64 protein-coding genes, 1 tRNA gene, 1 pseudogene and 1 other annotated feature (2 of these 67 cut by a window edge) are annotated in these 56,281 nt (G+C 51.0%); of the genes and pseudogenes, 57 read left to right on the top strand and 9 right to left on the bottom strand.

The window, feature by feature from the left end; all coding sequences use genetic code 11:
- From rplT to yjeM, 14 genes are all read left to right on the top strand, one after another.
- Window positions 1–89, top strand: the end of a protein-coding gene (gene rplT / locus CK797_RS01395) for a 50S ribosomal protein L20 (RefSeq protein ID WP_057806726.1). It extends 265 nt beyond the left edge of the window; 89 of the gene's 354 nt are visible here — the last part of the coding sequence; the start codon falls outside the window, past its left edge; its stop codon occupies window positions 87–89.
- A 134-nt stretch (window positions 90–223) separates the two neighbouring features.
- On the top strand, window positions 224–760 hold the full coding sequence (locus tag CK797_RS01390; protein WP_104688031.1) for a YqeG family HAD IIIA-type phosphatase: 537 nt from the start codon (window positions 224–226) through the stop codon (window positions 758–760).
- Window positions 753–1,871, top strand: coding sequence for a ribosome biogenesis GTPase YqeH (gene yqeH / locus CK797_RS01385; protein ID WP_104688030.1), 1,119 nt, complete (start codon window positions 753–755; stop codon window positions 1,869–1,871). The genes CK797_RS01390 and yqeH overlap by 8 nt, the downstream gene beginning before the upstream one ends.
- Before the next feature lie 17 nt (window positions 1,872–1,888).
- Window positions 1,889–2,200, top strand: coding sequence for a ribosome assembly RNA-binding protein YhbY (yhbY, locus tag CK797_RS01380; protein WP_104688029.1), 312 nt, complete (start codon window positions 1,889–1,891; stop codon window positions 2,198–2,200).
- 12 nt (window positions 2,201–2,212) lie between these two features.
- On the top strand, window positions 2,213–2,857 hold the full coding sequence (locus CK797_RS01375) for a nicotinate-nucleotide adenylyltransferase (protein ID WP_104688028.1): 645 nt from the start codon (window positions 2,213–2,215) through the stop codon (window positions 2,855–2,857).
- Entirely contained in the window at window positions 2,850–3,467 is a 618-nt protein-coding gene (gene yqeK, locus CK797_RS01370; protein WP_104688027.1) for a bis(5'-nucleosyl)-tetraphosphatase (symmetrical) YqeK, read from the top strand. The genes CK797_RS01375 and yqeK overlap by 8 nt, the downstream gene beginning before the upstream one ends.
- The gene (gene rsfS, locus CK797_RS01365) at window positions 3,468–3,824 is read left to right on the top strand and encodes a ribosome silencing factor (RefSeq protein ID WP_104688026.1); all 357 of its coding nucleotides are present in this window, start codon (window positions 3,468–3,470) and stop codon (window positions 3,822–3,824) included.
- On the top strand, window positions 3,824–4,564 hold the full coding sequence (locus CK797_RS01360; RefSeq protein WP_104688025.1) for a class I SAM-dependent DNA methyltransferase: 741 nt from the start codon (window positions 3,824–3,826) through the stop codon (window positions 4,562–4,564). The genes rsfS and CK797_RS01360 overlap by 1 nt, the downstream gene beginning before the upstream one ends.
- 10 nt (window positions 4,565–4,574) lie before the next feature.
- Window positions 4,575–5,708 carry a nucleotidyltransferase gene (locus CK797_RS01355; RefSeq protein WP_104688024.1) on the top strand — a complete coding sequence of 378 codons (1,134 nt, stop codon included), beginning with the start codon at window positions 4,575–4,577 and terminating at the stop codon, window positions 5,706–5,708.
- A gap of 87 nt (window positions 5,709–5,795) precedes the next feature.
- Window positions 5,796–6,350 carry a YceD family protein gene (locus CK797_RS01350; RefSeq protein ID WP_104688023.1) on the top strand — a complete coding sequence of 185 codons (555 nt, stop codon included), beginning with the start codon at window positions 5,796–5,798 and terminating at the stop codon, window positions 6,348–6,350.
- A gap of 52 nt (window positions 6,351–6,402) precedes the next feature.
- A complete protein-coding gene (gene rpmF / locus CK797_RS01345) occupies window positions 6,403–6,582 on the top strand; it encodes a 50S ribosomal protein L32 (protein ID WP_104688022.1) in 180 nt (59 codons plus the stop codon).
- Between the two features lie 208 nt (window positions 6,583–6,790).
- Entirely contained in the window at window positions 6,791–7,477 is a 687-nt protein-coding gene (locus CK797_RS01340) for a response regulator transcription factor (protein ID WP_104688021.1), read from the top strand.
- Between the two features lie 15 nt (window positions 7,478–7,492).
- Window positions 7,493–8,959, top strand: coding sequence for a HAMP domain-containing histidine kinase (locus tag CK797_RS01335; RefSeq protein WP_104688020.1), 1,467 nt, complete (start codon window positions 7,493–7,495; stop codon window positions 8,957–8,959).
- Window positions 8,960–9,131: 172 nt separating this feature from the next.
- On the top strand, window positions 9,132–10,586 hold the full coding sequence (yjeM, locus tag CK797_RS01330) for a glutamate/gamma-aminobutyrate family transporter YjeM (RefSeq protein WP_104688019.1): 1,455 nt from the start codon (window positions 9,132–9,134) through the stop codon (window positions 10,584–10,586).
- 94 nt (window positions 10,587–10,680) lie between these two features.
- On the opposite strand, the gene CK797_RS01325 is transcribed toward yjeM, so the two are convergent.
- From CK797_RS01325 to CK797_RS01310, 4 genes are all read right to left on the bottom strand, one after another.
- Window positions 10,681–11,997 carry an MATE family efflux transporter gene (locus CK797_RS01325; RefSeq protein ID WP_104688018.1) on the bottom strand — a complete coding sequence of 439 codons (1,317 nt, stop codon included), beginning with the start codon at window positions 11,995–11,997 and terminating at the stop codon, window positions 10,681–10,683.
- Window positions 11,998–12,141: 144 nt separating this feature from the next.
- Complete coding sequence (locus tag CK797_RS01320; protein WP_104688017.1) at window positions 12,142–12,552, bottom strand: peptide deformylase; 411 nt, start codon at window positions 12,550–12,552, stop codon at window positions 12,142–12,144.
- 56 nt (window positions 12,553–12,608) lie between these two features.
- A complete protein-coding gene (gene yidC / locus CK797_RS01315; RefSeq protein ID WP_104688016.1) occupies window positions 12,609–13,565 on the bottom strand; it encodes a membrane protein insertase YidC in 957 nt (318 codons plus the stop codon).
- Between the two features lie 101 nt (window positions 13,566–13,666).
- Window positions 13,667–13,843, bottom strand: a complete 177-nt coding sequence (locus tag CK797_RS01310; RefSeq protein WP_263851277.1) for an acylphosphatase — start codon at window positions 13,841–13,843, stop codon at window positions 13,667–13,669.
- 207 nt (window positions 13,844–14,050) lie between these two features.
- Between CK797_RS01310 and CK797_RS01305 the strand changes: the two genes are divergently transcribed.
- The 9 genes from CK797_RS01305 (at window position 14,051) to CK797_RS01265 (ending at window position 21,863) form a co-directional block, all read left to right on the top strand.
- Window positions 14,051–14,818, top strand: a complete 768-nt coding sequence (locus tag CK797_RS01305; RefSeq protein ID WP_104688015.1) for a TrmH family RNA methyltransferase — start codon at window positions 14,051–14,053, stop codon at window positions 14,816–14,818.
- Between the two features lie 87 nt (window positions 14,819–14,905).
- The gene (locus tag CK797_RS01300; protein WP_104688014.1) at window positions 14,906–15,412 is read left to right on the top strand and encodes an HD domain-containing protein; all 507 of its coding nucleotides are present in this window, start codon (window positions 14,906–14,908) and stop codon (window positions 15,410–15,412) included.
- A gap of 14 nt (window positions 15,413–15,426) precedes the next feature.
- Window positions 15,427–15,765 (top strand): winged helix-turn-helix transcriptional regulator, encoded by a 339-nt coding sequence (locus CK797_RS01295; RefSeq protein ID WP_104688013.1) that lies wholly within the window; start codon window positions 15,427–15,429, stop codon window positions 15,763–15,765.
- 293 nt (window positions 15,766–16,058) lie between these two features.
- Complete coding sequence (gene pheS, locus CK797_RS01290) at window positions 16,059–17,105, top strand: phenylalanine--tRNA ligase subunit alpha (protein ID WP_104688012.1); 1,047 nt, start codon at window positions 16,059–16,061, stop codon at window positions 17,103–17,105.
- Window positions 17,106–17,111: 6 nt separating this feature from the next.
- A complete protein-coding gene (gene pheT / locus CK797_RS01285) occupies window positions 17,112–19,529 on the top strand; it encodes a phenylalanine--tRNA ligase subunit beta (RefSeq protein ID WP_104688011.1) in 2,418 nt (805 codons plus the stop codon).
- A gap of 69 nt (window positions 19,530–19,598) precedes the next feature.
- Window positions 19,599–19,949 (top strand): endolytic transglycosylase MltG, encoded by a 351-nt coding sequence (locus tag CK797_RS01280; protein ID WP_104688010.1) that lies wholly within the window; start codon window positions 19,599–19,601, stop codon window positions 19,947–19,949.
- A gap of 72 nt (window positions 19,950–20,021) precedes the next feature.
- Entirely contained in the window at window positions 20,022–20,675 is a 654-nt protein-coding gene (gene udk / locus CK797_RS01275; protein WP_104688009.1) for a uridine kinase, read from the top strand.
- A 66-nt stretch (window positions 20,676–20,741) separates the two neighbouring features.
- Window positions 20,742–21,218 carry a transcription elongation factor GreA gene (gene greA / locus CK797_RS01270; RefSeq protein WP_104688008.1) on the top strand — a complete coding sequence of 159 codons (477 nt, stop codon included), beginning with the start codon at window positions 20,742–20,744 and terminating at the stop codon, window positions 21,216–21,218.
- Window positions 21,219–21,470: 252 nt separating this feature from the next.
- Window positions 21,471–21,863: a HesB/YadR/YfhF family protein gene (locus CK797_RS01265; protein ID WP_104688007.1), complete on the top strand. Its 393-nt coding sequence runs from the start codon at window positions 21,471–21,473 to the stop codon at window positions 21,861–21,863.
- Window positions 21,864–21,922: 59 nt separating this feature from the next.
- Here the strand turns inward: CK797_RS01265 and CK797_RS01260 are convergent, their stop codons facing one another.
- A complete protein-coding gene (locus CK797_RS01260) occupies window positions 21,923–24,526 on the bottom strand; it encodes a YfhO family protein (protein WP_225365001.1) in 2,604 nt (867 codons plus the stop codon).
- A gap of 225 nt (window positions 24,527–24,751) precedes the next feature.
- Here CK797_RS01260 and CK797_RS01255 point away from each other — a divergent pair, with 225 nt between their 5' ends.
- The 7 genes from CK797_RS01255 (at window position 24,752) to CK797_RS01225 (ending at window position 30,225) form a co-directional block, all read left to right on the top strand.
- Window positions 24,752–26,836: a peptidoglycan D,D-transpeptidase FtsI family protein gene (locus CK797_RS01255; protein WP_104688005.1), complete on the top strand. Its 2,085-nt coding sequence runs from the start codon at window positions 24,752–24,754 to the stop codon at window positions 26,834–26,836.
- A 137-nt stretch (window positions 26,837–26,973) separates the two neighbouring features.
- A complete protein-coding gene (gene rpmG / locus CK797_RS01250; protein ID WP_104688004.1) occupies window positions 26,974–27,123 on the top strand; it encodes a 50S ribosomal protein L33 in 150 nt (49 codons plus the stop codon).
- Window positions 27,124–27,337: 214 nt separating this feature from the next.
- Window positions 27,338–27,892 (top strand): 5-formyltetrahydrofolate cyclo-ligase, encoded by a 555-nt coding sequence (locus tag CK797_RS01245; protein WP_104688003.1) that lies wholly within the window; start codon window positions 27,338–27,340, stop codon window positions 27,890–27,892.
- 3 nt (window positions 27,893–27,895) lie between these two features.
- Complete coding sequence (locus CK797_RS01240; RefSeq protein WP_104688002.1) at window positions 27,896–28,555, top strand: rhomboid family intramembrane serine protease; 660 nt, start codon at window positions 27,896–27,898, stop codon at window positions 28,553–28,555.
- 6 nt (window positions 28,556–28,561) lie between these two features.
- Window positions 28,562–28,801, top strand: coding sequence for a YqgQ family protein (locus tag CK797_RS01235; RefSeq protein WP_104688001.1), 240 nt, complete (start codon window positions 28,562–28,564; stop codon window positions 28,799–28,801).
- A gap of 20 nt (window positions 28,802–28,821) precedes the next feature.
- Window positions 28,822–29,793: an ROK family glucokinase gene (locus CK797_RS01230; protein ID WP_104688000.1), complete on the top strand. Its 972-nt coding sequence runs from the start codon at window positions 28,822–28,824 to the stop codon at window positions 29,791–29,793.
- A 12-nt stretch (window positions 29,794–29,805) separates the two neighbouring features.
- Window positions 29,806–30,225, top strand: coding sequence for a rhodanese-like domain-containing protein (locus tag CK797_RS01225; RefSeq protein ID WP_181049499.1), 420 nt, complete (start codon window positions 29,806–29,808; stop codon window positions 30,223–30,225).
- Between the two features lie 184 nt (window positions 30,226–30,409).
- Here CK797_RS01225 and CK797_RS01220 read toward each other — a convergent pair whose 3' ends face one another.
- Window positions 30,410–30,586 carry a DUF3042 family protein gene (locus CK797_RS01220; protein ID WP_104687998.1) on the bottom strand — a complete coding sequence of 59 codons (177 nt, stop codon included), beginning with the start codon at window positions 30,584–30,586 and terminating at the stop codon, window positions 30,410–30,412.
- 115 nt (window positions 30,587–30,701) lie between these two features.
- Between CK797_RS01220 and miaA the strand changes: the two genes are divergently transcribed.
- From miaA to CK797_RS01200, 4 genes are all read left to right on the top strand, one after another.
- The gene (gene miaA, locus CK797_RS01215; RefSeq protein WP_104687997.1) at window positions 30,702–31,625 is read left to right on the top strand and encodes a tRNA (adenosine(37)-N6)-dimethylallyltransferase MiaA; all 924 of its coding nucleotides are present in this window, start codon (window positions 30,702–30,704) and stop codon (window positions 31,623–31,625) included.
- A 252-nt stretch (window positions 31,626–31,877) separates the two neighbouring features.
- Entirely contained in the window at window positions 31,878–33,221 is a 1,344-nt protein-coding gene (gene glnA, locus CK797_RS01210) for a type I glutamate--ammonia ligase (RefSeq protein ID WP_104687996.1), read from the top strand.
- Window positions 33,222–33,391: 170 nt separating this feature from the next.
- Window positions 33,392–34,894 (top strand): glutamate--tRNA ligase, encoded by a 1,503-nt coding sequence (gltX, locus tag CK797_RS01205; RefSeq protein ID WP_104687995.1) that lies wholly within the window; start codon window positions 33,392–33,394, stop codon window positions 34,892–34,894.
- Window positions 34,895–35,017: 123 nt separating this feature from the next.
- Window positions 35,018–36,193, top strand: a complete 1,176-nt coding sequence (locus CK797_RS01200; RefSeq protein WP_104687994.1) for an aminotransferase class I/II-fold pyridoxal phosphate-dependent enzyme — start codon at window positions 35,018–35,020, stop codon at window positions 36,191–36,193.
- 67 nt (window positions 36,194–36,260) lie between these two features.
- On the opposite strand, the gene CK797_RS09200 is transcribed toward CK797_RS01200, so the two are convergent.
- A complete protein-coding gene (locus CK797_RS09200; protein ID WP_263851276.1) occupies window positions 36,261–36,386 on the bottom strand; it encodes a hypothetical protein in 126 nt (41 codons plus the stop codon).
- Between the two features lie 204 nt (window positions 36,387–36,590).
- On the opposite strand from CK797_RS09200, the gene CK797_RS01195 reads away from it, so the two are divergent.
- The 3 genes from CK797_RS01195 to CK797_RS01185 are packed head-to-tail and all read left to right on the top strand — an operon-like array spanning window position 36,591 to window position 39,090.
- Window positions 36,591–37,487 (top strand): exonuclease SbcC, encoded by an 897-nt coding sequence (locus CK797_RS01195; RefSeq protein ID WP_412458014.1) that lies wholly within the window; start codon window positions 36,591–36,593, stop codon window positions 37,485–37,487.
- The gene (locus CK797_RS01190) at window positions 37,474–38,562 is read left to right on the top strand and encodes a hypothetical protein (protein ID WP_104687992.1); all 1,089 of its coding nucleotides are present in this window, start codon (window positions 37,474–37,476) and stop codon (window positions 38,560–38,562) included. Before CK797_RS01195 ends, CK797_RS01190 begins: the two co-directional genes overlap by 14 nt.
- Window positions 38,563–39,090 carry a hypothetical protein gene (locus CK797_RS01185; protein ID WP_104687991.1) on the top strand — a complete coding sequence of 176 codons (528 nt, stop codon included), beginning with the start codon at window positions 38,563–38,565 and terminating at the stop codon, window positions 39,088–39,090.
- Window positions 39,091–39,563: 473 nt separating this feature from the next.
- Here CK797_RS01185 and CK797_RS01180 read toward each other — a convergent pair.
- Window positions 39,564–39,637 (bottom strand) — tRNA-Arg (locus CK797_RS01180).
- Between the two features lie 184 nt (window positions 39,638–39,821).
- Between CK797_RS01180 and CK797_RS01175 the strand changes: the two genes are divergently transcribed.
- From CK797_RS01175 to recN, 15 genes are all read left to right on the top strand, one after another.
- On the top strand, window positions 39,822–40,466 hold the full coding sequence (locus CK797_RS01175) for a TetR/AcrR family transcriptional regulator (RefSeq protein ID WP_104687990.1): 645 nt from the start codon (window positions 39,822–39,824) through the stop codon (window positions 40,464–40,466).
- 108 nt (window positions 40,467–40,574) lie between these two features.
- Window positions 40,575–40,644: a sequence feature (ribosomal protein L21 leader region), on the top strand.
- A 13-nt stretch (window positions 40,645–40,657) separates the two neighbouring features.
- The gene (gene rplU, locus CK797_RS01170; protein WP_104687989.1) at window positions 40,658–40,966 is read left to right on the top strand and encodes a 50S ribosomal protein L21; all 309 of its coding nucleotides are present in this window, start codon (window positions 40,658–40,660) and stop codon (window positions 40,964–40,966) included.
- Window positions 40,967–40,981: 15 nt separating this feature from the next.
- On the top strand, window positions 40,982–41,305 hold the full coding sequence (locus tag CK797_RS01165; protein WP_104687988.1) for a ribosomal-processing cysteine protease Prp: 324 nt from the start codon (window positions 40,982–40,984) through the stop codon (window positions 41,303–41,305).
- A gap of 23 nt (window positions 41,306–41,328) precedes the next feature.
- The gene (gene rpmA, locus CK797_RS01160) at window positions 41,329–41,610 is read left to right on the top strand and encodes a 50S ribosomal protein L27 (protein ID WP_057806106.1); all 282 of its coding nucleotides are present in this window, start codon (window positions 41,329–41,331) and stop codon (window positions 41,608–41,610) included.
- Between the two features lie 57 nt (window positions 41,611–41,667).
- Window positions 41,668–42,744 (top strand): M24 family metallopeptidase, encoded by a 1,077-nt coding sequence (locus CK797_RS01155; protein ID WP_104687987.1) that lies wholly within the window; start codon window positions 41,668–41,670, stop codon window positions 42,742–42,744.
- A gap of 2 nt (window positions 42,745–42,746) precedes the next feature.
- Entirely contained in the window at window positions 42,747–43,421 is a 675-nt protein-coding gene (locus CK797_RS01150) for a 2'-5' RNA ligase family protein (protein ID WP_225365000.1), read from the top strand.
- 102 nt (window positions 43,422–43,523) lie between these two features.
- Window positions 43,524–43,970 (top strand): Asp23/Gls24 family envelope stress response protein, encoded by a 447-nt coding sequence (locus CK797_RS01145; RefSeq protein ID WP_104687985.1) that lies wholly within the window; start codon window positions 43,524–43,526, stop codon window positions 43,968–43,970.
- Window positions 43,967–44,377 (top strand): transcription antitermination factor NusB, encoded by a 411-nt coding sequence (nusB, locus tag CK797_RS01140; RefSeq protein WP_104687984.1) that lies wholly within the window; start codon window positions 43,967–43,969, stop codon window positions 44,375–44,377. The genes CK797_RS01145 and nusB overlap by 4 nt, the downstream gene beginning before the upstream one ends.
- 125 nt (window positions 44,378–44,502) lie before the next feature.
- On the top strand, window positions 44,503–45,366 hold the full coding sequence (locus tag CK797_RS01135; protein WP_104687983.1) for a bifunctional 5,10-methylenetetrahydrofolate dehydrogenase/5,10-methenyltetrahydrofolate cyclohydrolase: 864 nt from the start codon (window positions 44,503–44,505) through the stop codon (window positions 45,364–45,366).
- Window positions 45,353–46,693: an exodeoxyribonuclease VII large subunit gene (xseA, locus tag CK797_RS01130; RefSeq protein WP_104687982.1), complete on the top strand. Its 1,341-nt coding sequence runs from the start codon at window positions 45,353–45,355 to the stop codon at window positions 46,691–46,693. Before CK797_RS01135 ends, xseA begins: the two co-directional genes overlap by 14 nt.
- Entirely contained in the window at window positions 46,693–46,983 is a 291-nt protein-coding gene (locus CK797_RS01125; RefSeq protein WP_104687981.1) for an exodeoxyribonuclease VII small subunit, read from the top strand. The genes xseA and CK797_RS01125 overlap by 1 nt, the downstream gene beginning before the upstream one ends.
- A 2-nt stretch (window positions 46,984–46,985) precedes the next feature.
- Window positions 46,986–47,861, top strand: a complete 876-nt coding sequence (locus tag CK797_RS01120) for a polyprenyl synthetase family protein (RefSeq protein ID WP_104687980.1) — start codon at window positions 46,986–46,988, stop codon at window positions 47,859–47,861.
- Window positions 47,862–47,873: 12 nt separating this feature from the next.
- On the top strand, window positions 47,874–48,698 hold the full coding sequence (locus tag CK797_RS01115; protein ID WP_104687979.1) for a TlyA family RNA methyltransferase: 825 nt from the start codon (window positions 47,874–47,876) through the stop codon (window positions 48,696–48,698).
- A gap of 10 nt (window positions 48,699–48,708) precedes the next feature.
- Complete coding sequence (locus tag CK797_RS01110; protein WP_104687978.1) at window positions 48,709–49,164, top strand: arginine repressor; 456 nt, start codon at window positions 48,709–48,711, stop codon at window positions 49,162–49,164.
- A 12-nt stretch (window positions 49,165–49,176) separates the two neighbouring features.
- Window positions 49,177–50,862, top strand: coding sequence for a DNA repair protein RecN (gene recN, locus CK797_RS01105; protein WP_104687977.1), 1,686 nt, complete (start codon window positions 49,177–49,179; stop codon window positions 50,860–50,862).
- A gap of 64 nt (window positions 50,863–50,926) precedes the next feature.
- Here the strand turns inward: recN and CK797_RS01100 are convergent, their stop codons facing one another.
- On the bottom strand, window positions 50,927–51,259 hold the full coding sequence (locus CK797_RS01100; RefSeq protein WP_225364999.1) for a hypothetical protein: 333 nt from the start codon (window positions 51,257–51,259) through the stop codon (window positions 50,927–50,929).
- Between the two features lie 168 nt (window positions 51,260–51,427).
- Between CK797_RS01100 and gmk the strand changes: the two genes are divergently transcribed.
- The 5 genes and pseudogenes from gmk to fmt all read left to right on the top strand — a co-directional run.
- Window positions 51,428–52,048 carry a guanylate kinase gene (gene gmk, locus CK797_RS01095; RefSeq protein ID WP_104687976.1) on the top strand — a complete coding sequence of 207 codons (621 nt, stop codon included), beginning with the start codon at window positions 51,428–51,430 and terminating at the stop codon, window positions 52,046–52,048.
- Window positions 52,045–52,264 (top strand): annotated as a pseudogene (gene rpoZ, locus CK797_RS01090) (DNA-directed RNA polymerase subunit omega). Before gmk ends, rpoZ begins: the two are co-directional and overlap by 4 nt.
- Window positions 52,265–52,385: 121 nt before the next feature.
- Window positions 52,386–53,582, top strand: a complete 1,197-nt coding sequence (gene coaBC / locus CK797_RS01085; protein WP_181049498.1) for a bifunctional phosphopantothenoylcysteine decarboxylase/phosphopantothenate--cysteine ligase CoaBC — start codon at window positions 52,386–52,388, stop codon at window positions 53,580–53,582.
- A gap of 10 nt (window positions 53,583–53,592) precedes the next feature.
- Entirely contained in the window at window positions 53,593–56,016 is a 2,424-nt protein-coding gene (priA, locus tag CK797_RS01080) for a primosomal protein N' (RefSeq protein ID WP_104687974.1), read from the top strand.
- A 17-nt stretch (window positions 56,017–56,033) separates the two neighbouring features.
- Window positions 56,034–56,281, top strand: partial view of a methionyl-tRNA formyltransferase gene (fmt, locus tag CK797_RS01075; RefSeq protein WP_104687973.1) — the beginning only. Its footprint extends 706 nt past the window's final position; only the first 248 of its 954 coding nucleotides appear in the window; its start codon is at window positions 56,034–56,036; its stop codon lies off the right edge, out of view.

Genomic DNA, 56,281 nt, shown 5'->3' with positions numbered 1-56,281 from the left:
TCAACCGGAAGATGTTGGCTGACCTGGCTGTTAACGACCCAAAGGCATTCACGGCCATCGTTGATGAAGCCAAGAAGGCCCTCAACTAAGATTGAAAACTTGAGCCACCCATCCCTTTGATTCGATGGGTGGCTTTTTTGATCGGACGGGTGGCGTTAGATCAATTGAAACCCGTTTGAACAATCGCTATAATTAATTTAATACTGCATAACGAGGTGTAATCTTGTTAGAAAAATTTAAGCCAACCTGGATGGTGAGAAACATCTACCAGGTTTCACCACAGCAACTCCAAGCCAGGGGGATCCGGGCCGTTTTCTCCGACTTAGACAATACCCTGATTGCCTGGAATAACCCTGATGGGACACCTGCACTGCGCCAGTGGATGGCCGAACTCCACGCAGCCGGTATCCCCCTGATTGTGATTTCCAACAATAGCAAGCAGCGGGTGGCTCGGGCGACGGCTAGCTTAAAACTGCCATTTATTTCTCGGGCGCTGAAGCCGCTGAGCTTTGGTATCACCCGGGCCCGGCGTAAACTGGGATTGAAACGTCACGAGGTGGTGATGGTCGGTGACCAGTTGATGACCGACGTGATCGCGGCTAACCGAGCCGGGGTTTACAGTATCCTGGTCCAGCCCCTGATCAGTACGGATAAGTGGGTCACCTGGCCTAACCGTTTCATGGACAACCTGGTGGAAAAACGGCTGAAGCAGAAATATCCAGAAATGCAATGGCAGGAGGGATTGACAAAAGATGAGTGAACAAGACGATCAACTACGGTGTATCGGTTGTGGTGCGGTTATCCAATCGACCGACCGAACTGCTCCGGGTTACACCCCTAAGTCAGCAATTGAGAAGGGGTTAGCCACCAATGAACTATACTGTCAGCGCTGTTTTCGTTTGCGCCACTACAACGAAATCGCGCCGGTTTCCTTGTCTGACGATGACTTCTTGAAGTTGCTGAGCCAGATTGGGCAGGCCAAGGCCCTGATAGTCTACGTGGTCGATATCTTTGACTTCAATGGCAGCCTGATTCCGGGTCTCCACCGCTTCGTTGGCGACAATCCGATCCTGCTGGTCGGAAACAAGGAAGATCTTCTTCCGCACTCATTACGCCGCCCTAAGTTGCGTGACTGGATTCGTCAGCAGGCTAACCAGGCTGGGTTGCGGCCAATTGACACTGTTCTGGTATCGGCCAAAAAGAATCACCAGATTGACGCCCTCCTGGATACGATTGAGAAGTACCGGGGCGACCGGGATGTTTATGTGGTCGGCGTCACCAACGTTGGTAAGTCGACTCTGATTAACCAGATCATTAAACTGCGAACCGGGGTCCAAGATTTGATCACCACCTCCCGCTTTCCAGGTACGACCCTGGATGAGATCGAGATCCCATTGGACGATGGTCACCGCCTAATCGATACTCCAGGGATCATTCATTCCCATCAGATGGCCCATGTTTTGTCGCCTAAGGCATTAAAACTGGTTGCCCCACAAAAGGAGATCAAGCCGCGAACCTACCAATTGAATCCGGAACAGACCCTGTTCTTGGGGGGGATCGCCCGTTTCGACTACCTGAAGGGGGAGCGGGCCGGATTAGTGGCCTACTTTGACAATAACCTGACGATCCACCGAACCAAGCTGAGCAACGCAGACAGCTTCTATGAGCGACACGTCGGTGAGCTTCTGACGCCGCCGTCAAAGGCTGACCTGGCCGCCTTCCCGCCGTTGGAACGCGAGGAGTTTCGGGTTCACGCAAAGAGTGATATTGTCTTTGAAGGACTGGGATGGATTACTGTTCCAGCTGGAACCACTGTTGCTGCCTGGGTACCGAAGGGCGTGGCGGCCCTGGTTCGTCGTGCGATGATTTAATTAAGTGAGGTTTAATAATGCAATTACGAGGAAAACAAAAACGTTTCTTACGAGCCCAGGCTAACCACCTGCAGCCGATTTTTGCTGTGGGGAAGGAGGGCCTGACCGACCAGTGGCTGGCCCAGCTAGATGGCGCTCTAGACCGTCGTGAACTGATCAAGGTCAACATCCTGCAAAACGCGGATGTTACCACCGCTGAGCTAAAGGCCTTTATCGAACAGAATACGGATATTCAAGTGGTCCAATCGATTGGTCGTGTGTTGGTCCTATTTAAGGTTTCGGCTAATAAGGACCTGCGTGACCTGTCTGATCGAGTAGCACGAATCTAAGGAAGTGTGATTATGCAGCGCTGTCGAGTATTTGCCAGTCCCCAGACCCGTGTACAGCCAGCGCCCGTCACGACGGATCGTCGTCATCGGGTGGGGATATACGGCGGAACATTTAATCCGATCCACAATGCTCATCTTCTGGTGGCTGACCAGGTGGGTCATTCCTTGTCTCTGGATCGGGTAGACTTTATGCCAGATGCAATGCCGCCCCACGTCGATAAGAAGACGGCAATTGCTGCTGACCTGCGCTTAGCGATGATCAAGCTGGCTATCCATGATAACCCATTGCTGGGGATCGAGGAGAGCGAGCTTCACCGGGGCGGGGTCAGCTACACTTACGATACAATGAAACAGCTGGTTGAGCAGCACCCGACCACTGACTACTACTTCATCATCGGTGGTGACATGGTGGACTACCTTCCTAAATGGTATCGGATCGCTGACCTGGTTCGCCTGCCGCGCTTCCATTTTGTTGGGGTCCGGCGGCCGGGAGCTAAGAATGAAGCAGCCTACCCGGTGATCTGGGTGGACGTGCCGTTGATCGGTATTAGTTCGACGGATATCCGGCGCCGAATTAATCAGGGACTATCGATTAGGTACATGGTCCCCGATGCGGTAGCTACATTTATAAAGGAGCATCACTTGTATCATGAATAAGGAAACAATTGAGTATACCCACCACTATGTTCCACTGACCCGGGACCAGCTGGTTGACCGCCTGCAGGCTGCCTTAAAGCCTAAGCGCTTCCACCACGTTCTGCGGGTTGAACAGACGGCGATCGCCCTGGCCAAGCAAAACGGGGTCAATGTTGAAAAGGCCAGCATTGCAGGACTCTGCCATGACTATGCCAAGCAGCGGCCCGATCAGGACTTCATTGATGAAATTCACGCTAAAGGATTGTCTGCTGATCTGTTAAACTATGGTAATGCTATCTGGCATGGTATCGTAGGCGCGGAACTGATCAAAGACGAGCTGGGCATCTGGGATGAGGACATCCTGAATGCAGTCCGCCACCACACTACTGGCGCGGCCAAGATGACCAAGTTGGAGCAGGTGGTCTACATGGCTGACTATATTGAACCGGCCCGCGACTTTGACGGGGTGGAGCAGGCACGCCTGATTACAGCCCAGGACCTCGGGGCCGGAGTGGCCTACCAGACCAAGCACACCCTGGCATATTTGATTGAAAACGAGAAACCAGTGTACCCCAAGACGATTGAGACTTATAACGCCTGGGTACCGGCTTATGAAGGGAAGATTAACTAGATGGAAAGCAAACAATTATTAGAGATGATTGTCAAGGCCGCCGATGGTCGGCGGGCCGAGGACATCGTTGCACTGAAAGTTGATGAGATCAGTCCGATGGCAGACTACTTTGTCATTATGACTGGCGGTTCCGATCGGCAGGTTCAAGCGATTGCCAATGCAATTATTGAGAAGGCCCATGAGAATCAGGTCAACATTGGTAGTGTCGAGGGGAAGAACCATGCCAAGTGGGTCCTGATTGACCTGGGCGATGTGGTGGTTCACATCTTCAGAGAAGAGACCCGCAGCTTTTATAATTTGGAAAAGCTTTGGTCTGATGCTCCACTGGTCAATGTTGACGAATGGGTTAACGACTGATGATCTATCACACCTTTGCCCAGCTATACGACCAGCTCTTTGACGACGAACTCTACCGGAAGTGGGCGGCTTACACTCTGGCTAATGGTGGCCGCAATGCCCAGCAGATTCTCGACCTGGCCGGTGGTGCCGGTCGGCTAGCTGTCTTGCTGGCTCAGCGGGGGCAGGATGTGACGGTGGCCGACTTCTCGACCGATATGTTGAGCTTGGCCAGCCAGCACGCAACCGCGGCCGGAGTTTCGCTGACCTTGGTTGCGGCGGACATGCGCGACCTATCTGCCTTGCCGCAGTATGATCTGGTGACCTGCTTTGCTGACTCGCTATGCTACCTAGCAAATATTGATGATATTGAAACAACTTTCCGGCAGGTAGCGGCACACCTTCAGGATGACGGCCGTTTTCTCTTTGACATGATTACCCCCTACCAAACCGACGTTATCTACCCGGGATACATGTACAACTACGAAGATGATGATCACCAGCAGGCCTTTCTCTGGCGTAGTTACCAGGATGATGACGTTCCCCATGGGGTGATTCATGACCTGACCTTCTTTAATCGGCTGTCGGATGGGCACTACGAGCGGATTAGTGAGACCCACTTTGAGCGCAGTTATTCGCTTGAAACCATTACAGCGGCCCTGAAGCATTCCGGCTTCACCGACGTGATGGTGCGTGCTGATTTTGGTGCGTCGTCCCCTGATGAGCGGACGACGCGCTGGTTTTTCTCCTGTCGAAGGTAGGTGATTAGTTATGCAGGCAGTTGGAATGGTAGTTGAGTATAATCCCTTTCATAACGGTCACCGTTACTTCCTTCGTCAGGCTCGGGAAAAGACTGGAGCTGACGTAGCAGTTGCGGTGATGAGCGGAAACTTTACCCAGCGGGGGGAGCCGACGATCGTCGACAAGTGGACCCGGGCCCAAGCTGCCTTAGCAAATGGGGTCGACCTGGTGGTAGAACTACCGGTCTTTTATGCCGTCCAGCCGGCCCATCGGTTTGCGGCAGGGGCCCTGGCAATCCTAAATGCCCTCCAGATCCATCAGGTGGCCTTTGGGGCTGAACATCCGGATTGGGACTTTGCGGCCTTAGTGGCAGCTGAACAACACTTTAACCGGGCTGAGTTTGACCAGTACAACGCCACCTATGCCACCCAGTTCAACCAGCAACTCCGGCTTCAAACGGGGATCGAATTGCGTGATCCTAATGATATTCTGGCCTTTGCCTATACTAAGGCGGTATTGGCAAACAACTACCCGATTCAGCTGATCCCGGTTCAGCGGCGGGGGAGCGGCTACCATGATCAGGAGATTCATGGTCAAATTGCCAGTGCCAGTGCGGTTCGTCAGGCAGTGATTAACAGCGAAGATTTTACCACGACGGTACCACCGGCGATGCAAACCGCCCTGGCAAGGGTTGACCGGGTTCCCAGTTGGGACAGCCTCTACCCGCTGCTGCGTAATCAGCTGATTCAATCGCCGCTGAACTATTTGGCGACGACCTACCAGATGGCGGAGGGCCTCGAACACCGGATGAAAGAGGTTGCTCAGCGGTCATTGACTTTTGATAGCTTCATCCATGGGGTGAAGACCAAGCGTTATACTTACGCGCACCTGCTGCGGATGTGCCTGTACACGACTCTGCAGTTACACGAGGATGAAGTGGCGGACCGGGTTGGCCAGCCTTACATCCATATTCTGGGCTTTACAAAGCGTGGACAGGAGTATCTTCATCAGGTTAAGAAGAAGGTGCCAGTGCCGCTCTTTACTAAGATTAGTCAGGGGATGCGTGATAGCTTCTACAACCTTGATTACCGCGCTGGCAAGCTTTATCAGAATTTCACTCCGGTTGAACAGGATCTTAAACATCCGCCGCTCATGATCCATTGAGGGCCCCACAAGCTGTCAAGGAAAAAACATTGACAAGTAAATGTGGGCCTAGTATAATTGCATACGTTGCATTAGGAGGTTAGTACGATGAAATGGTCGTTAGCTGAGTTACATCGTTACCAAAATGAACCACTTCATATTCAAAGTACTTTTGATCTGAACGCATCATTGACTAAACTATTCCCGGATATTATCCTGGCCGTTGCTCCGGTCAAGGTTGACGGGTATGTATCCTATGACGATGGGGACGCCACCATCAGTGCGCACGTGATGACGACATTGACGGTACCCTCCAGTCGTTCATTGACGCCCGTTCAGTTACCACTTGACTTTGACTTTACGGAGACGTATATTGATGATCGTTCCCACTTTTCCCGATACGAGGATGACGAGGTTGTCTTCTTGTTGAAGCGGGGTGAGACGATTGATTTCGATACCGCGTTAGCCGAAAATATTGTCGAGCAGGTACCGTTACGAGTGCTTTCTGCCGATGAAAAGGCTGGCAAGCCCATGCCTACTGGCAAGGGCTGGAACGTCATCTCTGAGGATGATTATGCCGCTAGCAAGCAGAAAGATAAGAAAGTTGATCCACGTTTCGCGAAACTCCAAAAATTATTTCCTGATCAGGATGATAAAAAGTAGCGGACGGTTAAAAACCATTTGTGGATAATATTAATCCTAGGAGGTGTCAAACATGGCTGTTCCAGCACGGAAGACTTCAAAGACTAAGAAGCGTATGCGTCGGGGTCACATCAAGTTGAATGTCCCTGGCTTAACTCCTTGCCCAAACTGTGGTGAACTTCGCAAGTCCCACATGGTATGCCCTAACTGCGGCTACTACAACGGCAAGCAGGTTGTTAACACTAACAACTAATTTAATCAAAAGATCACTCTTTAGGCGCCGGACCTGGGGTGATCTTTTATTTTTAAGAATTTTTAATAATTAGGCGCTGGCCCGTCTCCTGGATAGACTTTTCTTAATTTAATGACAAGAATACTAGGGTTTATTAGAGAACTGTGATAAAATTATTTTGTTTTATTAATATGGTCGTTATTAAATTGATTGTTAGTAGGTGAAATTAATGAGTCGAATCTTAATTATTGAAGATGAAGAAAATTTGGCAAAGTTTGTGGACATGGAGCTGAAGCACGAGGGTTATGATACCGACGTGGAGCTTGATGGTCGGGCTGGATTGGAGGCCGCCCTCAATCAGGACTTCGACGTTATTCTTCTTGACCTGATGCTGCCTGAACTGAACGGAATTGAGGTGGCACGGCGGGTCCGGGAGCTCAAGGATACGCCAATTATCATTATGACAGCTCGGGACTCCGTAATTGATCGGGTTTCTGGCTTAGACCACGGGGCCGATGATTACATTGTCAAACCGTTTGCTATTGAAGAGCTGCTGGCCCGGGTTCGGGCGCTGTTGCGGCGGATCAGCATCGAGGACGGGAACAATAAGGAACATCAAACCACCGTCAACTACAAGGATCTGACGATTGAAAAAGAGAACCGAGTCGTTCGGCGTGGCGACGAAGTGATCAATCTGACCAAACGGGAGTACGAGTTGCTCTTAATCTTGATGGAAAACATCAATGTGGTCATGTCGCGTAAGGAGCTGCTTTCCAAGGTCTGGGGCTACGACTCCAAGGTTGAGACCAATGTGGTCGACGTCTACATCCGTTATCTGCGCAACAAGATTGACCGGCCTGGGGAGAAGAGTTACATCCAGACCGTGCGGGGTACCGGTTACGTAATTCGTTCGTAAGGTTCGTGGTTAATTATGAAGGAAAAAACAAGCAACCGCCGTTTTATTTCCTTAAAGCTTAAGTGGGCCTTCGGGACGGCCGTGGGCTCTTTGATCATCTTTTTCATTGTTGCCATGGCGATGTTCAGTTCATTTACTCAGAGCCTCTTCAATCAGGAGCGCTCCCTGCTTAATCAGGGGATGACTAACATCAGTCGTCAACTGGGACGGATTAACCAGCCGCTAACGAAGAAGAATGTCAATACCGTGATCGATCCCAACAACGGGCGGTCAATGACTGGGAGTCAGTACCAGCGGCCGATTATTCAGGAGCTCAGTGATGGCCACCTGATCGTCAACATTTACGACCATCAGCAGCGGCCAATCCTGAGCACCGGAAAGAGTGTCGTTAAGCCGACCTTCACCAAGTATCGCCAGGTACGCATGGTCAAGGGACCATCCCACAAGGTGATCGTCGGTCAGGAGCCGATCTACGCCCAGCATGGTCACCGGCTGCTTGGTTATCTTCAGATGGAAAACAAGCTGAATGCCTACTATCGGAACTATAACCAGTTGCGCTTGGTGGTGACTCTGGCAATGTGTCTAGTCATCTTAGCCAGCGGGTTGCTTGGCTACTTTTTGTCCCTGCTGTTTTTACGGCCACTTGGTGAGATTCACGACACTGTTAAGGTCATCAGCAAGGACCCAACTAAGAATGTCCGGGTTCCTGTGCCTAACCACAATGATGAATTGGCCGAGCTGACCACGATGTTCAACGAGATGCTGGATCGGATGCAGCGCTATATCGATCAGCAGTCCCAGTTCGTCAGTGACGTCAGCCACGAGTTGCGGACACCGATTGCCATTATCCAGGGTCACCTGGATATGTTGGAACGGTGGGGGAAGGACGACCGTGAAGTCCTGGACGACTCGATCAAGGCCTCTTTGATTGAGATAAAGCGGATGAAGAACCTGGTCCAGGAGATGCTGGATCTCAGCCGGGCCGAACAGGTTGAGATTAATTTTCGCAACCAACGGACAGTAGTTAATGACGTGGTCCACCAGGTCTTCAATAACTTTAAGATGCTCTACCCGGACTTCAACTTCATCCTTGATGATGACCTGGATGAGCCGATTACAGCCAACATCTACCGGGATCACCTTGAACAGGTCTTGGTGATCCTCTGTGACAACGCCATCAAGTACTCGACGGCGCGTAAAGAGGTCCACATCTCCCTGTCCCGTGGAATGAACACGGTGGAGATTGGTATTCAGGATTTCGGTGAGGGAATCCCAGCTGAAGACGTCGACAAGGTCTTTGACCGCTTTTACCGGGTAGACAAGGCCCGGAGCCGGAAGAAAGGCGGCAATGGGTTGGGATTGTCAATCGCCAAGCGTCTGATTGAGGGATATCATGGTTCTATCACTTTGGAGAGTTCCCTGGGAGCTGGTTCACTATTTCGAATCATATTGCCAATTGTTGAGGATCCGGAAGCGCTTTAATATTATGAGATTTTAAAAAGAGTCGCAATGCCTGTATCATTGCGGCTCTTTTTGTTTAATAGACATTTTGGATTAAAAGCTTCTCATGGTCGTTCTTTAATGGACACGGTTAGCCTATAATATAAGTGAACTGCTTAAAATAACAAAGTATCTTACTTGGGGGAGTTGAATTATAGTGGCTGACAAACAGAAAAAATTAATCACCACACCGACATTGGTGTTGATGATTATTTCGACAATCTATGGATTTGGAAACGTCTCCATTGCTTATGCCCAAATGGCCTACGCGGGGATGTTCTGGTATATTTTGGCCGGGGTATGCTTCTTTTTCCCGTGCTGTTTGATGATGGCCGAGTACGGGTCGGCGTTCAAGGATGCCAAAGGTGGCATTTATTCCTGGCTAGCCGGGTCGATTGGTGAAAAAATGGCCTTTATTGGGACCTTCATCTGGCTTTCCAGCTGGATCCTCTGGCTGGTATCGAGTGCTTCGCGATTATGGATCACCCTTTCGGCGCTGATATTTGGGCATGATACCACCCAGCATTGGCACTTCTGGATTTTCAATTCGACCGAACTGATCGGGATCCTGGCGATCCTGTTTGTTCTCCTGGTTACCCTGCTGAGTTCGCAGGGGATGAACGGGATCACTAAGATCAGTTCATTCGGGGGTGCTTTCATGATTGCCATGAACGCGATCTTTATTCTGGCGAGTTTGGTGGCTATTATCGCCAACAAGGGAGTTACCGCCCAGCCAATTCACGGAATTGCCAGCTTCTTTGAATCGCCTAACCCGTCCTTTAAGACGCCGATTGCAGTGATTTCCTTCGTCGTTTACGCCATCTTTGCTTACAGCGGGATGGAGAACCTGGGTGGTGTTACCGATAGTATGAAAGACCCAGCGCACACCTTTCCGCGTGGGTTGGTGATCGGGTCCCTACTGACGATTGGCAGCTACGTCTTGATGATTTTGATGACCGGATTCACAGTCAACTACGATCATGTCATCGCACGGCCAAACGTCAACCTGGGGAATGTTACCTACGTTGTCTTTGACCGTCTTGGCTACATGATGGGTGTTTCCCTAGGATTTAGTCACGGGGTCAACCTGCTGCTGGGGGATATTTTTACCCGGATGATTGCTCTGGCTGGATTGATGGGAATGCTCGGGGCTATGTTCCTGCTGGTGTATTCACCGATCAAGTCCTTTATCATGGGGGCTAATCCAAAGTTATGGCCGGCTCAGGTTACCAAGTTGAACAAGCATGGAATGCCAGCCTATGCTATGTGGATGCAGGCAATCTTTGTTTGCTGCATCATCTTTCTGATCTCCTTCGGGGGTTCAGCAGCGGATGCCTTCTATCAAATTCTGACTGATATGGTGAATGTTTCAGCTTGTGCGCCATACATCTTCTTGGTTGGGGCTTTTCCAATCTTTCAGAAGAAGAATATCCCGCATGACTTTGTGGTTTTCAAGAACCGCTTCTGGACCAACATTTTGGTCGGCTTTGTTGAGATCATTGTCTGCCTGGGAATTATTTTCACCTGTATCCAGCCAATTCTGGATCACGATCCGCAGACGGCCTTCTGGACGGCATTTGGCCCAATCTTCTTTGGAATTGTGGCCTAGCTTTTCTACCGGCACGCAGTCAGGAAGAATCACCTCAATCTTTAATTTAAAAATGAAATCGCAATCCTTGGCTTGGCCAGGGGTTGCGATTTTCTTATGCGTTAAATTGTTTGATCCGTTGGTGAACTAATAAGGTTGCGATGATGCAGACCAGAAACTCGGTGACGGGTACCGCTGCCCAAACCCCGTTGATTCCGACCATGGTGGCAAGGATCAGGATGGTGGGTAGCAGGATGATATACCCCCGCAAGATGGAGAGGGTAAACGATGCCCGGGCTGCGTTGATCGCTGTCAGAAAGAGGATAAAGAGCAGGTTGAGTGCACTGAAGAAGGCACTTGTAAAGTAAATCGGCAGTCCCACCCGGGCGTAGCTAACCAGCTGGGCAGAGTGAGCGGTGTTGAAGAGTTCAATGATCGGCAGCTTGAAGGTTACTAAGATTACAAAGCTGATTGTTGCCAGCAGGAGAGTGATGAGGGTACCCATCTTCAACGCCGTTTCAACATTGGCAAAGTGTCGTTGACCATACTCCCGACTGGCAATTGGCTGGACACCGAGGGCCACCCCGTTTGCGATCGCCAGGACCACAATGGCAATGTTGGAGATCACCCCGTAAGCCGCCACTGCATAGTTATCGGCTAGTTGTAGCAGGACGTGGTTGAAGAAGTAGATGCTGACTCCGGTGCTGAGTTCATTGAGGGCCGCAGCCACGCCGAGCTTTGCCGAGCGACCGAGATTGACCAATTGGGGCCGGGCCCAGTGAAGCTGGAGCTGACGGCCGGCAAAGTGACGGTGACGGGAAAGAACAATCAGGCTGATCAGTGGTGAAAAAAGCACCGCTAGGGCGGCCCCCTCCATCTTCAACCCACAACCGAAGATGAAGAACCAGTCAATCACGATGACGGAGAGCGTCTCCGTCAGGGTAGCCTTCATGGTTAGGGTTGGGTTCCCATCGTTACGGATGAAGTTAATGGATATATAGTTACACATGTAAAGGGGGCCAGACCAGGCGCAGATTCGCAGGTAGATAATAGCCATCTGCCGGGTCTGATCGTCGGCACCCAGGAAGTTGACGACCGGGGTTGCGAAGACATTGAGCAGGACCGCCAGGACGATGCCTAGGGTCGCTGCAAAGATGATCAGCTGGCTGTAGAGATCCTTGATCCGTTCCGGATGGAGGACCTTATTGAGCGAAAAGATTGTTGCCCCGCCAACGCCCAGCAGGAGGCCAACCCCGTTGAAAACGTTAAAAAGGGGAAGAACCAGGTTGAGGGTGGTCAGCCCCAGTGCTCCAGCGGCAATCGAGATGAAGAGGGTATCAATCAGGACGTAGAGTGACATTCCCAGGGTGGCGACGACATTTCGGACAACATAATGGCGGACCTCGCCCCGAATTGCTTGTGTTGAATTCATATTATTCCTCCAATTTGTTCCCATCCCCCGCGAGCGGACGCCTGTTTGGGAACTGCAATTTTGTGGCAAAACCCGGCGATTCTGCAATCCTTATTTCATTCATATCCTATCAAATTCTAGCCGACTTTTCATATCCGCAGGCCGTCAAATGATCACTCCATTGCAGTGATCAAGCTCGTGTTGGACAATTTCGGCGGCAAAGTCGGTCAGGGTTAGATGCTGACGCTGCCAGTGTTCATTGAAAAACTGTACGGTGATCTGCCGATAGCGGGTTGCAGTCCGCTGACCGGTCAGCGAGAGACAGCCTTCCTTAGTTTGGTATGGCCGGCTTTTTTTGGTGAGAATGGGGTTGAACATTACGACCGGCAGGGGACCGAGCTGGGCAATGATAGCTCGCTTTTGGACGCCGATCATATTGGCTGCCATGCCGACGCAGTGGTCCTGGTGAGCGGTGAGGGTGTCTTTGAGGTCAATAGCTAAGGTCAGGTCGGCTCTGCTAGCAGTAGTGGATGGCTGCCGGAGCTGCTGAATATCGGTGATGATTGGTTTGATCATGGCGGTTCCTCCTTAAATTAAAGGACTGAAGATGCTTCTCCAGTCCTTTTGATATACTACTTATTAGACTTATGATGCTGTTGCTTGCCAGCGTTACGCTGACGATTGCGTTGAGCCATTTGCTTAGCCGGGTTTGGCTTTTTAAGCTGGTCGATCGCGGCGGCCGTACTTGTGTCCCCGGTGCTTGACTTGGTTGAAGCAGGGGCTTTTGGCTTCTTGATCGGGTGCTTTTTTGCCTCTTCGGCAATCTGCTTGCGGATCCGTGGCCGGTAGGCATTGACCATCAGGGTTTGCAGAATTGCGAAGAGTCCACCGATGAAGAAGTAGAGTCCCAGACCAGCTGAGGAGGTCAGCGAAATGAAGAAGGTCATGAATGGGCTCAGCCAGATGGCCATCTTCATTTGTTTTTTCTGTTCTTCCGGAACGCCGACCAGGCCAAGGTAGCTCTGAACAGCATAGGCGATAAAGGATAGAACCGCGAAGATAAAGCTTGGCTTCCCCAAGGCAACTCCGAAGAAGGTGGCATGATAAAGGTCTGGTGAGTAGCGGATAGCGGCATAGAGGGCAGCAAAGACTGGCAACTGGATCAGTAATGGCAAGCAGCCGATTCCCCCAGTCAGACTGATGTTATTATCCCGGTAAAGGGCCATCATTTGTTGGCTGACTGCGGCCTGTTCCTCAGGTGTCTTAGCAGCCTTCTGCTTGGCGGACAGTTCTTTGATCAAGGGTTGGACGCGGGCCATCTTCTCCTGGGTAATGGTCGACTTCTTCATCTGTGAGAACATCACCGGCAGCAGGATTGTCCGGACGATCACCACGATTACGATTATTGCCCAGCCGTAATTATTTCCCAGGTGGCTAGCCAGCCATTCCATCAGGTGCTGCATCGGCTTGGCCATGTAATCATAGACAAAGCCGTAAGGACGACCACTCTTGGTTGTCCGGACACATCCGCTGAGCAGCAGGAGCATCGTTGTCATCAAGCCGACAACTGTAAGGCGTTTATGTTTCATACAGTATAATTCTCCTTGTGTTAATTTTTAATTCGGTTAATATGGATAAACAGTACATATCTTACTCTAAACCGAGTCGAAAAGCCACCACCTACCGATAATTAGCGGCGGACGGTGAACTGATTGCTGTAGTTGGTGAGAGAACCGGAGACCTGCTTGATTTGATCAACAACGGCGTAAGGAGTAGGACCGGCTGCTAGTGCCCGAATGAAGGCTGCTACTGTTTTAGCTGGTCCCTGAGCTTCGACGTAGACTGTTCCGTCGGTCTGGTTGCGCACAAAGCCGGTGATACCCAGTTGCTGGGCCAGTTGGAGGGTGCCCCAGCGAAAGCCGACCCCCCTGGACTTGACCGCTGATGGTGAGCTGAACGTTGATCATCGTGGTCACCTCCCTTAATGAAAAATTATAAAAGCCGCCGATTAGTTAAGAATATTGTACACCCATAACATGGTATAATTGTTGTAAGAGGAAGGGTAGTTTAACTTATGGAAGAATTAACATCGATTCACAATCAGCACGTTAAGGATTGGAAAAAGCTTTCCACCAAGAAATTCCGCAGGCAGACCGGTTGCTATTTGTTGGACGGCTGGCACCTAGTCAATGAGGCAATTCAAGCTGGGGTGGCAATCCATCAGTTGATCGGGACAGCCGATCAACTGGCTGCGCATCGTGACCTGTTTGAACATGCGGATACGGTCTACACCGTGACCATGGAGATCATGAAGCACATTACCGACACGGTCACACCACAAGGGATTGCAGCCGTTGTTGACCTGCCGGATGCCCACCGGGTTCCCACGCAGCCACTGACCGGAGCTTGGTTATTTCTAGACCGGGTTCAGGATCCGGGCAACGTAGGAACCATGGTCCGAACGGCGGACGCTGCAGGCTTCACTGGCGTCGTCGTTGGGCATCGTTCTGCCGACCTGTTCGGCCCCAAGGTCGTTCGCTCCATGCAGGGAAGCCAATTTCACCTCCAGCTATTTGAAGGTGATCTTGAAAAATGGATTGCTGATTTTAAGGCAAACGGGGCGCCGGTGTACGGTACCCAGCTGAATCCCCAGGCTAAAAATTTCCGGGATGTTCACCCCGGCAAGACCTTTGCCCTGATTATGGGTAACGAGGGTCAGGGGATGAGTTCGGCATTGCTTAACGCCACTAGCGATAACCTTTACATCCCAATGCGCGGAGAGGCAGAATCGCTAAACGTGGCGATCTCAGCGGGAATCCTGATGTTCCAGCTGAACCAGTAAATTTGCTTACTTTTGATAAGACAAAATGATTTATTTTTGGCCGGCCATCATGTATGATGATGGTAACCAATAGAAAAGGGGTATTACATGAAATCAAAGAATGAGTGGCGCAATGATCAAGAATACGTCTCAATTATTTCTGACCTGCTGGCCCAGCCCGCTGTCAAAAAGCTGGCTAATTATACCCAGCACCACCATTCGAATCGTTTGCAGCATTCAATTGCAGTTTCTTACGATAGCTATAAGATTGCCAAACGACTCCATTTTGATTACCGGAGTGTTGCCCGGGCCGGCTTGCTCCACGATTTGTTCTACTATGATTGGCGGACGACAAAGTTTGACCTGGGGACCCATGCCTTTATTCATCCACGGGTTGCATTGCGGAACGCGGAGAAGATTACGCCGCTAAACAAGGTGGAGAAGGATATTATCTTAAAGCACATGTTTGGAGCAACACTCGCTGTGCCTCGGTACCCAGAAAGTCTAATTGTTTCATTGGTTGATGATTTTGAAGCAGAGCACGAATTCTTTAGTCCGTTGCGGGCCAAGCTTCGTCGCCGGATTAAGAAGCGCCGGATGCGGACAATTTGGTAGGAAGGAGACATCATATGCAACACGAAGCTAGTACACCGGTTGCGGATGGTGGTTGTCAATTATGTCCTAAGTTCACGCAAACCTTCATGATGCTAGGTAAAAAGTGGAACGGCTTAATTATCGAAGTCTTACTGGAAAGAGACACTTTACGATTCAAGGACATTGCCAACAGCGTCAGCAAGTGCAGTGACCGGGTTCTTTGTGAACGTTTAAAGGAACTGGAGGATGACCAGATCATCGTGCGGAACACCTATCCGGGAACCAGTCGAGTTGATTATTCATTGACAACACGGGGCCGCGAATTAGCACCAGTGATGAATGCAGTTCATAGATGGAGCGACAAGTGGTGCTAATTGGGGCTTGACCAATTCCAGACGAGTCATTAGAATGATTAATATAATAAAAAGCGATGACGGAAATTAGTAACCGGCAAGGGTTGCCAGAGAGCCACCAGGATTCTGCAAGCGGTGGTCAGCCTGATCCAGTGAATTTCACTTCCCGAGCCGATATGTAATGGTATTCCGGTCGATCACCGTTATTGATCAACTTAAGTGTATGGGTAAGTGCCCGTAAACTAGGGTGGTACCGCGAAGCTTCGTCCCTAATGGGATGAGGCTTTTTTTATTTGAACAAAGGAGTTGAAAGCATGGGATTAAAAGAGAAGCTTGCTGACCTGCGCCAGCAAGGATTACAAGAGATTGAAAACTCACAAGACCTCAAGAAAATCAATGAGATCCGGGTCAAAATGCTAGGGAAGAAGGGTCCCATCACCAGTGTTTTACGGGGAATGAAGGACATCAGTGTCGAGGAACGGCCTAAGGTTGGTCAATTTGCCAACAAGGTTCGTGATGACTTGACGGCGGCTATCGAAGAAAAGCGGGCTGCCTTGGAACAGGCCGCGCTGAACGCAGAACTGGCAGCTGAGACAGTCGATGTTACCCTGCCCGGTAGCCCAGTGGCGCAGGGTCAGCCCCACGTCATCCAGCAGATCATCGACCAAGTGGTGGATCTCTTCGTCTCCATGGGTTACGAGGTCGCAGTTGGTGACGAGGTTGAACAGGAAGTCTACAACTTCGAGAAGCTGAACCTGCCAAAAGACCACCCCGCCCGTGACATGCAGGATACCTTCTATGTCACGCCGTCCGTCTTGATGCGGACTCAGACTTCACCGATGCAGGCCCGGATGCTGGAGAAGCACGACTTCAGCCAGGGACCATTGAAGATGATTTCTCCCGGGAAAGTCTACCGGCGCGATACTGACGACGCAACTCACAGCCACCAGTTCAACCAGATTGAGGGGATGGTTGTCGGTAAACACATCACGATGGCCGATCTAAAGGGGACTCTTGAAACGGTTGCCCAGGCACTGTTTGGCGACAAGCTGAACGTTCGACTGCGGCCAAGCTACTTCCCGTTCACTGAACCATCTGTTGAGGCCGATATTACCTGTTTCAACTGTATGGGTAAGGGCTGTGCCATCTGCAAGCACACCGGCTGGATTGAGGTTCTCGGTGCCGGAATGGTCCACCCTAACGTCCTCAAGATGTCTGGCGTTGATCCCGAGGAATATGGCGGTTTCGCCTTTGGACTGGGCCCTGACCGGTTCGCCATGCTGAAGTACGGGGTCGACGATATTCGGAACTTCTACCAAAACGATGTCCGGTTCTTAAATCAATTCGACGAGAAAGGATAATGTAAGATGAAAGTATCATACCAATGGTTAAAGGAATATCTCGACCTGGACGTTGCGCCACGCGAGCTTGCGGAAAAAATTGCCCGGACGTCAGTTGATATCAACGACGTTTACCAACTAGACGACGGGTTAAAGAAGATCGTGGTCGGTAAGGTAGTGACCATGGAAGATCACCCGAACTCCGATCACCTGCACATCTGCCAGGTTGACGTCGGCGCTGAAAAGCCGATTCAAGTTGTCTGTGGGGCGCCAAACGTTCAGACTGGCAAGAAGGTCATTGTGGCCTTGAATGGTGCCCGGATTGCTGACAATGTCAAGATCAAGCGTGGCAAGATTCGTGGGGTTGAATCTAATGGGATGCTCTGCGCCCTTCAAGAGATCGGCTTTAGCGATAAGATTGCTCCAAAGGACTACGCAGCCGGTCTTTACTTCCTGCCGGATGACGCCAAGGAGGGTGACCCAGTCTTCGGCTATCTAGGAATGGACGATACAATCATCGACACAGATGTCACTCCTAACCGTGGGGATATGTTGAGTATGTATGGCAACGTCAACGATATTGCTGCCTTCTATAAGCTGCAGCCGCACTTCAAGGAGCTGCCGGTTGAGGAAAATGGCGACCAGGCAACCAGCGATCTGGTGAGTGCCGAGGTTGACGATCAGCACATTGCTCCAACCTACAAGCTGCGGGTAATTAAGGGGGTTAAGATTGCTGACAGTCCGCTTTGGATGCAGATTCGCCTCTGGAACGCCGGAATCCGGCCAATCAACAACGTGGTTGACGTTACCAACTATGTTCTGTTGAAGTACGGTCAGCCCCTCCACAGTTACGACTATGACCGCCTGCCGGGGCACAACTTTGGGGTTCGCCACGCCAGTGAAGGTGAGAAGTTCACGACCCTGGACGGGGACGAACAGACCCTCAAGGCTAATGACATCATGGTTACGGTTGACGATCACCCGGTTGCTCTGGCTGGAACAATGGGTGGTGAGGGAACTGCCGTCAGCGACCAGACGACCACGGTGGCCCTAGAAGCCGCTATCTTCGACCCAGTTATGGTGCGGAAACAGGCCCGGCGTCTGGACCTGCATAGCGAGTCCTCAATGCGCTTTGAGCGGGGGATCAACCCGGCCACGGTTGAAACAGCCCTGAACGAAGCCGCTGAACTGATCAAGGAACTGGCGGGTGGCCAGGTAACAAAGGGGATCGTTACTGGTAGTGAAAAACCAGCCGTTGACAAGCAGATCACTCTTTCACTGTCTAAGGTTAACCATGTGCTAGGCACCGCTTTAACGATGGCAGACGTTGAAGACGTCTTCACTCGGCTGCACTTTACCGCTGACGTCAAGGATGACGATCAAGTCGAAGTCACAGTTCCGGCCCGGCGTTGGGATATTTTCGTGGCCGCAGATCTCTACGAAGAGATTGCCCGGATCTACGGTTATGACAACTTACCGTCAACTCTGCCGGTGATGACCCGGAACCGGGGCGGCCTGACCGAGCGGCAACGCTTTATCCGTGCTAGCCGCCACGACCTCGAGGGGATGGGGCTGACCCAGGCAATTAGCTACTCTCTGACCACGGTTGACAAAGCCAAGCAGTTCCAGATCGATCCGGTTGCTGAACCGATGAAGCTGGACTTCCCAATGAGTTCTGATCACGTGGCTACCCGGATGAGTATCATCAGTGGCCTTCTGATTGATATTGCCTACAACGTTTCCCGCAACGTCAATAACGTGGCTCTCTATGAAGAGGGGCGGGTCTTCCTGCCAAAGGGTGGTGAGCGTCCCGAGGAACAGGAACACCTCGCGGGAGCAATCACTGGTCAGCTGCTGGCTAATGACTGGCACCATAAGGATCGGCCGGTGGACTTCTTCCAGGTCAAGGGAATTATTGAGCGCTATCTCCACAACATGGGCCTCGCTGGAAAGGTGACCTACATGGCTGACCAGTCCCGGGCCGAAATGCATCCCGGCCGGACGGCTAACATCTTGCTGGATGGTCAGCTGATCGGGTTCCTCGGCCAGGTTCACCCAAGCACCGCTAAGGCTTATAAGATTCCAGAAACCTACGTCTTTGAGCTGAACCTTGAAACCTTAATTGCGGCACCAAAGGTTGATAACGAGTACCACCCAGTCAGCAAGTATCCATCAATCACTCGGGACATTGCCCTCTTGGTTGATGACGACATTACTAATGCAATGGTTATGGACATCATCAATAAACGGGGTGGTGCCTTCCTGAAGAGTGTTCATCTCTTTGACGTTTATAGCGGCCTGCATCTGCCAAAGGGTAAGAAGTCCCTGGCCTACACACTGACCTATCAGGATGACCACGACACCTTAACCGAGGACCAGGTCAACGCGGCCTTTGAGAAGGTTACTACGGCGCTTAAGGACACTCTGGCAGCGGAAATTCGTTAAGGCTAACAATAATGTGAGACTCCGCGATGCGTTGGTCCCACATTATTTGTATTTTAAGAAGGCAAAGAATTGAATGATGATCGATTGAAGCGGCAAAACCGCCTGGTTCTCGGCTTAATCGTGGTTTTGGTCCTTGCTGGTCTGGCTATTCACCAATACTTCAACTACGCACTGCAAGCCGTGGATGAGGGTGACCACCGGCGGGTGACGGTAGTGATTCCGGCCGGGGCGACTGACCACCGGGTAGCGGCAATCTTGAAGGAACACGGCTTGGTTCGTAGCCGGTTTGTTTTTGATTACTATCTGCAGACCCATAAGACCCATGGGGTGAAGGCTGGTAAGTTTCGTCTGACGCGGGCGTCTACTGTCCCCGAGATGACGGCCACTCTTCAGCAGAATCGTGCTGCAAAAAAGCGTTAGGGGATTGCCGTGACCGGCAGAGTGCTATATACTATTTGAGATTAATTTTATTAGAGGAGCAGTAAACAGAGAATGAGTACAAAAGAACAGCGGCGGCCTATTATCATCGGTGTTACCGGTGGGTCCGGGAGTGGAAAAACCACGGTCAGCAAGGCAATCTATAATCAATTGCATGGGCAGGCCATCCAAATTATTACCCAGGATACTTACTACAATGACCAGGCTGATATGACGATGGCTGAACGGAAGGCAGTCAACTATGACCATCCCTTGGCCTTTGATACCGACCTGTTGATCAAACAGCTGGCCGATCTGCGCAATAACAAGGCGATTGAGATGCCAGTGTATGATTACACCCAGTACACTCGGTCTGCTGAGACCATCCATGTCGAGCCTCAGGACGTCATCATCTTAGAGGGGATCTTGATCCTGGATGACGAGCGCCTGCGGAAGTTAATGGATATCAAGGTCTATGTTGACACTGATGATGATATCCGAATTATTCGCCGGATCAAACGGGATATGGCTGAACGAGGCCGGACCCTGGATTCTGTGATCAACCAGTACCTGGCCACGGTCAAGCCGATGTACCATCAGTTTGTGGAACCGACGAAGCGCTACGCGGATATCATTGTGCCCGAAGGGGGCGAAAACCGGGTGGCCATTGATATTTTGACGACCAAGGTCCGTGATATTCTGGTCAAGCGGGGCCACACCCTACAATAGAGTTTACAAATCAACAGCAGAATGGTAATGTAGCCACTGTATAAATTATGAGGAGTGAATTTTTAGATGGCTGAAGAAAAAGAATTTCCAATGACCCTTGAAGGAAAACAAAAGCTGGAGGCGGAACTGGAAGACTACAAGATGAAGCGCCGTCCAGAAGTTATCAAGCGAATCAAGATCGCCCGGAGCTATGGTGACCTTTCCGAAAATTCAGAGTACGAGTCTGCCAAGGATGAACAAGCAATGGTTGAGGGTAAGATTGCCCAGATCGAGAACATGCTCCAATACGCCGTTATCATTGATAACGAGGACGTAGCCAAGGATGAGGTTTCCATGGGTCGGGAAGTCACGATCAAAGAGCTGCCGGACGAAGATCCCGAGACCTACTCGATCGTTGGTGAATCCGAATCTGACCCGATCAACGGCAAGATCTCTAACGAATCACCGATGGCCAAGGGGCTGCTTGGTCATAAGATTGGTGAAGAAGTAACCATCGATATTCCAAACGGAACAATGAAGGTTAAGATCTTAGACGTCAAGTAATTTTATGAGGGACCGTGACAGAAGTCATTTATCACGTCCCCTAAGCACAAATAGGCTTCCACTGTTCAGCTTTGCTGGGCACTGGAGGCCTATTTGTGTACTACACTGTTCGTGCTTAATCAAAGAAACAATACTTATGTTACAGGCCATTCTTATAGGCAGAATCCTTGGTATTTTGGTGCTCAGATGGTACAGTTAAAATCATGAAAGTGCTATCATTAGACTAGTGAAACGAGTAAAGGGGATTTAAGCATGAAGTTAATTATTACCGATGCCGCTAATCAGTGGTTTAAGGATGAGATGGACCTAAAGCCAGGCGATGGGATTAAGTTCTACGGCAAGGTCTACGGGCGCACCGAGGTTCACCATGGCTTTTCCCAAGCCTTTGCCAAAGACAACCACCCGATCGACCCCGTGTTAGAGGTGGTTAAGGACGGGATCAACTACCATGTCAACGAGGTTGATGAGTGGTTCTTCACTCGCCTGATTACGACTGTAGACGCCAACGACGCCGGTCTGGTCTTTCATTTCCAGCATGAGGATGGGGATGAAGCACCAGACGTTGCTGGACTAGCCAGTGACCAGGATGACCACGCCGATAACCAGGCTGATGCCTCAACCGGGGCTTCTCAGCATGAACATTAGGAAACTTGCCTTTTAAAATGCCACGCAGCCATCTAGGATAGTTCTGGATGGCTGCATTTTTATTTTTGTTGACGTCGGATGAGGTAGCAGGTTAGGGTGAGGCTGACGGCAGTTATGATTGCGCCGAGAATCAGGTATGGTGGCCGGTAGTAGAATGCCACCCGGTGAGTTCCGGTCGTGATCGGCAGGGCGATGAATGTGCCGATCACGGTTCGCGGCTGGACTTTGTGGCCGTCAATTCGAACGTGCCAGCCCGTGGCCGCCGGAATAGTGGTCATTAGGGCTGACTGGCCTTGGTGGATCTTGACTGTTCCGCTGATACTGGTTGGGGTGGTATGCTGAACTTTCAGCGGTGATCGCTGGAGAGTCTTCAGGCTGGCATTAAAGGCCCGCTGATTGAGCCGGTAGACACTGACGTTCTGCAACCAGACGCTGGTCTTCTTGAGTCGGAAGGTGACGGTGACCGGTTTTCCCTTCTGGTGACGGGCTAGATTGATCACCACCGTGTCGCGGTAGGTGCTGTATTGGCTGAAGTCACGGCGGTTCATGCTAATGCTGACGCTATCCTTGACCTCGGGACCAAGGGTGAGGTAGTAGGAATCGTTAGTTGGCGGGATAAACTTCAGTTTAATGGCGGTTGGCTTGAGAAGGTTCTGTTTGCGGAAAGCTGTTCCCGTGATCTGGTGAGCAGCTTGGACGTTTTCAAAGCGGACGGCAGTAAAATTCTGAACGTTAAACAGGGGTTGGTTGATTGGCCGACCAGCTAGTGCCTGGAAGATCTGTGACTGGTAGCTTAACGGATCCAGGGTGGCCTTGCCCAGTTGGAAAATTGCCGAGCTGGCCCCGAAGGCAATCGGCAGGGCGGCCGGATTCTGGCGACTGGTGATCATCTTGGTTTGGCCAACCTGGGGCAATTGGAGCCAGTCGGGCCGGTAGCCAGATGGGGGCATGATCTGGTCGCCAGCCATTATTCCATGGTGCCGGGCAGTCATTGTGTACTTAAAGCCGAGCAAGGCATCACTGACTTGGGTCCCGTTGTCATAGCTGACAAAACCATCGCCAGCCGGTTGGCCAATTGCCCCCATGAAGGCTGGAATTGGCGGTTCCAGGGTGGAGCCAAAATGGTCAGCGGAGTAGAAATCTCCCTGCATCGGGTCATCCTTGGTTCGCATGAAAGTTTTGGCAACCCGGTAGAAACCGTGGTCATGGTGCTTCAACTGCTGGCTGGCCGTATCAAGTTGCTGGGTGTACTTGCCAAACTCGGCCTGGGAAACGTAGGCAATCTTGTTGAGGCTCGTAAAGGCGGCGGTACTTACATCGCAGACCACAACCAGGATGATCAAAAAGTCGTACAGCCGGGGAGAATTGCGGCGGGCAATCATAATGGAAGCCAGCGCAACCACGACAAAGCCCAGACCGATAAGCCGCTGACTAGTCGTAAGGTAGGAAAGCTTCAGCCGGCCAGTCACCCAGAAGATGAATCCGCTCAATACCAGGACGGTCAGGGCCCCAGGCCACTGGAGCTGGAAGTCAGGTTGAAGGACTTGGGCGGCAAGCAGGATACACCAAAAAGCGAAGAGAAACGAGAACCGATACGGGTACCAGACCGGGAACTGTCCGGCATGCCAGAGAAGATCCAGGGGCTCATAGCAAAACGATAGGATGAAGAAGACGGTAATTAGACCGGCAACGAGGCGTTGAGACCACTTGATACGGCGAGTAAAGAAGTATAGCCCCGCCCCGATGATCAGCAGCATACCAATATAAATATTAGGCTGACCACTGGGCATCTGGCTGAAGTCAAACGATCCGGGGACCAGCTTGCCGAGCATCTTGATCGGCTGGTACTCAAACTTGCTGCTGATTATGGTTTCGGTGTAGGTTCCCTTGCTGGTCGTCAAAGCATAGATGGTTGGCAAAAGGGTAATGGCTGCGATCCCGGCGCTGGCTAGGGAACTCGCCAGATAGATCCCACAGGCTTTCCCCCGTTTCCGCCAATCTGGCAACGTCGGCAACTGCCAGGCAACGATAAGGATGGTGAATAGGCAGATCATCCAGGCCATGTAGTAGTTATCGACCATCATGACCGCCAGCCATGCAATATAGGTTCCCGGGCGTCGGTCATGAATGAGACGGAGCAGGCCCCAGATAATCAGTGGAAGGATAATCAGGGCGTCGAGCCAGATCATATTGAGCTGGTTAGCGATCATCCAACCGTTGAGGGCGTAGGCGGTGCTAAAGGCCCAGATCCGATAACCTTGTTGAAGCCCGGTCTTGATGAGCAGCCAGGCCATGGTCATTCCCGCTAGTCCATAGCGGATGATAGTGAGGGCCATTACCCCGCTGGTCAGCCACTTGCCTGGGAAGAAGAGTAGGATCAAGTTGAGCGGGCTGAAGAGGTAGTAGGCATTGGTACCCAGCATTTCTCCGCCCAGCCCCTTGCTAAAGGAGTAGAAGAGACTCCCCGGATGGTGAAGGATCAAGTTGCGAAAGTAAGCAAAGAAGTCGACGTACTGCTGACCGAGGTCGACTGTCAACAGGCTGCTTGGACCAAAGGGGGCCATCTGCCGGTAGGCAAAGTAGGCTCCCATAAGGATAACCGGGATCAAGAAGCTCCCGATCAGAATCAATGTGTGCTGTTTTTTCCAATTCAGACGATTCACGAAAAGAATTCCTTTCCTCTTATGGTTATTGCTGAATATTATATAACGTTCTAAGCAGAGAAGTCGTCCTCCAAGAATTAAATTTAAGTAAATCATGGCAGTTTAGTGTTCATTTTTTCATAAATAAAGAGTATTATTTTTACGTTAGTAGTGAGGGGCTTTCTGCGCCCAACGACAAAATTTGGTAGAATAATAGTCACTACAATGAAGGAGAATTGAGATCCTGTGAAAGTCTTTGATCGAATAAAGAACTTATTTAATTCACAAAACCGCAAGAAACGCAGTGCTCAGTCGGTGATTCCGTTCCGGCTGAACTTTCTGTTGTGGATTGTTGCCATTCTTTTGCTGGCACTGGCGGCCCGGCTGTTTTACCTGCAGGTACTGAACGGGACAGCGTATAAGGCCGAGGTTAAGCGGTCTGACACCTCGATTCAGACCAATAATGTCCAGCGGGGAATGATCTATGACGCTCAGGGAAAGGTCATGGTTGGTAACCAGACCCACCAGGCAATCACCTACACGAAGGGATCAAACGTTACCACAGCTGAACTGTACAAGATTGCTAACCGACTTGGCCGGTACGTGACTGTAACCAATAAGAATTCCCGGCTGACCGATCGAAACGAAGAGGACTACTACCTGGCGGACAAGGGGCGGCTGGATAGCATCCTCAAGCACGTCAAGACCAGTAGCGACGATAGCGAGGATGACAAGTACAACCGGGCCTTAGACTACTTGAACAGCCACCCGGACGCCTGGCACCTGACGAGTCAGCAGAAGAATAATGCTCGGATTTACGCAGCAATGAGCGGGGCTTACTCTCTATCAACAACCTACATCAAGGAAACGGGGGTTACTGCTGACGAGTTGGCTGCTGTTGGCGAACACCTCAGCGAGATGCCCGGGGTTAAGATTGGAACTGCCTGGACGCGGAACTATCCTCAGGGCAAGGATATTCAAAGCCTGACCGGGACGGTTTCCACGACGGGACTGCCTAGTGATCAGGTCAATAGTCTGCTTTCGCAAGGTTACTCTCGAAACGATAGCGTGGGGCAGAGTTACCTGGAGAAGGAATATCAGGCTACCCTGGCCGGGTCCAAGTCGCAGACGGAGGTTACCACGAAAAATAACAGTGTGACCAAGGAAGTCATGAAGTACCCTGGAAAGAAGGGGGATAACCTGGTTCTGACTATCAACTCCAAGTTCCAGAACCGGGTTCAAGAGATCCTCAAGAATAACTATTCTGCGGCGGGGAACGCTTACTCAACCGGTGTCTACGCTGTAGTCATGAATCCGCACACCGGAGCGGTATTGGCAATGGCCGGAATCGATCGGGATCCAGCGACCGGAAAAGAGACTCCTGATGAGATTGGGGCCATTAACCACCCGATCACCATGGGGTCGGTTGTCAAGGGGGCCACGATTATGGGTGCCCTGATGGATGGCGTGATTACACCAACGAATAATACCTTGGTCGATCAGCCGATCAAGGTGGCCGGGACCTCCTCTAAGGGTTCTTGGTTTAACCACGGTGGTTCAGCCAACATGGCACTGGATGCGCCAACCGCCCTTGAGGTTTCCTCCAACTCTTACATGATGCAGCTGGCGATGAAAGAAGGAGGCATGAAGTACAGTCCTAACGCTCAGATCACTCTGAAGCCAAGTATCTTTGCTAAGGAGCGGGGCTACTTCAACATGTTTGGGCTCGGAGTCAAGACCGGAATTGACCTGCCGGGTGAAACGGCTGGCTACCTCGGACCTTCGACACAGGAGCACATTGGTTCAGCCCTTGACTTGGCCTATGGGAACTACGATGGCTATACCACTATTCAACTGGCCCAGTACATGTCAACAATTGCTAACGGGGGTTACCGGATGCGGCCGTATGTTGTTCAGTCCATTCGGGGCACCAAGAAGAACGGTCAGTTGGGTAAGGTTGCATACACTACCCAGCCGCAGGTTCAAGCCACGATTCCGGCTTCCAAGGCCGACTTCGACCTGGTAAGACACGGGCTCTACCTGGTTACCCATGGGACCAGCCCTTACGTTACCGCCAAGTCATTAGGGACGGTTAAGCCATCCGTTTCCGGGAAGACGGGGACAGCCGAAACCTTCTACAAGAAACATCCTACCGCGACGATCAGTTTTGCTGGTTATTCACCGTCTAACGATCCGCAGGTGGTTGTCGCCTTAGCCATTCCGGGCTCGACCAACGAAAATGGGGGTGCCAACATCAACATGGCTAAGCAGATCTTTGAGGCTTACTGGAAGATGGTTCAGTCGCCTAAAGGCTTCACGGATGGGGAATAGCAGGCCTGTCAAGGCAATTTCCTTAACAAACTTTGCTAAATCACTAGCCAAACCAATTAATAAATGATATAGTTGTACGAGTTAGGGTTACGATAAATAACCAATTAAGATCAAATAAAGTTTGGAGGTTATAACTCATGCGTGTCAACATTACCCTTGAATGTACTTCATGCCACGAGCGGACTTACTTAACCAGCAAGAACCGTCGTCACAATCCCGACCGGCTTGAATTAAAGAAATACTGCCCACGGGAACGCAAGGTAACATTACACCGCGAAACTAAGTAATGATTGCTTAGTTCATTAAACCAGCCATTGCCTTTTTGCAATTGCTGGTTTTTTTATGCACAAAATCAGGCCCTGGTGAATTAATCACCGGTGGTAGGTAAATGCTTTTAAACAATTTACCACCGGAAAAAACGCTTGCAAATTAAGGGGTGACCTGTAATAATGTATTCTTGTAACCGTTTATCATTTTGTATAAAGGGGAGATTTGAGAGTAATGACGTATTCCAAGAATGAGCTGCGCCAGGCCTACATCGCACGCCTCCAGCAGCTAGATCTTAATACGCGTCTTAGCGAAGAAAAGCGTCTGACTTCGATGCTTTTTAACCAACCAGAGTGGATGCGTGCCAAGGTGGTTGCCCTGACCCTCAGCCAATCATTTGAGATTGATACGACCCCAATTTTGCTGCACGCCCGTCATGAGGGACGGACAGTGGTGGTGCCACGGACCCTTCCTAAGCGGCAGATGGAGTTTGTTGAGATCACGGAGGACACCAGCTTTGTGGAGAGCTCCTTCGGCGTTTTGGAGCCAGCGGATGGCCGGGTATATGGTCCCGACGAGATTGAACTGATGGTGGTTCCAGGGGTGGCCTTTACCCAGAATGGACACCGACTTGGTTTCGGGGGCGGTTACTATGATCGCTATCTGAGCAGGTATCACGGGGACACGGTCTCATTGGCCTTACCGACTCAGCTGGCCACTGACGATGAGTGGCAGCCGGACGAACATGACCAGCACATTGCTAGGATTCTGACCCTGGCGGAGTGTTAATCAATGCGGTCGCGTAGTTGGTCCCTGGCGCCGGTTACCGTTACCCTGGTAGCTATCCAGGTCCTGGTCTACCTGGCAATGACCCTGGTTGGCGGATCCACCAATCCGGCGGTACTAGTACACTTTGGGGCCTTACAACTGGATCTTTTGCGGGCCGGCCAGTGGTGGCGCCTCATTACTCCGGTCTTTGTTCATATTGGGTTTACCCACCTGTTAATTAATAGCTTGACCCTTTACTTTCTTGGGCTCTACATCGAGCAGCTGTTTGGCCACTGGCGGATGGTGGTTATCTACTTCGGCAGTGCCATCATTGGTAACCTTTGTAGCGCCTATTGGCTGGCAGGCGGATTGGCAGCCGGGGCTAGCACGGCGATCTTTGGACTGTTTGGGGCCTTTTTGATGCTTGGTGAGTCATTTCGGGACAATCTGGTGTTACGCCAACTCAGTCGTCAGTTTCTCATCCTAGTCTTGTTAAACGTTGGGACCGACCTGTTAGTGCCAGGAATTGACCTAGCGGGACACATTGGCGGTCTGATAGGAGGCTTCTTAATGGCATACGTTGTTGGCGCCCCCAAGCTGGGACGGACAGCAAACGCCAAGCGTTGGGTGAGCGCTATCGTGTTGCTGGTTGGTGTTCTGGTTCTGATCTGGGAAGTGAGCTGATTAGTCATGACAATGGTACCGCGTGAATTTAGAACGTTATATGATGTACAGCAGTTGCTCAAGGAGTTTAACGTGTTTGTCTATGTTGGCAAGCGCCTATACGACATTGAACTGATGGCAATCGAATTGGATAACCTTTACCAGTCAGGGGTCGTTGATCGATCGACCTATATGAAGGCCAAGATCGTCCTGCGCAAGGAGCATCGTGAAGAATTGAAACGAGAACAAACGGGGAAACTATACTAATCCCCAGGAAAGGAATTATTATGGCAAACAAGAAATTATTTGGTGTTGATCTTGGTGGAACGACCATCAAGTTTGCAATTTTGACGGAAAATGGTGAAATTCAACAGAAGTGGTCAATTCGGACCAATATTCTGGATGAAGGTTCCCACATCGTTCCGGACATCATTGAATCCATCAACCACCATCTGGACCTTTATAAGATGAATAAGGATCAGTTTATCGGGATCGGGATGGGGACCCCAGGGACGATTGACCGGGATAAGGGGACCGTTGTCGGTGCCTACAACCTGAACTGGAAGACGACCCAGAACGTCAAGGAAGCCATCGAAGCTGGTACCGGAATGAAGTTTGCCCTTGATAATGATGCCAACGTGGCCGGACTTGGTGAACGCTGGAAGGGTGCCGGTAACGAAGGTGACGATGTTGCCTTCATCACTCTTGGGACTGGTGTTGGGGGTGGAATCATCTCCAACGGCAGACTGGTTCACGGACTGGTCGGTGCCGGCGGCGAGGTCGGTCACATGATCGTGAAGCCAGACGGCTACCTTTGTACTTGTGGTAACCGTGGCTGTCTGGAACAATACGTTTCCGCAACCGGGGTTGTTCACATCGCTCAGGACAAGGCCGAGGAATACGAGGGCAGCAGCCGCCTGAAGGCCATGATTGACAACGGTGACGAAATCACCTCCAAGATTGTCTTTGACCTAGCTAAAGAAAACGACTACCTGGCTAACAAGGTAGTCGACGAGGTCTCTCATTATCTGGGGCTGGCCTGTGCTAACCTGAGTAACATCCTCAATCCTGAATATGTGGTCATTGGTGGTGGGGTTTCTGCTGCCGGAAACTTCCTGCTCAAGCGGGTCAAGGCTAACTTTGAAAAGTACGCCTTCCCAACAGTACGGACTTCGACACAACTGAAGCTGGCTGAACTGGGTAACGACGCCGGGGTCATCGGTGCCGCTTCTCTAGCTCGGCAGTTTGCCAACGAGTAATAGTGAGGCGAATTGATCGTGATTTTAGGAGTTAGTCAAGGATTATTAATTTTCAATACTGTTGTTATTATTCTTCTGCTGGCCTGGTTGCTGAGTTGGGTCTTTCAATACTGGCGGCGTAACCACTATGCCACTGTTTTGGGCCAGGAGGAGTTCCAAAAGGGGATCCGTAAGGCCCAGGTGATTGATCTGCGCCAGGAGAATGAGTTTAAGGCTGGTCACATTCTTGGGGCCCGTAACCTGCCGTATGTTTATCTGCGTCAGCAATATGGCGAACTTCGGCCAGACCTGCCCGTCTACCTGTATGATCAGGGGATGACCATCAGTACCCAGGCGGCCGCTTTCCTGGGAAAACATGGCTATCATAAGCTGTATATTCTGAAGGGTGGTTACAATAGCTGGGACGGCAAGACCAAGAAGGCCAAGTACTAAATTTAAGCAAAAAACAGAGGCTGAGAAATAAGCTTCTCGGCGTCCTGTACGGCTAGCATAGGACGGAGGTTGACGCTAAGGACCCGCTTGTTTCTCATAACTACTTTGTAATATTCAGAACTAAAAAGAGGCCGGCGAGAAAACAAGTTTTCTCCCGGCCCCTTTGTTGTTATAGGGATGATTATTAGATTTGATGAGCAGAACGGCCCTTGCGGATAGCGGCGCGCCGATTTTCATCAAACTTTTCTTCTTGTTCTTCAACCGGCTTGATGACGTTCTTGTGGAAGGTTACGGCAGCACCGGCCAGAGCAGCAATGGTTGATACAGCACCAATGAAGACACCCTTAGTGAATTGCTTCATAAATAAGATCCTCCTTTTGTTATTAACTTAAGTCTATTATGATTGACTTGGGTATAATTTACCAGTGCTTTATACTAAATTTTGCGATAATTTATGAATTGTGGGAGAAGATTAAATGGCTAAAATAGTTGCAATTGTAGGACCGACCGCAGTGGGGAAGACGGCACTATCCATTGAGATTGCCAAACGTTTTAATGGTGAAGTGATCTCGGGTGACTCAATGCAGGTTTACCGCCATCTCGACATCGGCACGGCTAAGATTACGCCGGATGAGATGGCTGGGATTCCTCATCACCTGATCGATATCTGTGACATTCATGATCGTTACTCGGCAGCCATGTTTAAACAGCAGGCGAACCAGGCAATCACCGCTATCAGCGGTCGAAATCACCTTCCCCTGGTGGTTGGCGGGACCGGTTTTTATCTTCAGACGCTGACTAACAATCTTGCTTTAGGACAAGACCACTTTGATGCCCAGTCAGCCCGGATACGTCAGCACTGGCACCAACTGGCTGAGGAGCGGGGGGCATCCTATATCCGAAATTGTCTTGCCAAACTCGACCCGGTAGCCGAAAAGAACATTGAGTCTGGGAACCTCCGCCGGGTGATTCGGGCCCTGGAAGTGATTGAGAAGACTGGGCGTCGTTTTTCCGACCAGCCCCGCCAGGAGAGTCCCAACGACTTCCTGCTAATCGGGTTGACGACGGACCGGCCCGTCCTATATGACCGGATCAATCGCCGGGTTGATATGATGGTCAAGGACGGTCTAATCGATGAAGCTCGCTGGCTCTATGATCGCGGGGGAGCTGACCTGCCGGCGGGTAAGGGGATTGGCTATCATGAATTTTATCCCTACTTTGCTGGAGAGTACGACCTGGATACGGCAATTCAGAAAGTTAAGCAGGACTCGCGTCATTATGCTAAACGTCAGCTAACCTGGTTTCGCAATAAAATGACTGTTCATTGGTTTGACCTGGTTGGTGGCCGAAACTCACCTGAACAAATTAACGAATTGGTCCAGGCATGGTTAATTAAATAAAGTCTACCTGCGAAAAAGGTTTCAATTAACTTAAAGTTCTGATATCAATTGACTTGTCCAGAGGGGATTGGTATCCTTAAAAACGTATTGAAAAAGTAATTGTGGACTGATTTTTCGAGCATTTATCCATCATTGGTCTATGCCAAAAATAATTGTTCGGTTATCACCCTGCGGCGATGACTTAATAAAATTAAGGTCACGGTTATCAATGGCTTTAGCGTAACTGGTTTTTACTGAAAGGGAATGAATTTAATGGCTAAGCGAGAATATACAAAAGAAGAAGTCCGTCAAATGGTGAAAGATGAAGACATTCGTTTCTTGCGGGTAATGTTCACCGACTTGTTAGGGACGATCAAGAGCGTTGATTTACCGGTCAGTCAGCTTGAGAAGCTGCTGGACAACAAGATCATGTTCGACGGTTCCTCTATCGATGGTTTTGTCCGGATTGAGGAGAGTGATATGTACCTCTATCCGGACATGTCCACCTGGCTGGTCTTCCCATGGGGGGCCGAACACGGGAAGGTAGCCCGGGTGATCTGTAGCGTTCACAACACCGATGGGACGCCATTCTCCGGTGACCCGCGGAATAACTTGAAACGGGTGCTCAAGGACATGCAGAAGCTCGGCTTCAAGGACTTCAACATCGGTCCAGAACCAGAATTCTTCCTTTTCAAACTCGACGAGAACGGTAACCCAACCACCAAGGTAAATGACCAGGAGAACTACTTCGACATGGAACCGGCTGACCGCGGTGAGGATTGCCGGCGCGATATTGTCCTAGCCCTCGAGAAGATGGGCTTTGATGTCGAGGCTGCCCACCACGAGGTTGCCCCGGGCCAGCACGAGGTTGACTTCAAGTACGCTGATGCCATGGAGGCGGCCGACAACATCCAGACCTTCAAGCTGGTAGTAAAGACGATTGCCAAGAAATACGGCCTTCACGCTACCTTCATGCCTAAGCCGCTGTCCGGTATCAACGGGTCTGGGATGCACCTCAATATGTCCCTATTCAGTCAGGATGGCAAGAATGCCTTCTATGATGAAAATGATAAGAACCAGCTTTCCCAGACGGCTTACCACTTCCTTGGCGGCCTGATGAAGCACGCGCGGAGCTTTACTGCCATCTGTGACCCGATTGTTAACTCCTACAAGCGGCTGGTTCCCGGCTTCGAGGCCCCGGTTTACGTTGCCTGGTCGACCTCGAACCGGTCACCGCTGGTTCGTATTCCAAATGATCGTGGAATGGGGACCCGGCTGGAACTACGGTCTGCGGACCCGTCGGCCAACCCGTACCTGGCCATTGCCAGTGTCCTGGAAGCTGGTTTGGATGGGTTGCGTAATGACCTGCCACCGGTTCACAACATCGATGAGAATATCTACAAGATGAGCCTGGCCGAACGGCAGAAGAAGGGGATTGTCAACTTGCCTGATACCCTTCACAACGCCCTCAAGGATTTAGCAGCCGATGATGTTATCAAGCATTCCATGGGTGAACACCTCTATAACAGCTTCATGGAAGCTAAGACCCGTGAATACGATGGCTACCGTCAGCACGTGTCTGATTGGGAACGGCAGCAGTACATGGAAGAGTACTAATCAATATTAAAAACCAACTAAGCAGGAAAAGCTGGAAGGGATATACATGCGTTAACCTTTCGGCTTTTTCTTGCGGTCAATTGACAAATAGCGACATTCAGATACAATTATACTTGTTGTAATAGCGGCTTTTTGCTGTTAATTAGTTACTAAAGGAGAATCTAGATAAAATGGATCAAAAGGTCAGAGTTCGGTATGCACCAAGTCCAACCGGTTTCCTGCATATTGGAAATGCCCAATCAGCATTGTTTAACTACTTATTTGCACGTCACTTCAACGGAACGATGGTATTACGGATTGAGGATACCGATACGAAGCGAAATGTTGAAGATGGTGAAGCCAGCCAGCGGGAGAACCTGCACTGGTTAGGGATTGACTGGGACGAGGGTCCAAACAAGCCAAACCCGAAGTACGCCCCATATCGGCAGAGCGAACGGAATGCTCAGGGAATCTACCACAAATACATCCAGGAACTGTTGGACAAGGGGATTGCTTACAAGGACTACACGACCGAGGAAGAACTGCAGGAGATGCGGGAACGTCAGCGTGCCAACAAGGAGGCTCCTCACTACGATGGTCGCTGGTATGGCCGGAGTGAAGAAGACCAGCAGGCGGCTGAGGCCAAGGGCCTGAAGCCAACCATCCGTTTCCACTTCCCAAAGAATCACGACTACGAGTGGGATGACATTGCCCGGGGGCACGTTTCCTTCAATTCCGATAATCTTGGTGGGGACTTCATCATCGAGAAGAGTGATGGGATGCCAACCTATAACTTTGCCGTTGTTGTTGATGATCACTCCATGGACATCACCCATGTCCTGCGAGGTGCCGACCATATTTCCAACACGCCAAAGCAGATTGCAATCTATGAGGCTCTTGGCTGGCAACACCCAACTTTCTGCCATATTCCGTTGATCTTCAACCCGAAGACTCGGAAGAAGCTGAGCAAGCGGGATAAGGACACCCTGCAGTTCATCAGCGAATACAAGCGGCACGGGTACCTTCACGAGGCCATCTTCAACTTTATTGCCTTCCTGGGCTGGTCACCAAAGGGCGAGCGTGAAATTTACTCCAAGGATGAACTGATCAAGGTTTATGACCCTGACCGGATGTCCAAGGCACCAGCCTACTTCGACCAAAAGAAGCTGGACTGGATGAACGCTCAATATATCAAGGCCATGTCTGTGGACGAACTGACTGACCGGACAATGGAATTGGTTAAAGAGGGCGAAACAGAGGAAGCCAAGCGCCTGCAGAGCATTCCAGAGGACGATTGTCGAGACATCATCAAGAAGACGATCCACGTTCACCAGCGCGATGTTAACAAGCTGCTTGAGGTGATTGAATACGCTTGGAGCTACTACAAGGTCTTAGACGAGCACTTCAACTATGACCAGCTGGTTGACAACGACGACTTTAACAACGATGACGTTATTGCTGTCCTGCAGGGCCTGAAGGATAAGCTGGTCAACGGTGGTGATGATCTCGATTACAGTCAGGCTATCAAGGAAGTCGGTAAGGAAACCGGCATCAAAGGCCGTTACCTCTACTTCCCACTGAACCTGGCCTTCACTGGTTCAACCTCTGCACCGCAGATCTACGAGATCATGGACATCTACTCACGCAAGACGGACATCGAATTGCTTGATCGGATGATCGCGGCATTTAAATAATAACTAATTCAAGTCGGATGGCAGTTGTCATTCGGCTTTTGTTTTAAATAGCTTGACCACTATTGCACAAATCAGTTAGGCTATAATCAACACTAATTTTTTTAAGAAGGGATATGATCATTAATGGTTGAAATGAGTAAACACATGCGGGCCACGTTAAACGATGTGCCAACACTGAAGATTTTTGATTTTTCAACATTTGTTTCGAAAATCCCCGATGTGATTGAATTCACATTAGGAGAGCCGGATTTTGATACCCCCGAGTATGTTAAGCAGGCGGGAATTCGGGCCATCCAAAACAACCGAACCCACTATGCTCCACAGCGGGGGACGGACGGTCTCCTACAGGCGGTAGCTGACAATCTGGCCGACCGCTACGGTCTTCACTATGATCCGAAGAGTGAGATCCTGATCACTAACGGGGTCACCGAGGGGGCCTACGCTGCGATTACGGCCGTTACCAACCCCGGTGACGTGGTTCTGGTACCGACCCCGACCTTCTCCATTTACGGGCCGGATGCCATCATCGGTGGGGCCCAGGCGGTCGAGGTCGACACCTCGGTCACTGACTTCAAGCTGACCCCGGCCCTCTTGAAGAAGTACCTTGATCAGTACGGCGACCGGGTGAAGGCAATCATCTTCGTCAATCCATCCAATCCGACAGGGATCGCTTACTCCCAGGAGGAACTCGATGACCTGGCTGCCTTGATCAAGGGCAAGCCGATCTTTGCCATCAGTGATGAGATATATAGTGAACTCAACTATGACGGTGAATACGCTTCGATGGCTAAGTCCCTGCCGGATCAGACCATTTTGACTAACGGCTTCTCAAAGTCCTACGCCATGACTGGCTGGCGGATCGGTTATCTCTGTGCGCCAAAGGATATCACCAGTGAGATCTTCAAGGTTCACTCCTTTATTATGATGGACGTGGCTACCTTTACCCAGGATGCGGCTGAGGCGGCCCTGCGTGGTGGGACTGCGGCCATTGATGAGATGGATCGTCAGTACATTGAACGTCGGGACTACATGCTTTCTCGGCTGGAGAAGATGGGTTTCAAGTGCTCACGGCCAATGGGGGCTTTCTATATCTTTGCTAAAATTCCGGCCTTCCTAGACCAGGATGATACCAAACTGATCTACCAGCTGGCTAAGGAAGCCCACGTAGCCGTAACGGCTGGAACCTTCTTTGGTGCTGGGGGCGAGGGTTATCTCCGCTTCAGTTACGCAACAGCGATGGACCAGATCAAGGAGGGGATGGACCGACTTGAGCGGTTCTGCCAGGACCAGCAAAAGTGATTTAAACTAGAAAAAGAGCAAGCAACTAAAATTGCTTGCTCTTTTGGTTTGGATTGTTTCAAAAAGCTTAGTCACTCAGTTTCTTGGCTTCTTCATCAAGCTTTGCGAAACCAGAGCCATCAGGCTTCTTGTTTCCACGCTTTTCCATGGCCTTACGAGCCATTTCTTTACGTTCTTGTTTGCTCAGTGCCATAATAACTTCGCCTCTTTTCGAAACGCTCCGTTGATAACAGATATCGTACGGAAGTAAAACATCTGTTACGTATATTATAATTCATATTATAAAGATTACAATATTGAATAGTTAAATTGTTAAGAAAGTCCTCAATTACCAATTTGCTTCTTTAAAATTTATTAAAAGTTGGCTAAGATTAAACTAGTATTCAGACAAGGAGAAATGTTTATGGCAAGTAAAAATCAAGACAGCAAGGCCGTAGATGTTAGTCAAGAAATCGAGGGCCGGATTACGACTAAGGTCAAGTACCTACAGGAACTCAACCACGCCATTGACCAGCACCACGATCGTGACATTTATCGGCTATTGGATAACCAGCGTTATGCCAAGGAGATTGAGCATCGCGAGCAGCAGCCCAATGACGAAGGGGTAATGAGCCTGGTTGACGACCTGGCTGACCAGCTGAGCAGTTATCTCAGTGTCAACCTGATCAAGTACCTGGGCAAGACCTACCCGTTCTTCTATTATGAGGAGTACCAGACTGGTCACTACCGGATTTACTTTGGTAACTGGTGGGACCGGCGGCGCTTTGGGGAGCTAGACGTCTTAAATGTACGCTTCTCCTTTGACCAGACTGAGTACGAGATGCTGAACAAGTCATTTGAACTGGCCCGCAAGAACAAGCGTTACAATAGTGACCGAATCAATAAGATCTCCAGTGAAAATGACCGTCTTCAGGAGCTGATTGATCATCAACGGGAGCGTGAAGAGAAGCGTCAGCAGATTCAGGCTGAGCTTAAGGACATAAACTCCCGTTCCGGCCTGTTTGAATCCAGTCGGAATCGAGCTACCCGCGAAGAACTGGTGGCCCAGCTGCAGAAGCTGGAGGACCAGGAAACAGAGGCACGGACGGCGGCTCAGACGATCAAGGAAAACGAACAGGTTGTCTTGGCCCTGTCCAAGGAGAACACTATCCTGAGCTACGAACAGAAGAGTATCATTGATACCTTCGGCAGTTTTGAGGATTTTGAGCTGGCCAATCGCAACCTCTACGCCGACTACCTCAAGAGCTTGACCTCAGATCAAGACGCTGGGAAGCAGGTGAATGCAGATGACTAATAAGATCGAAAATTCTCCGGCAGCCCGGATTACCGCTCTGGCCGATTCATTCAAGGATGTTTTAAAGCGCGGACAGCATTATGTTGACCTGCTTGACCAACTGGCCTCAACCGATCAGGCAGAGGAACTTCTGTCCGCCGCTGGCAAACTGACTGAGCAGGATCTTCATAACGCCTTTATCGACTTTCCACAGCACTACCAAGCGGCCGATTACTGTATGCTCTTTATGGGCCGGCTCTTAGAGATGCATAACGTATCCAGTGTTACGGTCGATGAAAACCACCAGCACGAGTTTGTGGCTACCGTTGACCCGTTGACTGATGCACGTTTCAAGTTCGTGGTCGGTGCCAACGGCGAAGCGGCTTTTACCGAGCAGCACCAAGAGCAGCCGCTTTTCTACATGAACCTCAACCAGCGCCTATTTCAATTTAATAACCGGGCCCTGGTTAACTACTTCATTGTTTACGCCCTGAAGAAGCACAGCGATTTGGAGCTGCGTGACGCTATCAAACCGCTGATTGAGTTTGCCAATGAATTGGCTGATGACCTAGGCTTCACGATTAATCTAGGGATCCTGAATACTGCCAATGACCAACGGTTTAAGCTTCAACAGCCAGACCTGCAGTTAACTGTGATCGACCGGCTTTTTGTCAAGACCGGAACGACTGACTACATGCTGATGAACCTGCCACATAACAGTGGGGCAGAATTGCTACTGGACCAGGGAATAAAGTTCGATTTGTCTTTTGATCCGGATGACTATAGCCAGGAATGGGCCTTTGCGGTCAAGGATCCTGGTGAACAGGTCTCCTTCTTTGACATCCTGCTTCACTACAACATGGTTCGGCAGTGGTACCTGGCTAATCGGGATGCCCTGGCAGTACGGTCAGAACAATTGATTATTGCGGAGGACGATGAGCCAACGACCCCGATGGTTACGACCGTTCCAACAGAGCCAACAGTACCTACGGAGCCGACGACACCTGCATCACAGGAAACTGTCCCTACACCGGTTGAACCAACAGATGAAGGAGACACGACAGGCGAACAAGCAGAACGGGATGAGGATGATTAGATGTCACTAGATATTACCAAGATGTTGCATACGGTGGTCGATCTTGAACTGACAATTGATGATGCTAAGGAGCTACTGATTGGTCCGGCAGCTCGGCAGCAGACGATCTATGTTCAGCTCGACTGTCAGCTGGCTAACTTTGCCCAGGCGGCGGGATGGGCTGATGTCCTTGACCAGGAAGAGCATGATGCAAACCGGGCTCGGCAAAGCTACCTGAAGGCCCTGGCCCTCCTACTATTGTTTAGTGCCAAAAAACAGTGGACCCACCTGGTTGTGATGGACGCTGACCAGTGGCAACGGGTTACAACCGCTAAGCAGTCTACCAAGCTGGCCGATCTGAATAAGGAGTACCTAGCAATCAAGCACTTTCTGAATGGGGCCTACTATAGCCACCGTCAGGAGGACTTCCGCCACGCTTGGCACCTCCTGCTTAAGATGGGGATGGTTGATTTCAGCTACCAGCCAGAAGCTCTCCAGCAGGAGTATCTGGACTTGTTGGAGCGGATTGCTAAGCAGTATGAAAATTAGAAAGAAAAAGAGTGCAAAGGCAAAACGTCTTTGCACTCTTTTCTTTGTTGAAGGTTAAACAGTGATTATGCTTTACGATCACGGGCGGCAGCGCTATGCTTACCAGGAACCCGGTTGTTTGACACGATGTTGCCGATGACCGATCCAGCAAGAATTAATACAATAATCAAAAATGGCAACATAATTAATCACCCCAAATCAATCTTCTATCTAATATTATTGTTACCATTCACTAATTTTGCAATACTTTTGTAACAATCAGTATAAAATCTTAAATAATTAGGAACAATAAGAAATTTGCATTTCTTATTTGAAGATGAATTGATGGGGAGGTCGAGGAAGCGAGACACGCTTTCAAGTTAAAGAAAACAGCTCGAGTACTGAAATGGTACTCGAGTTGTTTTCAGTTTAGGTTGCTTGCGCACTTTTTGCACACAAATCCCCTCAAAACGTTGGTATATCAACATCTGAAATGGGACGAGTGGGGGTCGAACCCACAACCCTCGGTTTAGAAGACCGATGCTCTATCCAGTTGAGCTACCGTCCCAGACAGGATCCAGTATATAATCTTCGAGGCGGTCGTGTCAATATTTGCTTAGTTAACATAAATTTTTTATTAGGATAAACGCTATTTTGTTTGACAAAGCGTTTTCAAGGCCACTATACTATGAATTGGTAGAAGTATAGAAGTAAGGGGGAACTTAAGCTTAGCAATGGAGGGATGATGATTTATGGCTGTTAATAAAACAGATCCGCGCGTAATCAAGACCCGTAACAGTCTGCGCAAGGCTCTTGTTTATCTGATGCGTCGTGACAAAATTGAAAACATCAGCGTGCAGAAGATTACCGAAACTGCCAACATCACCCGCGGAACTTTCTATCTTCACTACCGCGATAAGCAGGATTTTATTGAGTCCGCGATGAAGGATATTCTCGATGATTTCTTTGCACAGGTGATGGTGGATAGTGAGAAATTTGGCTTGTCAAAAGAGCGGACAGTGCAGGTGATTTCTCTGCAGAAGGCATTCCAGTATATTGAAAACAATGCCGATATTTTTGATGTTCTTTTGAATGATGAAAACGATAATGGTTTCTACGAGCGATTCTATAACCGCCTAGCCAATTACTTAACCACTTATGGTAATGTTATTACAGATAATCAGAAACAGCTTGAAGTTCCTTTAAATTTGCAGATTTCCTTCATTGGTTCGGCATTTCTTGGCCTGATCAGCCACTGGCTCGAAGACGGGATGATCTATACATCCCGTTACATGACCCAGAGCACTGCCAAGATGTTCAACCAATTAAACAACGATGGGGCATCACTTGTGGGCTTCTTTAGTGGCGAAAGGGACTCAGTCGTCGAAGAGATCTGACCCCGAGAAGTTGTTCGGCAGCCGTTATTGTGACGGCTGTTTTCTTTTTGATTTTTTGTTGACGGGCGCGATAAAATTTGCTATCATACAAACGTTGTATTTGTGAACCAACAACTACAACCGCGCGCTATCAAGTTTAAAGCATTTGCTGCTTGATTCGGCGAGTCTTAGATACTAAGGAGGTGCACAATATGTACGCAATTATTGTTACTGGTGGCAAGCAATACAAGGTTGAAGAAGGTAAGTCAATCTTTGTTGAAAAGCTTGATGCTAAGCAGGGTGACAAGGTAACCTTTGATAAGGTTGTTCTGGTCAGCGGCGATGATACCAAGATCGGTACGCCATTCGTTGATGGTGCTGCTGTTGAAGGTACTGTTGACAAGCAAGGCAAGGAAAAGAAGGTTGTTACCTTCAAGTACAAGCCAAAGAAGCACACCCACACTAAGCAGGGTCACCGTCAACCATACACCAAGGTTACGATCAACAAGATCAACGCTTAATGCGGGGGTGAGACAATGATTCGGGCCCATTTCAATTTAGATTCGGATCGGCGGATCACCGCATTTCAGATCACCGGCCACGCCGATGCTGGCCCATATGGCCAGGATATCGTGTGTGCGGCGGTTTCGGCATTATCGATCTCTGTGATCAATGGTCTGGACAAGCTGGTTCAGGCCCATCCGGTAATTACGAGCGATAATGACAACGGTGGCTTTCTTAAGGTCACCGGACTAAGGAGTGACCATGACAGTCAGCTCCTGCTGGAGACCCTCTTGAATGGCCTATTGGACATCCAGGAGAGCTATCCTGACAACATTGAAGTTAAAATGTTAAATTAGTTCATTGCTGGAGGTGAACAACTATGATTATGGATTTGCAATTCTTCTCCCACCACAAAGGGGGCGGTTCCACTGCCAACGGTCGGAACTCAGCTGGTCGTCGTCTGGGGACCAAGGCTGCTGATGGTTCAGTAGTTACTGCTGGTTCAATCATCTACCGTCAACGTGGTACGCACATCAACCCAGGTGAAAACGTGGGCCGTGGTGGTGATGATACCCTTTACGCTAAGGTAGCCGGTGTTGTTAAGTTTGAACGCATGGGCCGCAGCAAGCGGAAGGTATCTGTTTACCCAGTTGCCGAATAATAATAAAAAGCACTGCCTTGCGCGGTGCTTTTTTTGTACCAAAATGGAGGATTCATAATGACACGAATTGAACGCCTGCAAAACCGCCTGCCCAAGCTCTACATTGATGCCTTTCTGGTGACAAACCATGAGAACATCCTCTACCTGACCGGCTTTAACCTGATGGCGGGAGACGGCTATCTGCTGGTAACTGCCAACGATGCCATCATTGTCACTGACGACCGCTACCAGTTGGCCTTGGAGGAATTTGACAGTGATGAGGTGGTAGCGACAATCACTCGGGACTATTACGGGGCCCTCAACAAGATCTGCCAGGCCCTCAAAGTAACGGTTCTTGGTTATGAGGACACCATTTCTTACCGGCTTTATGACGTCCTAGATGAGGTAATGGTAGCTGACATTGTTCCCTTCACCAACCTGATTGAGAAGATGCGGATGATCAAGGACAGTGGTGAACTGGCCAAACTCCAGCGGGCTGCCGACCTGCAGACCCAGGGCTACCAGTATGTGCTGGAACAGGCCCATCCCGGAATGACGGAGCGCCAGTTGGCGAACCAGCTGGACTATTGGATGAAGGAGCATGGGGCCAGTGGTGCCTCTTTCCCGACTATTATGGCTAGTGGGGAAAATGCAGCCAAGCCACACGCTACAGCGGGGAACCGGATAATTGATGATGGTGACGTGGTAACTCTGGATTTTGGCTACTTCGTCGACGGCTATACTGCTGACATGACCCGAACGTTTGCGGTTGGTTCGATTGATCCTGAGCTGCGCGATGTCTACGAAATTGTCAACACCGCTCGTCAGCAGGTAATTGACCACATCAGGGTTGGTATCCACGGTAATGATCTGGATGCATACGGACGTCAGCTGATTGCTGAGGCCGGCTACGATGATGAGTTTAACCACGGGATGGGACATGGCATCGGGCTGGCTGTTCATGAGCTGCCGGCCAGCTATGGCCCAGCAACTACGGATGTCGAGCTTCATAACAACGAGGTAATTACGGTCGAACCGGGAATCTACATTCCAACGATCGGTGGGGTCCGGATCGAGGACGATGTTGTGGTGACCCATGGTGGTCCGCTGGTGCTGACAAAGGCCCCAACCGACCTGATGATTGTGGGCGACTAGTGATGGACAACCTGCAAAAACTCTATGCTGAAATTGACCAGCGGGGACATCAGGCCTTGCTTGCCCATCAGGAAGCAGTGGACCCTTACCTGACTGCAGCTAACGATGACCGGCGGGGATTATCATTGATCTTTCACCTGCCTGCCCATATTTCTCGTAACATTGCCTTTGTTCTCCAAGCCTTGCAGAATGTGGAGCCGGACCTATATTGCTACCCAGCATCGGATATGCACATTACCGCCATGGACATCATTGGTGCCCGCCCCAATTTCCACCTGGTTCCTGACCAAGAGAAACGCTACCGGCAGGTGGTGAAGATGACGGTGGCGGGAACGCCGGTAATCGGCTGGCACTTGTCGGGACTGGTACTGAGTCCGGGGGCTGTGATGGTCAAGGGCTATTATTCCCCAGCGCTGCAGGTGCTACGAAGGAAGCTAAGAGCCAACCTGACTCGAGCCGGTCTGGCGGTCCATGAGCGCTACCAGACCCGTTCCGGTCATGTCACCGTGGCCCGGTTTGCCCAACCGTTGCGGGACCCAGCCACCGTGGTCAAGCTGATCGACGCAAACGGTTCTTTACCCTTTGGCGATTTTACTAGTCACCGAATGGACCTGGTCATTCATGACTGGTACAATCATTGGGTTCAACCAGTGGACACGTTTACCCTGGCGGAATAAATCGGGGACATTGATTTTTACCTCTGATTAGTGCAAAATAGAATAAGTAATCTAAAAATCGGACTAGGTGGTCCGGTGACGAAGAGAAGTGGAGGACTAGTAATGGCAGAAGATTCAAGAATTATCCTCAACGATGATGATCAGTCCCTTGGCACGATCCAGATTGCTCCGCGTGTTCTGGAGATCATTGCGGGAATTGCCGCTAGTGAAGTCGACGGTGTTTCAAAGATGTATGGCACGCTTGCCAATAGCGTCAGTGAACTTTTAGGCCGATCCGATTTTCGACGGGGCGTGAAGATTGCCAATGACCAGGATGAACTGGCAATCGATGTTGATGTTTACGTTGAATATGGTATCTCGGTTCCTAAGGTAGCAGGCCTGATTCAAGAACGGATCAAGCAGCAGGTGGCATTGATGACCAGCCTGAAGGTTACTGAGGTCAACGTTCACGTAAAGGGTATCGTGGCAGCGGTCGAGGACCAAACCGTTGACCCAGACGATATCTTTGGTGAGAAAAAAGATGATGAAGAAGCGGGGGATCAGGAATGAGTTTAAATCGACACCAGGTTCGTGAGGAGGCCTTCCAGGTCCTGTTTGCCCTACAAACGGATGCGGACACTGATCTTGCTACGATCTACCAGTCTATTCCGCATCATGACCAGCACCAGATTCCCGAATACTTGAAGACATTGGTTGAAGGAGTTAATGAACACCAAGGCGAGCTCGATCAAGAGATCAGTTCCCTGCTGGCTGATAACTGGACGATCGACCGTCTTGCCAAGCCTGACCTGGTAATTCTGCGTATTGGCTTGTTTGAGATGCAGTACGTGGATAATGTGCCGACGGCGGTGGCAATCAACGAGGCTCTGGAACTTGCCAAGACCTTCAGTAATGACAAGTCGCGTAAGTTTATCAATGGTGCCCTAGGAAAGTTCGAACGTCAATTAGCAAATTAAATAGGAAAGGGGGGTTGTGACAAAGCATTGTTTTGCTACAACCCCTTTTTAGGGACTTTTGGGGCTCATGGTGAACATGGTAAAATAGACACTAGTTCTTAGTTTTATGAAGGGGGACTTGCGCAATGGCAACAGTAATTGACGGCCGCCAGTTGGCCGCAGAACTGAATCAGGAGACCGCCAAACGGGTCGCCGAACTTGCTGATCGTGGGGTCAGGCCGGGAATTGTAGTGATCCTTGTTGGGGATGACCCGGCCAGTATTATTTACACGCGAAACAAGCATCGCCGGGCTACGAAGATGGGGATCAAGTCAATCCTCAAGAAGTTTCCTGCCGATGTTGACCAGGCGACCGTGATGGCAACCATTGATCGGTATAATCAAGACGATAGTATTAATGCCATCCTGGTTCAGGAGCCACTACCGCCCCAACTGGACGGTCTGGCAATCACCAACGCTATCCGGCCTGATAAGGACGTAGATGGACTGCATCCGACTAACCTGGGCAGGCTCTACGCCAATCAGCCGGGACATTATCCGGTGGCCTGCACCCCACGGGGGATAATGACCATCCTGCATCACCATCACGTAGAATTAAGCGGGAAGAATGCCACGATCGTTGGCCGCAGCATCCTAGTTGGTAAGCCAATGGTTGCCTTGCTGAACAATGCTAACATGACAACTACCTTAGCGAGCCGGCATACCCAAGACTTGGGTGCCGCTACCCGTCAGGCTGATGTCCTGGTGGTGGCCGCGGGTAGCCCGCACCTCATTAAGAAGGAGGACGTCAAGCCCGGTGCCGTGGTGATCGATGTTGGTATTAACCGTCTGCCGTCTGGAAAACTGACTGGCGATGTTGACTTTGAAAATGTTCAAGACATTGCCAGCCTGATTACACCAGTACCTGGCGGGGTAGGACCAATGACAATTGCTAGCCTGATGGAGCAGACAGTCGACATGGCGGAATGGAGGCATCATGGACAACGGTAAGTATCTGACGGTCAGCCAGCTAACCCGGTACCTAAAGCTCAAATTTGACCGCGACCCTTACCTCCAGACTGTTTATCTGACTGGTGAGTTGTCAAACTTCCGTCTTCGTCAGCGTCATCAATACTTCAGCCTTAAGGACGATAAGGCTGTGATCGACGCGGTCATGTTTGAGAGCAAGTTCCGTCAAGTAAAGTTTCGTCCCGAGGAGGGGATGAAACTCCTGGTTGTGGGCCACGTTGGTCTATATGAGCGTAACGGCCGTTACCAGATTTATATCGACAAGATGGAACCGGATGGTGTCGGTTCGCTCTACGTGGCCTTTGAACAGCTCAAGAAGAAGCTGAGTGCTGAGGGACTCTTCAGCCGGCCGAAGAAGCCTCTTCCGCAGTTTCCACGGCGGATTGCGGTGGTTACCAGCCTCGATGGGGCAGTTATCCGCGATATCAACACGACCGTGCGGCGGCGCTACCCGATTGCCCAGGTGGTTCTCTATCCGACGGTGGTTCAGGGAGAAAAGGCAGCAGCTGACATTGCCCGTCAGATCAACCGGGCCAACGAACGGGGTGATTTTGATACCCTGATCATCGGTCGTGGTGGGGGATCAATTGAGGATCTCTGGCCATTCAACGAAGAGGTGGTCGCCCGGGCCATTGCCAACAGTAAAATTCCCGTGATCTCCTCAGTTGGTCATGAAACTGACACGACGATTGCGGACCTGGTAGCCGACCAGCGGGCTGCCACCCCGACCGCGGCGGCTGAGTTGGCGACCCCAGTTCTAACCGACACCCTGCTGGCTATTCACGATGACCAGAATCGGCTAGCCAACGCAATGCAGAACCGAATTGCCTTTGCCAAGAAAGAACTGGCTAAGCAGACCCAAAGCTACATTTTTCAGCAGCCGACCCGTCTGTACGAGAATTATGCCCAGAAGGTTGACCAGCTTACCCAGCAGCTGATCCAGCTACAGCAAAACACCTTCGTAAACTACAAGGTCCAACTTCAGCAGCTGGCCAGTCGGCTGGCAGCCAGTTCGCCGCGTCACCAGATTGACCAGCAGTCGCAGCTGCTTGCCCAGTTGGCCAAACAGCTGAAGACGAGTGTGCAGACCGACTATCAGCGTCGTCAGGAAAGGGTGGCCAGCCTGATCCGGCAGCTGGATACCCTCAGTCCGCTGAAGATCATGGGCCGAGGTTACACCTATGTCACCAAGGACCAGCGTGTGGTCAACCATGCCAGCCAGTTAGCGGTTGGCCAGTCCATTCAGCTGCACTTCAGCGATGGACAGGCACTGGCAGAGATTACTAAGATCAAGGAGCAGAAAAAATAATGGCAACCAAAAAAGAACCAAGTTTTGAAGAACAACTGGCCCAGCTGCAGGCAATCGTCAACCAGCTGGAGCAGGGAAACGTCCCATTGGAGGAGGCTTTAAAGCAGTTTCAGGAGGGGATAAAGCTCTCCAAACGGCTGCAGGGAAAGCTGAATGACGCTGAGAAGACCCTTGGTCACCTAATTGACGATGAGGGTAACGAGCGGGTCTACGAGGGCACTGACGATGATCCTAGCAACAATGGTGGTGGAAACCGCGGCTATGGCAGCGGGGACCAGGTGAAGGGTTAATCATGACAAGGACAATTAATGAACTGAAATCGATGATCGACGACTACCTCAGTGATCACCTGGCAGCTGATGTTGACCAAGATACCCTCTACTCGTCGATGCGATACTCGCTAATGGCTGGGGGGAAGCGATTGCGTCCAGCGTTGACGTTGGCGACGGTCGAGATGTTTGGCAAGTCGGTCGATGAAGACGTCATGCACGCCGCGACTGCCTTGGAGCTCCTCCACACCTACTCTCTGATTCACGATGATCTGCCGGCAATGGATGACGATGACCTGCGGCGGGGGAAGCCTACCAACCACTGTCGATTTGGGGCCGGAATGGCAACCCTGGCGGGGGATGGCCTATTGACGCTAGCTTTCCAGTGGGTGAGTGACAACAATCTGCCAGTGGCAATTCGCGCTGAATTGACCTTGGCTTTGGCCCAGGCAGCCGGTCCGGCCGGGATGGTTGCTGGCCAAGCCCGTGATATTGAGGGCGAGGGGCAGCAGCTAAGCCTCGATCAGCTGCGCTATCTCCATCGGCAGAAGACAGGAGCCCTGCTCCGTTACGCCGTATTGGCCGGTGGCATTATTACTGGCCAGCCACAGCCGATCAAGGCGGCCTTGGCGGACTTTGGGGCCCAGTTTGGGCTAGCTTTTCAGATCTACGATGACCTGATGGATGTCTTAGGAACGACCGCTCAGATGGGAAAAGCGGTTCACAAGGATGCCGGCGAGCATAAGAATACCTACCCCGGCTTGTTGGGAACTGCCGGGGCCGAAGAACAGCTGCACCGGGCTCTGCAAGCAGCTCGTGATGCCCAGGTCCGGCTTGGTGAACTGACCGGCCGCTCATTTGCCGGTTATGACCAGTTTTTAGCATATTTCAAATTGTAGAGGAACTGAGTAATGAAAAAAGAACGCGTAGATGTATTATTAGTTCAGCAGGGGCTCTTTGACTCCCGGGAACAGGCAAAGCGATCTGTGATGGCTGGTGAGATTTTGGGGAAGAATAACGAACGCCTCGATAAACCCGGCCAGAAGATTCCAGTGACGACGACCCTGCATATGAAGGGGCATAAGATGCCCTACGTTAGTCGGGGCGGCCTAAAACTGGCCAAGGCATTAAAGGTCTTTGACATTAATGTTCAGGGTAAGACGGTCCTGGATATTGGCTCGTCGACTGGTGGCTTTACCGACGTGATGCTGCAAAACGGGGCTAAGCTGAGTTATGCCCTGGATGTGGGAACCAACCAGCTTGTCTGGCAACTGCGGGAGGATCCGCGGGTGGTGGTGATGGAGCAGACCAACTTTCGCTACAGTACCCGGGATGATTTCACTCACGGCCAGCCCGAATTTGCCTCCATCGACGTCTCTTTTATCTCGTTGCGGCTAATCTTACCGCCACTGGCCAAGATTTTGCGGATGGGCGGCGAGGTAGTGGCCCTGATTAAGCCTCAGTTTGAGGCGGGAAAGGAGCACGTCGGCAAGCACGGAATTGTCCGTGATCATACCGTTCACCGGGCCGTCTTGGCGGAGGTCCTCCAGTTTGCCAATGATGATCACTTCGATGTGTTGGGCCTGGATTATTCACCGATCAAGGGTGGTCAGGGCAACATTGAATTCCTGGTTCACCTTAAACTGACCGACCACCCGGGATCCGTCTCGTCAACGGTTGATATTGACCGGGTTTTGGCAGCAGCCGATCAGGATCTAAACCAAAAGGAAAAGTAGGGAGTTTATTATGAAAAAGGCAGAACGTCAGGAGAAGATTCGAGAGATCATCTCAGCGGAAAGTGTCGAACGCCAGGAAGACTTGGTGAAACGCCTGAACGAATTGGGGCTGTGTGTTACGCAGGCGACGATCTCACGAGATATTAAGGAGATGCAATTAGTTAAGATCCCGGCAGAAAACGGTGGTTATCGTTATGGATTGCCGGCATACCACCGGCAGAGTGATGAGCATCAGTTGATGGATGTCCTCAAAGACAGTTTGTTAAAGCTCAAGCGCAGTGATCGTTTCCTTGCGCTGGCGGTTCACCCGGGAAATGGACCGGTGGTTGCTGTGCTATTGCGCCGGGTCGACTATTCAACAATTTTTACAACTATTGGGGATGACGCCAGCGTATTGATTGTCTGTGTTTCGGCGGACGCGGCCGTACAGCTAGAGCAAAAGTTGAATGAATTAGCGAATATTTAAGGCGGTGAGCATGTGCTGCAAGAATTGACAATTGATAATCTGGCAATCATCAAGCACCTGACCCTCGATTTTGCCAACCAAATGACGGTGCTAACCGGGGAAACTGGGGCCGGTAAGTCGATCATTATCGACGCTGTTGGTCTCCTCGCTGGCGGACGGGGCTCGCAGGAGTATATCCGGCGAGGGAAGGATAAGCTGAGCCTGCAGGGCCAGTTTGCCATTCCTGATGATCCAGCTATGAGTGACCTCCTGGATTCGATGGGGATTGACCACGCAGATGGAATGCTGATTATCTCACGGGAGATCCACCGCAATGGTCGCAACATCATCCGGGTTAACGGGGAACTGATCAACACGACGATGCTGCGTAAGATTGGTGCCCACCTGGTGGATATCCAGGGACAAAACGAGCACCAGCGACTGATGCAGCCGGAAACTCACCTAGGGATGCTGGACCAGTTCGCTGGGAGTGCGGTGGCCCCGTTGTTGACTAAATATCAAGAACACTATCGGGACTATGTCAAGCTCAAGGCGGCGGTTAACCGGAAACAGGCTAATGAGCAGCAATGGGCCCAGCGTTTGGACATGCTTCGTTATCAGGTTAAGGAGATTGGCGCGGCCAACCTAAAGCCCAACGAGGAGGATGATCTGACCAGCGAACGGGATCGGCTGGCCCACTTCCAGCAGATCAACAACGCCCTCCAGCAGGCGGTAACCACTTTTAATGAGGGCGAGGCACCCGTTCTTGACCAGATCGCTACCGTAATGGATGCGATCAACGGGATTGCGGACTTTGATGATGCCTATGATCAGTTGAGCAAGTCCTTAAATGATGCTTATTATGCCCTTCAGGATGTGGCCAATGAGGCAGGTCAGCAGCTCGATCTTCTCGAGTTTGATGATGGTCGTCTGGCTGAGATTGACCAGCGGCTGACGACAATTGGGGACCTAGAGCATAAGTACGGTGATCAGGTCAAAGATGTTCTGAATTATTACGCCAAGATTAAAGGGGAGCTCGATGAGATGGAGAGCGCTGCTGACAGTAACAGTGACCTGGAGCAGCGGTTGACCACTGCCGAAGAGGAGCTCAAAGGGCTTGGCAAGGAGCTTAGCCAGGTTCGCCAGAAGGCTGCTCACGAGCTTGCAAAACGGGTTCACCAGCAGCTTGAGGAACTTTATATGGCTAAAGCCGACTTTGAGGTTCACTTTGCCAACCATGGTTCCGACCAATTCACACCGACAGGAATCGATACGGTTGAATTCTATATTCGTACCAACCCCGGCGAGACGATGGGCCCGCTGGCCAAGATTGCCTCGGGTGGTGAGCTGTCTCGGGTGATGCTGGCCTTGAAGACTATTTTTGCCCAGAATGAGGGAGTCACCAGCATTATCTTCGATGAGGTTGATACTGGGGTCAGTGGACGGGTTGCCCAGGCGATTGCTGATAAGATTAAGCTGATCGCTGCCCATTCGCAGGTACTTTGTATAACCCACCTGCCCCAGGTGGCTGCGGTAGCTCAGCACCACTTCCTGATCAAAAAGGGCGTTCACGACAACCGGACAACAACACAGGTGACCGCATTGACAGCACACCAGCGGGTTGATGAGCTGGCCCGGATGCTGTCGGGCGAGAAAGTTACTGAATTGACCCGGGAACACGCCCAAGAATTGCTTGAAATGGCCCATTCTGGCAATTAATAAGGATACAAAAAGCACTCACAATCGGATGACGATCGTGGGTGCTTTTGTCGGTTGATGGAGGTTACAGGTTAGCGATGTAGCGGATTTGATCGAAACTAACCACGTAGGTTGTTTGCCGGCTACGGATAAGGTAACGGTGATTGGTTAATGCCTTGATCTGGCCGTAGGTGTTGACCGGATATCCTTCCGCTGTCTTCGGCATCAATTGGCAGAAGACAGACCAGCGCTCTTGGATAGCGCGTTTGATGAAAAGCTGCCGCTGCTTGCTTGGTTGGGGTGTCAAGAGCTTGACGTGGGGAACAAAAGCAGGCTCTGCAGTCATCAAGTGGTGGATTGTCCGGGTTAGGATCTGGGGTGCACGTTGAAGTAAGGTTGGTTGATTGACTTGTTGCATGGTGTTTCCTCCGAACATTTGTTTGTGATTATAGTATACGAACATCCGTTCAAAAATGCAAGGGGGAATTATCCTGGAGCAAAAGTCCGGTAGAACAGTTGATTTATCGGAAAAGTTAGTGCATTATAGTATTAATACGTTAAAATTTGATAGGGAGCAAGCAAAAGAATGGCAAATCGTGGAATGTTAATTGTCCTTTCTGGTCCATCTGGTGTCGGCAAGGGAACCGTACGAAAGGCAATTTTTGATTCGAATGATAATGATTTTCAGTACTCTGTCTCAATGACCACACGTCAGCCACGGCCGGGTGAGGTTAATGGTGTTGACTACTACTTTGTATCCAAAGAAGAGTTTGAACACGAGATTCAGACCGGGGGAATGCTTGAATATGCCAAGTATGTTGACAATTATTACGGTACCCCATTAAAATATGTTAATGAAACTTTGGATTCTGGTAAGGATGTTTTTCTGGAGATCGAAGTCAATGGTGCAATGCAGGTGCGTTCAAAGGTGCCAGATGGGGTCTTTATCTTCTTGACGCCACCAGACCTGGACGAATTGAAGCACCGCTTGATTCACCGGGGAACGGACAGTATGGAAGTCATTAATAAGCGGATCCAGAAAGCCTTTGGCGAAATCCAAATGATGCAGAACTACGATTACGCGGTTGTCAACGACGAAGTGCCCCGTGCCGTAGAGAAAATTAAGGACATTATCCGGACGGAACGGTTGCGGGTTTCGCGGGTGATGCCACGTTATCTTGAAATGTTAGGAGACTCACAGAAATGATTCTTTACCCATCAGTTGACGAATTATTAAAGCGAATTGATTCTCGTTACTCATTAGTCATGCTGGCCAGCAAGCGGGCCCACGAACTGGATACAGGTTCTGCCCCCCCTGCTGGATCACTATGAATCCAGCAAGTCCGTTGGTAAGGCGCTTGAGGAGATTTTGGCTGGCAAGGTCACTATTGATCCTAACCACACCGAGGACCTGCAGGATTAATCGCATTACTTTAGAAATAAAATTAAGGGGACTTTTCACATCGATTGTGGTCGTGAAGCGTCCTCTTTTTCTGTTCTTAAATGATATAATCAATTGAGAATAATTTGAATGGGGTGACATGATGGCAAAAATAACGGTGTATCTCTCAGGAAGCATTGCGGCCTATAAGGGGGTGACGGTGGTCCGTGGTCTGCAAAAGGCCGGGCACGAGGTCCGGGTTGTGATGACCGCGGCCGCTACCAAACTGGTAGGTCCAGCGACGTTGAATGCGTTGACCAAGTATCCGGTCCTGACCGATCTCTGGAATGACCAGGATCAGCCAATTCCTCACATTGAACTAGCTGACTGGACCGAACTGGCTCTGGTCGTACCAGCCTCGGCGGACATCCTGGCTAAGCTGGCCAATGGAATCGCCGACGATGCTGCCTCAACGACCCTGCTGGCCACGGCGGCGCCCAAGATGGTGGCCCCGGCGATGAATCGGCACATGTGGGCGGCGCCGGCGACCCAGCGGAACCTAGCCCAGCTTAAGCGCGACGGGGTTGCCGTCATCGAACCGGTGACCGGCCGCCTGGCCGAGGGTTACCAGGGACATGGACGGTTGCCGGAACCAGACCAGATCGTCTCCCGGGTCCAGGAATTTCTCCGTGCTCACGAGCTTCTCGCTGGTAAACGGGTCGTTGTGACCGCCGGGGGGACCCGGGAACCGCTCGACCCGGTGCGTTACATTGGTAACCGCTCCTCCGGCAAGATGGGGATCGCCATCGCTACGGCTGCGGCCCAGGCCGGTGCCCAGGTCACCCTGATCACTGGTCAGGTCAGTGTCCCCGTTCCCCATGATCCTAATATCAAATTAGTATCCGCCTTGACGACCGAGGAGATGCTGGTGGCGGTTCAGACAGCCTTCAAGGGGGCGGATGCCCTGGTGATGGCGGCGGCCGTAGCCGATTACCGGCCAGTTGAGGTGGCCAGCCAGAAGGTTAAAAAGACTGCCGATCACGGTGAGCGGACCCTGAAACTGACCGAAACGGTCGACATTCTGAAAACTGTGGCTGCTAGTAAGCGGCCGGGTCAGCAGGTAGTTGGCTTTGCGGCCGAGACCGAGAAGCTCCTGGACCACGCTCAGGATAAGCTGACAAATAAGGGTGCCGACATGATCGTCGCCAACAGTGTGGCGGGGCACAATGGGGCGTTTGGTCAGGACGATGACCAAGTCACTATTCTTCAGCCGGGAGAGAAACCGGAAAGGTGGCCGCGAATGGCTAAAACCGCGGTTGCTCAGCGGTTGATCACTCAGTTGGCCGCAAAGATGAAGTGAGGTGGATTAGATGGCAGAACTGGCACAGGTTGTTGTTGACGTGCCGACAATGCAGACAAACCAGCCCTACACTTACCTGGTGCCGGCGCCACTTGAAAAGCAGCTTCAGGTAGGGATGCGGGTGGCCGTACCCTTCGGTAATGGTCACCGACAGGTTCAGGGCTTCGTGGTTGGCTTCACGGAGCACACCGATTATGCAGGGGAACTAAAGCCGATTGCGGCAGTGATGGATCTTCAGCCGGTGGTGAACGCTGAACTGCTCAACCTCAGTAAGTGGCTGGCTGATACCACCTATTCATTCTGGATCTCCTGCCTGTACACCATGCTGCCCAACATGCTCAAGTCGAAGAGTCAGCGCTTTGTCCGGGTGATTGACGAGATTGACGAACAGACCTACTTTGACCTTTTTCATGGTAAGGACCAGTGTGACCTGGCCGAATTGCAAAGCGACCCAGCCAAGGTTAAGCAGCTGCTGAAGCTTCAGCGGGAGAAGAAAGTTGAGATCACCTATCAGGTAACCGATCGGGCCCGTGCCAAGACTGTGACCGGAATCACGCCTCTGCTGGACTTTGAACAGCTTGAGGATGCCCGGGCGTCACTACACCCAAACGCCCATGCGCAAAACCGTCTACTGTCGTATCTGCAGAGCATCATCGGCCAGACCGTTAAGCAAACCGACGCCGAACAACGGGCCCAGCTGCGTGCCGGGACCTTTAATCAGGGAGCCAAGAAGGGCTGGCTGAAGAAGGTATCAGTTGAGGTTTATCGCAACCCTTACGCCCAGCCGGTCGACGATAATCACCTGGAAGCCCCCCTGACCCTGAATTCCGATCAAAAGCGGGTGGTCAAGACTGTTGACCAGGCGATCGATGACCAAAAGAGTCAGATTTTTCTCCTCCAGGGGGTCACGGGCAGTGGGAAGACTGAGGTTTACCTGCAAACGATTGCTCGAGCCCTGAAAAATGGCCAGACCGCTCTGATGTTAGTGCCGGAGATCTCGTTGACCCCGCAGATTGTCAACCGGGTTCGCCGCCGATTCGGTTCCCAGGTGGCGGTCCTGCACAGTGGCCTTTCCAACGGCGAACGCTATGATGAATGGCGGCGGATCAACCGTGGGGATGCCCGAGTGGTGGTCGGCGCCCGATCTGCGGTCTTTGCTCCTTTAGAAAACATCGGGGTAATCATCCTTGATGAGGAGCACGAAACCAGCTACAAGCAGGATGATATGCCCCGTTACCATGCCCGTGAGGTGGCCAAGTGGCGGAGCAGGTTCCACCATGCCCCATTAATCCTTGGTTCAGCTACCCCGAGCTTGGAGAGTCGGGCCCGGGCACTGAAGGGGGTCTATAAATTGCTGCGCTTGCCCCATCGGGTAAACCAACAGCCCTTGCCGCCGATCGAAGTGGTCGATATGCGGCCCGAAGTCCAACGCCGTGGGGAGAGCAACTTCTCGACCAAGCTTCTCCGGGAACTGGACTTGCGCCTCCAGCGTCATGAACAGAGTATTTTGATGCTGAATCGGCGGGGGTTCTCCTCATTTATGATGTGCCGGGACTGTGGTGAAGTCTTGAAGTGCCCCAACTGTGACATCTCACTGACCCTTCATATGGATACCCGGACGATGAAGTGTCATTACTGCGGGCATGAGGAGGCCATTCCCCAGATTTGTCCGCATTGTCACAGCCGTCATATTCGCTATTACGGGACCGGAACAGAGAAGGTGGAGCAGGAACTCCACCGGCTCCTGCCCCAGGCCCGGATTATCCGGATGGACGTCGACACTACCCGGCGCAAGGGGATGCATGAGAAACTTCTTCGCCAGTTTGGCCACCAGCAGGCCGATATTCTGCTTGGCACGCAGATGATCGCGAAGGGACTCGACTTCCCAAACGTTACCCTGGTTGGGGTGCTAAATGCGGACACCGGGCTGGGCCTGCCGGATTTCCGGGCCAGTGAGCATACCTTCGACCTTCTGAGTCAGGTGAGCGGTCGGGCCGGCCGGGCCAACAAGCAGGGCCAGGTGATCATCCAGACCTTCAATCCTGGTCACTATGCTATTAGGGACGCTCAGGCCCACGACTACGAGCGCTTCTTTCGCCATGAGATGGCCCTGCGTCACCAGGCCGGTTACCCGCCGTATTATTACACAGTCCGTTTGATGGCCAGTCACCCCACGGAGGCGCAGGCTGCGCGGGCGATGACCGCCATTCACCAGCAACTGGCGGCCGGCCTGGCTCCCTCAACAATTCTTCTGGGCCCGACGCCCCGTGCAATCGCCCGAATGAAGCGGCGCTACTACTACCAGATTGTCATCAAGTATAGGCATGATCCGCACCTTCATGACCTGCTTCAGACGATTCTGCAGGAAACGCAGCAGAAGGAATTCAAGGATGTCCAGGTCAGTATCGACCCGGACCCCCAATACTTCATGTAAACGAAAGGAAAATGACTATGTCAACATCAATTGTTTTTATGGGGACCCCACAGTTTGCCGTCCCAATTCTTCAGAGTCTGATTGACCATCCTGAGTACGACGTCAAGGCCGTGCTGACTCAGCCGGACCACCGGATTGGCCGTAAGCACGTCCTGACTGCCTCGCCAGTCAAGCAACTGGCCGTAAAGTACGGTATTGAGGTTCTGCAACCGGCCAAGCTGGCCAAGAGCCCGGAGATGGAGCGAATCATCGCGATCAATCCTGA

This window comes from Limosilactobacillus pontis, from assembly GCF_002940945.1.
In the GTDB taxonomy this organism is placed as follows: Bacteria; Bacillota; Bacilli; order Lactobacillales; family Lactobacillaceae; genus Limosilactobacillus; species Limosilactobacillus pontis_A.
This window is presented reverse-complemented; position numbering and strand designations above follow the sequence as displayed.

Coding starts and splice junctions, on each gene's coding strand:
- gltX (WP_104687995.1), top strand. CDS start 33,392: ATGGATCAAAAGGTCAGAGTTCGGTATGCACCAAGTCCAACCGGTTTC.
- CK797_RS01165 (WP_104687988.1), top strand. CDS start 40,982: ATGATTCGGGCCCATTTCAATTTAGATTCGGATCGGCGGATCACCGCA.
- CK797_RS01240 (WP_104688002.1), top strand. CDS start 27,896: ATGCGGTCGCGTAGTTGGTCCCTGGCGCCGGTTACCGTTACCCTGGTA.
- coaBC (WP_181049498.1), top strand. CDS start 52,386: ATGGCAAAAATAACGGTGTATCTCTCAGGAAGCATTGCGGCCTATAAG.
- CK797_RS01220 (WP_104687998.1), bottom strand. CDS start 30,586: ATGAAGCAATTCACTAAGGGTGTCTTCATTGGTGCTGTATCAACCATT.
- pheT (WP_104688011.1), top strand. CDS start 17,112: ATGAAAGTATCATACCAATGGTTAAAGGAATATCTCGACCTGGACGTT.
- nusB (WP_104687984.1), top strand. CDS start 43,967: ATGAGTTTAAATCGACACCAGGTTCGTGAGGAGGCCTTCCAGGTCCTG.
- CK797_RS01350 (WP_104688023.1), top strand. CDS start 5,796: ATGAAATGGTCGTTAGCTGAGTTACATCGTTACCAAAATGAACCACTT.
- CK797_RS01195 (WP_412458014.1), top strand. CDS start 36,591: ATGTTTATGGCAAGTAAAAATCAAGACAGCAAGGCCGTAGATGTTAGT.
- CK797_RS01295 (WP_104688013.1), top strand. CDS start 15,427: ATGCAACACGAAGCTAGTACACCGGTTGCGGATGGTGGTTGTCAATTA.
- CK797_RS01150 (WP_225365000.1), top strand. CDS start 42,747: ATGGACAACCTGCAAAAACTCTATGCTGAAATTGACCAGCGGGGACAT.
- CK797_RS01265 (WP_104688007.1), top strand. CDS start 21,471: ATGAAGTTAATTATTACCGATGCCGCTAATCAGTGGTTTAAGGATGAG.
- CK797_RS01305 (WP_104688015.1), top strand. CDS start 14,051: ATGGAAGAATTAACATCGATTCACAATCAGCACGTTAAGGATTGGAAA.
- CK797_RS01320 (WP_104688017.1), bottom strand. CDS start 12,552: ATGATCAAACCAATCATCACCGATATTCAGCAGCTCCGGCAGCCATCC.
- CK797_RS01100 (WP_225364999.1), bottom strand. CDS start 51,259: ATGCAACAAGTCAATCAACCAACCTTACTTCAACGTGCACCCCAGATC.
- rsfS (WP_104688026.1), top strand. CDS start 3,468: ATGGAAAGCAAACAATTATTAGAGATGATTGTCAAGGCCGCCGATGGT.
- xseA (WP_104687982.1), top strand. CDS start 45,353: ATGGACAACGGTAAGTATCTGACGGTCAGCCAGCTAACCCGGTACCTA.
- priA (WP_104687974.1), top strand. CDS start 53,593: ATGGCAGAACTGGCACAGGTTGTTGTTGACGTGCCGACAATGCAGACA.
- rpmA (WP_057806106.1), top strand. CDS start 41,329: ATGATTATGGATTTGCAATTCTTCTCCCACCACAAAGGGGGCGGTTCC.
- CK797_RS01155 (WP_104687987.1), top strand. CDS start 41,668: ATGACACGAATTGAACGCCTGCAAAACCGCCTGCCCAAGCTCTACATT.
- CK797_RS09200 (WP_263851276.1), bottom strand. CDS start 36,386: ATGGCACTGAGCAAACAAGAACGTAAAGAAATGGCTCGTAAGGCCATG.
- CK797_RS01125 (WP_104687981.1), top strand. CDS start 46,693: ATGGCAACCAAAAAAGAACCAAGTTTTGAAGAACAACTGGCCCAGCTG.
- CK797_RS01355 (WP_104688024.1), top strand. CDS start 4,575: ATGCAGGCAGTTGGAATGGTAGTTGAGTATAATCCCTTTCATAACGGT.
- CK797_RS01135 (WP_104687983.1), top strand. CDS start 44,503: ATGGCAACAGTAATTGACGGCCGCCAGTTGGCCGCAGAACTGAATCAG.
- CK797_RS01190 (WP_104687992.1), top strand. CDS start 37,474: ATGCAGATGACTAATAAGATCGAAAATTCTCCGGCAGCCCGGATTACC.
- gmk (WP_104687976.1), top strand. CDS start 51,428: ATGGCAAATCGTGGAATGTTAATTGTCCTTTCTGGTCCATCTGGTGTC.
- rpmG (WP_104688004.1), top strand. CDS start 26,974: ATGCGTGTCAACATTACCCTTGAATGTACTTCATGCCACGAGCGGACT.
- CK797_RS01340 (WP_104688021.1), top strand. CDS start 6,791: ATGAGTCGAATCTTAATTATTGAAGATGAAGAAAATTTGGCAAAGTTT.
- CK797_RS01300 (WP_104688014.1), top strand. CDS start 14,906: ATGAAATCAAAGAATGAGTGGCGCAATGATCAAGAATACGTCTCAATT.
- CK797_RS01325 (WP_104688018.1), bottom strand. CDS start 11,997: ATGAATTCAACACAAGCAATTCGGGGCGAGGTCCGCCATTATGTTGTC.
- glnA (WP_104687996.1), top strand. CDS start 31,878: ATGGCTAAGCGAGAATATACAAAAGAAGAAGTCCGTCAAATGGTGAAA.
- yidC (WP_104688016.1), bottom strand. CDS start 13,565: ATGAAACATAAACGCCTTACAGTTGTCGGCTTGATGACAACGATGCTC.
- CK797_RS01145 (WP_104687985.1), top strand. CDS start 43,524: ATGGCAGAAGATTCAAGAATTATCCTCAACGATGATGATCAGTCCCTT.
- CK797_RS01120 (WP_104687980.1), top strand. CDS start 46,986: ATGACAAGGACAATTAATGAACTGAAATCGATGATCGACGACTACCTC.
- CK797_RS01200 (WP_104687994.1), top strand. CDS start 35,018: ATGGTTGAAATGAGTAAACACATGCGGGCCACGTTAAACGATGTGCCA.
- miaA (WP_104687997.1), top strand. CDS start 30,702: ATGGCTAAAATAGTTGCAATTGTAGGACCGACCGCAGTGGGGAAGACG.
- udk (WP_104688009.1), top strand. CDS start 20,022: ATGAGTACAAAAGAACAGCGGCGGCCTATTATCATCGGTGTTACCGGT.
- CK797_RS01115 (WP_104687979.1), top strand. CDS start 47,874: ATGAAAAAAGAACGCGTAGATGTATTATTAGTTCAGCAGGGGCTCTTT.
- greA (WP_104688008.1), top strand. CDS start 20,742: ATGGCTGAAGAAAAAGAATTTCCAATGACCCTTGAAGGAAAACAAAAG.
- yqeH (WP_104688030.1), top strand. CDS start 753: ATGAGTGAACAAGACGATCAACTACGGTGTATCGGTTGTGGTGCGGTT.
- CK797_RS01245 (WP_104688003.1), top strand. CDS start 27,338: ATGACGTATTCCAAGAATGAGCTGCGCCAGGCCTACATCGCACGCCTC.
- CK797_RS01235 (WP_104688001.1), top strand. CDS start 28,562: ATGACAATGGTACCGCGTGAATTTAGAACGTTATATGATGTACAGCAG.
- CK797_RS01335 (WP_104688020.1), top strand. CDS start 7,493: ATGAAGGAAAAAACAAGCAACCGCCGTTTTATTTCCTTAAAGCTTAAG.
- CK797_RS01175 (WP_104687990.1), top strand. CDS start 39,822: ATGGCTGTTAATAAAACAGATCCGCGCGTAATCAAGACCCGTAACAGT.
- CK797_RS01185 (WP_104687991.1), top strand. CDS start 38,563: ATGTCACTAGATATTACCAAGATGTTGCATACGGTGGTCGATCTTGAA.
- yqeK (WP_104688027.1), top strand. CDS start 2,850: ATGAATAAGGAAACAATTGAGTATACCCACCACTATGTTCCACTGACC.
- CK797_RS01110 (WP_104687978.1), top strand. CDS start 48,709: ATGAAAAAGGCAGAACGTCAGGAGAAGATTCGAGAGATCATCTCAGCG.
- yhbY (WP_104688029.1), top strand. CDS start 1,889: ATGCAATTACGAGGAAAACAAAAACGTTTCTTACGAGCCCAGGCTAAC.
- CK797_RS01230 (WP_104688000.1), top strand. CDS start 28,822: ATGGCAAACAAGAAATTATTTGGTGTTGATCTTGGTGGAACGACCATC.
- rpmF (WP_104688022.1), top strand. CDS start 6,403: ATGGCTGTTCCAGCACGGAAGACTTCAAAGACTAAGAAGCGTATGCGT.
- rplU (WP_104687989.1), top strand. CDS start 40,658: ATGTACGCAATTATTGTTACTGGTGGCAAGCAATACAAGGTTGAAGAA.
- CK797_RS01360 (WP_104688025.1), top strand. CDS start 3,824: ATGATCTATCACACCTTTGCCCAGCTATACGACCAGCTCTTTGACGAC.
- pheS (WP_104688012.1), top strand. CDS start 16,059: ATGGGATTAAAAGAGAAGCTTGCTGACCTGCGCCAGCAAGGATTACAA.
- CK797_RS01375 (WP_104688028.1), top strand. CDS start 2,213: ATGCAGCGCTGTCGAGTATTTGCCAGTCCCCAGACCCGTGTACAGCCA.